36 protein-coding genes, 2 tRNA genes and 1 other RNA gene are annotated in these 48,103 nt (G+C 51.1%); 32 read left to right on the top strand and 7 right to left on the bottom strand.

Annotated features, from left to right (window positions below; genetic code table 11):
- The first annotated feature begins 211 nt into the window (after positions 1 to 211).
- Entirely contained in the window at positions 212 to 1,453 is a 1,242-nt protein-coding gene (locus ACTNDI_RS11790) for a DUF1015 domain-containing protein (protein ID WP_441101179.1), read from the top strand.
- Positions 1,454 to 1,548: 95 nt separating this feature from the next.
- On the opposite strand, the gene ACTNDI_RS11795 is transcribed toward ACTNDI_RS11790, so the two are convergent.
- On the bottom strand, positions 1,549 to 2,697 hold the full coding sequence (locus ACTNDI_RS11795) for a 1-propanol dehydrogenase PduQ (protein ID WP_441101180.1): 1,149 nt from the start codon (positions 2,695 to 2,697) through the stop codon (positions 1,549 to 1,551).
- A 417-nt stretch (positions 2,698 to 3,114) separates the two neighbouring features.
- On the opposite strand from ACTNDI_RS11795, the gene ACTNDI_RS11800 reads away from it, so the two are divergent.
- From ACTNDI_RS11800 to ACTNDI_RS11820, 5 genes are all read left to right on the top strand, one after another.
- Positions 3,115 to 5,322 (top strand): LTA synthase family protein, encoded by a 2,208-nt coding sequence (locus tag ACTNDI_RS11800; protein ID WP_441101181.1) that lies wholly within the window; start codon positions 3,115 to 3,117, stop codon positions 5,320 to 5,322.
- A gap of 114 nt (positions 5,323 to 5,436) precedes the next feature.
- Complete coding sequence (locus tag ACTNDI_RS11805) at positions 5,437 to 7,068, top strand: ABC-F family ATP-binding cassette domain-containing protein (RefSeq protein ID WP_441101182.1); 1,632 nt, start codon at positions 5,437 to 5,439, stop codon at positions 7,066 to 7,068.
- 240 nt (positions 7,069 to 7,308) lie between these two features.
- A complete protein-coding gene (locus ACTNDI_RS11810) occupies positions 7,309 to 8,256 on the top strand; it encodes a sugar phosphate nucleotidyltransferase (protein ID WP_441101183.1) in 948 nt (315 codons plus the stop codon).
- Positions 8,257 to 8,477: 221 nt separating this feature from the next.
- A complete protein-coding gene (locus tag ACTNDI_RS11815) occupies positions 8,478 to 10,748 on the top strand; it encodes a DUF2298 domain-containing protein (protein WP_441101184.1) in 2,271 nt (756 codons plus the stop codon).
- A 2-nt stretch (positions 10,749 to 10,750) separates the two neighbouring features.
- The gene (locus ACTNDI_RS11820; protein WP_441101185.1) at positions 10,751 to 12,082 is read left to right on the top strand and encodes a replication-associated recombination protein A; all 1,332 of its coding nucleotides are present in this window, start codon (positions 10,751 to 10,753) and stop codon (positions 12,080 to 12,082) included.
- 32 nt (positions 12,083 to 12,114) lie between these two features.
- Here ACTNDI_RS11820 and ACTNDI_RS11825 read toward each other — a convergent pair whose 3' ends face one another.
- Positions 12,115 to 12,630, bottom strand: coding sequence for a DUF4364 family protein (locus ACTNDI_RS11825; RefSeq protein ID WP_441101186.1), 516 nt, complete (start codon positions 12,628 to 12,630; stop codon positions 12,115 to 12,117).
- Positions 12,631 to 13,086: 456 nt separating this feature from the next.
- Between ACTNDI_RS11825 and gpmI the strand changes: the two genes are divergently transcribed.
- From gpmI to smpB, 8 genes are all read left to right on the top strand, one after another.
- Positions 13,087 to 14,634 carry a 2,3-bisphosphoglycerate-independent phosphoglycerate mutase gene (gpmI, locus tag ACTNDI_RS11830; RefSeq protein ID WP_441101187.1) on the top strand — a complete coding sequence of 516 codons (1,548 nt, stop codon included), beginning with the start codon at positions 13,087 to 13,089 and terminating at the stop codon, positions 14,632 to 14,634.
- 386 nt (positions 14,635 to 15,020) lie between these two features.
- Complete coding sequence (locus ACTNDI_RS11835) at positions 15,021 to 15,959, top strand: ABC transporter substrate-binding protein (RefSeq protein WP_441101188.1); 939 nt, start codon at positions 15,021 to 15,023, stop codon at positions 15,957 to 15,959.
- A 272-nt stretch (positions 15,960 to 16,231) separates the two neighbouring features.
- Complete coding sequence (locus ACTNDI_RS11840) at positions 16,232 to 16,951, top strand: amino acid ABC transporter permease (RefSeq protein WP_441101189.1); 720 nt, start codon at positions 16,232 to 16,234, stop codon at positions 16,949 to 16,951.
- Positions 16,938 to 17,678: an amino acid ABC transporter ATP-binding protein gene (locus ACTNDI_RS11845; RefSeq protein WP_441101190.1), complete on the top strand. Its 741-nt coding sequence runs from the start codon at positions 16,938 to 16,940 to the stop codon at positions 17,676 to 17,678. Before ACTNDI_RS11840 ends, ACTNDI_RS11845 begins: the two co-directional genes overlap by 14 nt.
- Positions 17,679 to 17,941: 263 nt before the next feature.
- Positions 17,942 to 18,382 (top strand): D-aminoacyl-tRNA deacylase, encoded by a 441-nt coding sequence (dtd, locus tag ACTNDI_RS11850; protein WP_441101191.1) that lies wholly within the window; start codon positions 17,942 to 17,944, stop codon positions 18,380 to 18,382.
- A gap of 135 nt (positions 18,383 to 18,517) precedes the next feature.
- Positions 18,518 to 18,763: a preprotein translocase subunit SecG gene (gene secG / locus ACTNDI_RS11855; RefSeq protein WP_441101192.1), complete on the top strand. Its 246-nt coding sequence runs from the start codon at positions 18,518 to 18,520 to the stop codon at positions 18,761 to 18,763.
- Between the two features lie 98 nt (positions 18,764 to 18,861).
- Positions 18,862 to 21,018: a ribonuclease R gene (gene rnr, locus ACTNDI_RS11860; protein ID WP_441101193.1), complete on the top strand. Its 2,157-nt coding sequence runs from the start codon at positions 18,862 to 18,864 to the stop codon at positions 21,016 to 21,018.
- Positions 20,981 to 21,448 carry an SsrA-binding protein SmpB gene (gene smpB / locus ACTNDI_RS11865; protein WP_441101194.1) on the top strand — a complete coding sequence of 156 codons (468 nt, stop codon included), beginning with the start codon at positions 20,981 to 20,983 and terminating at the stop codon, positions 21,446 to 21,448. Before rnr ends, smpB begins: the two co-directional genes overlap by 38 nt.
- A 47-nt stretch (positions 21,449 to 21,495) precedes the next feature.
- Here the strand turns inward: smpB and ACTNDI_RS11870 are convergent, their stop codons facing one another.
- Positions 21,496 to 22,872, bottom strand: coding sequence for an MATE family efflux transporter (locus tag ACTNDI_RS11870; RefSeq protein WP_441101195.1), 1,377 nt, complete (start codon positions 22,870 to 22,872; stop codon positions 21,496 to 21,498).
- Positions 22,873 to 23,238: 366 nt separating this feature from the next.
- Here ACTNDI_RS11870 and ssrA point away from each other — a divergent pair.
- Positions 23,239 to 23,593, top strand: a transfer-messenger RNA (tmRNA) gene (gene ssrA, locus ACTNDI_RS11875).
- Positions 23,594 to 23,948: 355 nt separating this feature from the next.
- Here the strand turns inward: ssrA and ACTNDI_RS11880 are convergent.
- Positions 23,949 to 24,284 (bottom strand): branched-chain amino acid transporter permease, encoded by a 336-nt coding sequence (locus tag ACTNDI_RS11880; protein ID WP_441101196.1) that lies wholly within the window; start codon positions 24,282 to 24,284, stop codon positions 23,949 to 23,951.
- Positions 24,277 to 25,188: an AzlC family ABC transporter permease gene (locus ACTNDI_RS11885; RefSeq protein ID WP_441101197.1), complete on the bottom strand. Its 912-nt coding sequence runs from the start codon at positions 25,186 to 25,188 to the stop codon at positions 24,277 to 24,279. Before ACTNDI_RS11885 ends, ACTNDI_RS11880 begins: the two co-directional genes overlap by 8 nt.
- A gap of 315 nt (positions 25,189 to 25,503) precedes the next feature.
- Between ACTNDI_RS11885 and ACTNDI_RS11890 the strand changes: the two genes are divergently transcribed.
- From ACTNDI_RS11890 to ACTNDI_RS11900, 3 genes are all read left to right on the top strand, one after another.
- A complete protein-coding gene (locus tag ACTNDI_RS11890; protein WP_441101212.1) occupies positions 25,504 to 26,235 on the top strand; it encodes a glycosyltransferase family 2 protein in 732 nt (243 codons plus the stop codon).
- 241 nt (positions 26,236 to 26,476) lie between these two features.
- A complete protein-coding gene (locus ACTNDI_RS11895; RefSeq protein WP_441101198.1) occupies positions 26,477 to 27,160 on the top strand; it encodes a response regulator transcription factor in 684 nt (227 codons plus the stop codon).
- Positions 27,161 to 28,621, top strand: a complete 1,461-nt coding sequence (locus ACTNDI_RS11900) for an ATP-binding protein (RefSeq protein ID WP_441101199.1) — start codon at positions 27,161 to 27,163, stop codon at positions 28,619 to 28,621.
- Between the two features lie 48 nt (positions 28,622 to 28,669).
- Here ACTNDI_RS11900 and ACTNDI_RS11905 read toward each other — a convergent pair whose 3' ends face one another.
- Positions 28,670 to 29,521, bottom strand: a complete 852-nt coding sequence (locus tag ACTNDI_RS11905; protein ID WP_441101200.1) for a biotin--[acetyl-CoA-carboxylase] ligase — start codon at positions 29,519 to 29,521, stop codon at positions 28,670 to 28,672.
- Between the two features lie 343 nt (positions 29,522 to 29,864).
- Here ACTNDI_RS11905 and ACTNDI_RS11910 point away from each other — a divergent pair, with 343 nt between their 5' ends.
- The 5 genes from ACTNDI_RS11910 (at position 29,865) to ACTNDI_RS11930 (ending at position 34,673) form a co-directional block, all read left to right on the top strand.
- Positions 29,865 to 30,386: a CarD family transcriptional regulator gene (locus ACTNDI_RS11910; RefSeq protein WP_441101201.1), complete on the top strand. Its 522-nt coding sequence runs from the start codon at positions 29,865 to 29,867 to the stop codon at positions 30,384 to 30,386.
- A 450-nt stretch (positions 30,387 to 30,836) separates the two neighbouring features.
- Entirely contained in the window at positions 30,837 to 31,232 is a 396-nt protein-coding gene (locus ACTNDI_RS11915) for a cysteine-rich small domain-containing protein (protein WP_441101202.1), read from the top strand.
- 36 nt (positions 31,233 to 31,268) lie between these two features.
- Complete coding sequence (locus tag ACTNDI_RS11920) at positions 31,269 to 33,062, top strand: fused MFS/spermidine synthase (RefSeq protein WP_441101203.1); 1,794 nt, start codon at positions 31,269 to 31,271, stop codon at positions 33,060 to 33,062.
- Between the two features lie 14 nt (positions 33,063 to 33,076).
- The gene (locus ACTNDI_RS11925; RefSeq protein ID WP_441101213.1) at positions 33,077 to 33,910 is read left to right on the top strand and encodes a Cof-type HAD-IIB family hydrolase; all 834 of its coding nucleotides are present in this window, start codon (positions 33,077 to 33,079) and stop codon (positions 33,908 to 33,910) included.
- A gap of 133 nt (positions 33,911 to 34,043) precedes the next feature.
- A complete protein-coding gene (locus tag ACTNDI_RS11930) occupies positions 34,044 to 34,673 on the top strand; it encodes a DUF2284 domain-containing protein (protein ID WP_441101204.1) in 630 nt (209 codons plus the stop codon).
- 200 nt (positions 34,674 to 34,873) lie between these two features.
- On the opposite strand, the gene ACTNDI_RS11935 is transcribed toward ACTNDI_RS11930, so the two are convergent.
- Entirely contained in the window at positions 34,874 to 36,025 is a 1,152-nt protein-coding gene (locus tag ACTNDI_RS11935) for a DUF4317 domain-containing protein (RefSeq protein ID WP_441101205.1), read from the bottom strand.
- 138 nt (positions 36,026 to 36,163) lie between these two features.
- On the opposite strand from ACTNDI_RS11935, the gene ACTNDI_RS11940 reads away from it, so the two are divergent.
- The 9 genes from ACTNDI_RS11940 to ACTNDI_RS11980 all read left to right on the top strand — a co-directional run bounded on the left by ACTNDI_RS11940 (position 36,164) and on the right by ACTNDI_RS11980 (position 47,828).
- Positions 36,164 to 36,235: transfer RNA gene (locus tag ACTNDI_RS11940), tRNA-Glu, on the top strand.
- 282 nt (positions 36,236 to 36,517) lie between these two features.
- A tRNA-Glu gene (locus ACTNDI_RS11945) sits at positions 36,518 to 36,589 on the top strand.
- A 190-nt stretch (positions 36,590 to 36,779) separates the two neighbouring features.
- Positions 36,780 to 38,015 (top strand): N-acetylglucosamine-6-phosphate deacetylase, encoded by a 1,236-nt coding sequence (gene nagA, locus ACTNDI_RS11950; protein WP_441101214.1) that lies wholly within the window; start codon positions 36,780 to 36,782, stop codon positions 38,013 to 38,015.
- A 221-nt stretch (positions 38,016 to 38,236) separates the two neighbouring features.
- Positions 38,237 to 38,908: an HAD family hydrolase gene (locus ACTNDI_RS11955; protein ID WP_441101206.1), complete on the top strand. Its 672-nt coding sequence runs from the start codon at positions 38,237 to 38,239 to the stop codon at positions 38,906 to 38,908.
- A gap of 144 nt (positions 38,909 to 39,052) precedes the next feature.
- Positions 39,053 to 40,981 carry a DNA gyrase/topoisomerase IV subunit B gene (locus ACTNDI_RS11960; protein WP_441101207.1) on the top strand — a complete coding sequence of 643 codons (1,929 nt, stop codon included), beginning with the start codon at positions 39,053 to 39,055 and terminating at the stop codon, positions 40,979 to 40,981.
- An 18-nt stretch (positions 40,982 to 40,999) separates the two neighbouring features.
- The gene (locus ACTNDI_RS11965; protein ID WP_441101208.1) at positions 41,000 to 43,237 is read left to right on the top strand and encodes a DNA gyrase/topoisomerase IV subunit A; all 2,238 of its coding nucleotides are present in this window, start codon (positions 41,000 to 41,002) and stop codon (positions 43,235 to 43,237) included.
- A gap of 293 nt (positions 43,238 to 43,530) precedes the next feature.
- Positions 43,531 to 44,067 carry a MarR family winged helix-turn-helix transcriptional regulator gene (locus tag ACTNDI_RS11970; RefSeq protein WP_441101209.1) on the top strand — a complete coding sequence of 179 codons (537 nt, stop codon included), beginning with the start codon at positions 43,531 to 43,533 and terminating at the stop codon, positions 44,065 to 44,067.
- A gap of 109 nt (positions 44,068 to 44,176) precedes the next feature.
- Positions 44,177 to 45,913: an ABC transporter ATP-binding protein gene (locus tag ACTNDI_RS11975; protein ID WP_441101210.1), complete on the top strand. Its 1,737-nt coding sequence runs from the start codon at positions 44,177 to 44,179 to the stop codon at positions 45,911 to 45,913.
- 1 nt (position 45,914) lies between these two features.
- Complete coding sequence (locus ACTNDI_RS11980) at positions 45,915 to 47,828, top strand: ABC transporter ATP-binding protein (protein ID WP_441101211.1); 1,914 nt, start codon at positions 45,915 to 45,917, stop codon at positions 47,826 to 47,828.
- The last annotated feature ends 275 nt before the right edge of the window (positions 47,829 to 48,103 follow it).

Genomic DNA, 48,103 nt, shown 5'->3' on the forward strand with positions numbered 1-48,103 from the left:
CCATCCTTATCAGCCCACTATCTGAAAGTTCGTGTAAACTATTGAACCGCCGTATACCGAACGGTACGTACGGTGGTGTGGAAGGGGAGGGTAATATCTCCCCTATCCGATCTTATGAGCGAACGTATTCAGGAAAGATATATGCTTGTGAGCGAACGTATTCATGAAATGGGAATATTTGCAGCGGGAGCTGTTTACAGGAGGAGTAAGAATGGCAGTAATCAGACCGTTCCGGGCATTGACACCGGTGAAGGAGAAGGCAGCACTTGTGGCGGCTCTGCCCTATGATGTATATAACCGGGAGGAGGCAAGAGAGGTTGTGGAGAAGAACCCGCTGTCTTTTCTCGCGATAGACCGCGCAGAGACGCAGTTCCCGGAGGAACAGGACATCTATGCGCCCTGTGTCTATGCGAAGGCATCTTCCATGCTTCGCGAGTGGCAGGAAAAAGGTATTTTTGAAGAGGACAGCAGACCCTGCTTCTATATCTGGGAGCTGATCATGAACGGAAGGAGTCAGAAGGGACTGGTCGCGTGTTCTTCGGTAGACGATTATCTGAACAATGTGATTCGAAAGCACGAGAACACCAGAAAGGACAAGGAAAAGGACCGCTTTGATCATATCGATGCGTGCAGCGCGCAGACAGGACCGATTTTTCTTGCCTACCGGTCCCATCCGGAGATCAAAAGGCTGATTGCGCAGGAGAGCATGAAGGCGCCGGTACTGGATTTCGTCGCCGAGGACGGTGTGATTCACAGGGTGTGGAGAATCGACAATGACGATCAGATCGCGGCGCTGACGAAAGCGTTTGCAGCACTTGATCACACTTATATCGCCGACGGACATCATAGAGCGGCTTCTGCTGTTTCTGTATCACTGAAGAGACGAAAGGAGCATCCGGGTTATACCGGAAGAGAGGAGTTCAATTATTTCCTTTCCGTGCTGTTCCCGGATGATGAACTTCAGATCATGGACTATAACCGGGTGCTAAAGGATTTGAACGGATATGAGCCGGATGAGATTCTGGAGAAGATGGATCAGGTTTTCCGGATCGCAGAGGCGCCGGAATCTCCGTACCGGCCTGCCAAGAAGGGTGAGATGGGTTTGTACCTGGAGGGAAAATGGTACCGCCTGCAGACACGGAAACATCTTCTGAAGACAGATCCGATCGGCTGTCTGGATGTGGAGTATCTGCAGAGGGAAGCTCTGGGACCGATCTGGAATATACAGGACCCGAGAACGGATGCGAGAATTGATTTTGTCGGAGGAATCCGGGGGCTCAGAGAGCTGGAGCGAAGATGTCATGAAGATTGTGAGGCAGCTTTTGCCCTGTATCCGACCTCAATCAGCGAGCTATTTGCTGTGGCGGACGCGGGACTTCTGATGCCGCCAAAATCCACCTGGTTCGAGCCGAAGCTCAGAAGCGGGCTGTTCATACATAAGATTGAAAAGTGATCCGGAAAAAGAAATCAAAAACTGCCGCATAATACAGACACCGGAAGAGGGCATCTGTTTTATGCGGCAGTTTCTTGCAATCAGTTGCTCATGGATTACCAGAGCTTCCGGTAGAGCTCAATGACTTCCGGTTTCAGCGGCTGTCTCGGATTGGTTTCCGTGCAGGAGTCGTTCAGGGCAGCCTCGGCCATACTGTCGAGATGTGCCTCATATTCTTCCTTTGAAATATCCAGGATCTCGGAGAGATGCTGAGGAATTCCCATGCTCTCCGACATGTATCTCATGTAATTGCACAGAGAGTGAATGGTCATGACCGGGTTGAAGCTGGAAAGACCGAGCATCGTGGCGATGTTGCAGTAACGTTCCACGACGGGATCATCAGACAGATCCCTGTTCTTTGTGAGGTTGGATACACCGGCATTGTATTCCGTGACGATCGGAAGCAGCATGGCATTGGCACGTCCGTGCGGAATATGAAAATGCGCGCCGAGCTGATGCGCCATTCCGTGGTTCAGGCCGAGAGAGGCAGAGTTAAAGGCAAGTCCCGCCAGCGTCGCGGCCGTGTGCATCTTCTCCCGGGCGTGGGTGTCATTATTGTCCGAATAGGAGCGGAAGAGGTACTGACCTACGATCTCAACGGCTTTTTCTGCAAGCGCGCCGGAAAAGTCATTGTGCTTTGTGCTGACATAGGCTTCGACCGCGTGGGTGAGCACATCCATCCCGGTGTCCGCCGTTACGGATGCGGGCACGCTCCGCACCAGAACCGCGTCGAGAATCGCCTCGTCCGGAGACATATCCTCTGAGACAAGTGGAATTTTTCTCTGATGATCCGGATCGCTGATGACGGCAAAAGAAGTTACCTCGCTTCCGGTGCCGCTCGTCGTCGGAATACAGATCAGGCGGATGTGTGTTCCGCCATTCATGCTCTCCGACATTTTGCGGATGGACTTGGAGAGGTCCATGGCTGATCCTCCGCCGACGCCCACGATCGTATCACAGCCGGATTCCAGGTAGGCTCTGACGCCGGCAACGACTTTAGAGATGGGAGGATCCGGAACGACCTCGGTAAATACTTCATATGCAATGCCGCCCTTCGACAGAGGCTTTACGATGTTGCGGATCGCGTCGCTCTTAACGATGAAGGGGTCGGTTACGATAAAGACCTTCTGACTGTCGATCTGGCTCAGGCGGTCGAGTGATTTCTCGCCAAAATAGATATCCGTGAGAATATGGAAATGTTCCATGCTGCTGTCCTTTCTTTTTCTGAACCAACATGCCCCGCAAGCGGAGCGTCACAAACGGTATAAGTCCCCGTGTCACATCGCTGGTTCACCGTTCCCATGCCGCTGACAGGTGACCTGCTTCGTTGGTCTGTCGCGGAGTTCGCCCCACCGTTTCACACAATTATGATAGCACGGAGAAATGAAATGTGCAAGCAAACCACAGGCTTACATGATAAAATCATGACTGATTTTGTTGGATTGCGAGGGAGAGGCGGAGGCTTTATGAGAAAACTGTGAATTCCGTGAATTATGGCGCCGCGGGTTTGCAAATCCATTCCAAAAAATGTAAAATATTTGGGTGTGCGGCGCAGTCTCGAAGTAGCTGTATCTGCATGTATTACACAGATATTTTTGACGGGAAAGCGGGTATTTATTCAGATGGAGATTCGATATCGGGGCCGTGAGTGGTCCGTCGGCTACAAAATATTCTGGGCGATTTACTGGATCTGCGTGTTCATTTTTCTGATGACGCAGCGCAGTGCCCTGATCGGCAGCGTAAAGATAGAGATGCGCTCCGGTGAAATCCTTTTTGCGGGATTGATCGCCGCCGTGGCGGTGTCCGCCCTGATCTGTACCTTCGTCCTGCATCCCCTGGACAGGGTGGATGAGAAAGGAAAGGAGGCAAGTCTCCAGATCTGGCCGTGGCATTTTGGAATCATGCTCGCCGTGGATGTCTGGTGCTTTTTTATCATCGAGTATATCAACAACACGGAGCTGGTCGCGATGGAATGGAAGTACAGGCTTCTGAATATCGCGGGCATCCTGATCATGAACCTGATCGCATTCTTCTGGCTGAATTCGCTCAAGCGCTCTCTGATGCTGATCCTGTCTATCTGGTCGTTTATCAGCATTGCCTTTTATTTTGTTTATCTGTTCCGGGGAGAGCCTCTGCAGCTGATCGATTTCTTCTCGCTCTCGACGGCGGCGACGGTTTCCGGATCCTATACGTATACGCTGACGAGAGGGATCGTGCTTGATCTCGTGATGTACTTCTGTGTTCTGGGACTCCTGCTTCATATGCGGAACTATGTTCTGATCCGCAGAGGGATCATCGGGAAGATTCTTATGCGCGTCGGGATCGCGGTGTTCATGTTTGGCATGTATTTTTTCTATCTGAATGTGAACTGGAACGGAGGTCTTGGAATCCTGACGGATCTGTTCGCGCCGATCAAGACCTACACCGAGTATGGAACAACCGTCGGGTTTTTCTGTGTCGCGAAATATATGAGACTTAGTCCGCCGGAGGGCTATACCGTGAGCGGAACAGAGAAGATCGCGGAGGATTTTGTAAAGACGGAGAAGAACGGCGCGGAGGAGGAAACGGCCGGGGAAAGCGATGCTTCCGGGAACAATTCGGATTCCGCGAAGAGTTCGGATTCGGGGAGCAGCGCAGATTCCGCAAAGAGCTCGGATTCGGCAAAGAGTTCGAATTCCGGGGACGGAACAGCCGCAGGGACAGAGGATGCTTCTGCGGTAAAGCCGGTGAATATCATTGCCATCATGAATGAGTCCTGGGCGGATTACAGCTATATCGGAGATCTGAAGACGAATGAGCCTGTGATGCCGTTTTATGACTCATTGAAAGAGAATACAATAAAGGGACATACGCTGGTGTGCATCACCGGTGGCGGAACGGCAAAGACGGAGTACGAATTCCTGACCGGAAATTCCGTGAAGAGATTTCCTGCCATGGTTCCGTATGTGAGCTATTTCACGCATGATCAGTACTCGATTGTCTCTACCCTGGAGGCACAGGGATATAAAACAGCGGCCATGCATCCGTACAAGGGAAGCAACTGGAATCGTGAGACCGCGTATCGTCTCCTGGGATTTGACCGTTTCTACACGCAGGATGATTTTACCGATGAGGACGATGTGGAATATGTTCACAGCCACATCAGCGATATGTCGAATTACAAGAAGATCATCCAGGTAGTCAACGAGGAAAATAAGGCGGGAAACCCGTTCTTCCTTTTTGATATCACCATGCAGAACCACGGCGGGTATACGACAGACGATGTCGATGAAACCATTACCGTTGACGGGTATGAGAATGATGTCGTGAGCCGGTTCCTCTCACTGGAAAAACTGAGCGACGACGCACTGGAGTATCTGATCGACTATTTCAAGGACTATGATGAGCCTACGCTGATTGTTATGTTTGGCGATCATTATCCGACCATGCCGGATTCGTTTACGGAGTATGTGTCCGGTGAGAATTATAACTCTCTTGATCTTGAACAGCAGGAGCACTATTATGCGACACCGTTCCTGATCTGGGCGAATTATGATATCCCGGAGGAACAGAATGTGGTGACAAGCACGAACTATCTTAGTACCCTTCTTCTGGGACAGACCGGTCTGAAGATGACAGACTACAATTATTATTTGAAAGATCTCATGACCAGAATACCGGCGCTGAATCACATGGGCTATGAGGATGCAGACGGAAACTGGCATACCTGGTCCGGCGGAAGTGAGAAGGATCTGATGGATGAGTGGCAGTACGAGTGCCTGCAGTACAATGAGCTGGCGGAGAAACGGAACCGGCTTGACTGGTTCTTTTCACTGACCAGCGATTCATAAGACAGGATAACCAGCGATTCGTAAGACAGGATTGACTTGTGAAAAAGAACGGAATACGTTATGATGTGTAGCGACTGACGCTGGGTATAACGGTCCAATAGAAAGGAATTTGATATGATAGCTGCGAACAATGTAACACTGAGAGTGGGGAAGAAGGCTCTTTTCGAAAATGTAAACATCAAGTTTACGGAAGGCAACTGTTATGGTGTGATCGGCGCGAACGGTGCCGGAAAATCGACATTTCTGAAGATTCTCTCCGGTCAGCTGGAGCCGACGAACGGGGACGTCACGATTACGCCGGGACAGAGGCTTTCTTTCCTGGAGCAGGATCACTTTAAGTATGACGATCAGCCGGTTCTCGATACGGTCATCCAGGGAAACGGAAGACTTTATGAGATCATGAAGGAGAAGGACGCGCTATACGCGAAGCCGGATTTCACGGATGAAGACGGCATCAAGGCCAGTGAGCTTGAGGCGGAGTTTGCCGAGATGAACGGATGGGACGCGGAGACAGACGCAGAGCAGCTGCTGAACGGACTCGGAATCGAGACGGATCTCCATTACGCGCAGATGGGAACGCTGGACGGCCCGCAGAAGGTAAAGGTGCTTCTGGCGCGAGCCCTTTTCGGAAACCCGGATATTCTGCTTCTTGATGAGCCGACGAACCATCTGGATCTGGACGCCATCGACTGGCTGGAGGAGTTCCTGATCAATTTCGAGAATACCGTCATCGTTGTGTCCCATGACCGGTATTTCCTGAATAAGGTCTGCACAAATATAGCGGATATCGATTACGGCAAGATTCAGCTCTATGCCGGCAACTACGATTTCTGGTTCGAGTCCAGCAATCTCCTGCTGCAGCAGAAGAAGGAAGCAAACAAGAAAAAGGAAGAGAAGATCAAGGAGCTGCAGGAATTTATTTCCCGATTTGCGGCGAATGCCTCGAAATCGAAGCAGGCGACTTCCCGTAAGAAGGCGCTGGAGAAGATTCAGCTGGACGATATCAAGCCATCCAGCCGGAAATATCCCTATATTGATTTCCGTCCGAACCGAGAGATCGGGAATGAGGTTCTTGAGGTTCACAACATCAGCAAGACCATCGACGGTGTGAAGGTACTGGACGATGTCTCGTTCACGCTCAGAAGAGAAGATAAGGTCGCTTTTGTCGGCTCCAACGAGCAGGCCGCGACGGAGCTGTTCAAGATCATTGCCGGTGAAGATGAGGCGGACGAGGGATATTATAAGTGGGGCGTAACCACGTCACAGGCATTTTTCCCGAAGGACTATACGGAGGAATTCGACTCCGATCTGACGATCGCGGAGTGGCTGACCCAGTATTCGGAGATCAAGGACGCAACCTATGTGCGGGGATTCCTCGGAAGAATGCTCTTCGCCGGAGATGACGGTGTCAAGAAGGTAAGGGTACTGTCCGGAGGCGAGAAGGTCAGATGCCTTCTGTCGAAGATGATGATTTCGGGCGCGAATGTGCTCGTTCTGGACCAGCCGACCAACCATCTGGATATGGAGTCGATTCAGGCGCTGAATAACGGTCTGATCAAGTTCCCGGGTGTGCTGCTGTTTACCTGTCACGACCATCAGTTTGTGCAGACGACGGCAAACCGCATCATGGAATTCCGGCATGACGGGACGCTGATTGATAAGGTGACAACGTATGATGAGTATCTGGCAGCGGACGCGGACGCGAGAAAGCGCTCGGTATATACGCTGACAGAGGAAGATAACTGATTCTCATGGCGTGAATTGCACAGCTCTGATTTACGCGAACAGCGAGCCGCAGCCGAATGCGAAGTATTCGTGGGCGGCGAGCGTCGCGATAGCGAGATAAAACTCGCACAGCGTGTATTATCTCGTTGACAGCTCTGACTGATAGATTTTGCAGAAAGAGTTAATGAGAAAAAGGCGCTGTAAGTTAAAAAAGATTCTTCGCAGAAGATGATAGAAGAATGATAGAAAGAGGTGGAGAAGATGGAAAATAACAACCACCCGGTCCTTGTCATAATGGCGGCCGGCATGGGCAGCCGGTACGGCGGCTTGAAGCAGATGGATCCTATGGATGAGAGGGGACATCTGATCATTGATTATTCAATTTATGATGCGGTACAGGCCGGTTTCCGGGAAATTATTTTTGTCATCAAGGAGGAAAATAAGCAGATCTTCCAGGAGAGAATCGGAGACCGGATCAGCAGCAGGGTGAAGATCAGCTATGCCTTTCAGAGACTGAACGATTTGCCGGCGGGCTATCAGGTGCCGGAGGGGCGTGTGAAACCATGGGGGACGGGACACGCCGTTCTGTCATGTTTTTTTGCGGTTCACGGATCTCCGTTCGCGGTGATCAACGCGGATGACTATTACGGGAGAGACGCGTTTCGTAAGATGTATGATTACCTGGCGCACAACGGCGATGATACGAAGTACCGCTACGCGATGGTCGGATATCAGCTGAAGAACACCGTGACAGAAAACGGATATGTCTCCCGCGGAATCTGTGAGGTGAATGACCGGGAGGAGCTCGTGGGGATTCACGAGCGCACACGAATCGAGAAGCATTCGTCGGGGATCGAATACACCGAGGATGACGGGAAGACCTGGACACCCCTTGCGGATGACACGGTGGTTTCCATGAATATGTGGGGCTTCAACTACAGCATCATGAATGAGCTCCTCGCGCGTTTCCCAGCGTTCCTTGACCGGACATTGAAGGAGAATCCGCTGAAGGGAGAGTATTTCCTTCCCTCGGTTGTCGCGGATCTTCTGGCCGAAGACAAGGCGGCGGTGAAGGTAATGACGACGCCGGACAAGTGGTACGGTGTGACCTATAAGGAGGATAAGCCGGTGGTGACCGCCGCGCTGAAGAAGATGACGGAGGATGGAATATACCCGCCGGAGCTTCTGGACGGCGGCGCGCATTGTTGAAACAGCTATCCGTTCGCGATACAATAGAACTGTCCGAAGTGCTGACGCACGTCGGGCAGCTCTTGTTTTTTTACGCGAACAGTGAGCCGCAGCCGAATGCGAAGTATTCGTGTGCGGCGAGCGTCGCGATAGCGAGATAAAACTCGCGCAGCGTGTTTTATCTCGTTTGAACAATTCCAGAGTGATCATATTCTGAAAAATATTTTCCGGAGGACCACAGATTGTTTACGAAGATGAAAAACTCGTCGATCGGCTTCTTTGCCGTCTTTTTCCTTATGCTTGCGGCGGCGGGCGCGCTTCTTGGCAGCAGCTTTTTTCCGTTTTTCAGGTGGTATCTGCTGCTTCTGATCATCGGGGCCGGATTTTTTCCGCTGACCAGAATTCTGTTCGCGGCATTTCGTGACGGTGGATGGCTGTTCTCCAGGGTGATCGGGCTCGCGGCAGGCGGATATGCGGTCTGGGTTCTCGGGCTTGCGGATATTCTCCGGTTTACCGGCCGCAGGGCGCTGGTTGTCACGCTGATCTTTATCGGCGTGTGCTGGGTACTGTTCATGCTGAAGCCTGTGAAGAAAAAGATGGACATTAATCTGATCATTGCGGAGGAGGTGCTGTTCTTCGGACTCTTCGTGTTCTGGGCTTATCTCATCGGCTTCCGGCCGCAGGCAAGCGGAACGGAGAAGTTCATGGATTACGGCTTTGTGGCCGCAATGTATCGAAGTACATCCCTCCCCGCGAAAGACATCTGGTATGGAACAGATGCCATCAACTATTATTACGGCGGGCAGTATTTCGGTGTCTATCTGGGAAAAATGTGCGGCGTCGGCGTTTCTTATGCCTACAATATTTACCGCGCGATGATTGCCGCCCTCGGATTTGCGCTTCCGTTCTCCATCGTGCGCCAGATGGTGCTTGACCGCATGGAGGATCGTCCGCATGCCGGAGCGTGGGCTGCGGCAGGAGGTCTGATCGGCGGCGCGGCGGTTTCACTTGCCGGAAACGGCCACTATGTGATATACGGAATTTTCGGGAAGCTGCTCGGACTCCCGATGCCGGATGGCAGGGATTATTACTGGTTTGCCGACTCAACGCGCTACATCGGATACAATCCGGTGAATACCGCTGACCGGACCATTCACGAGTTTCCCTCCTACTCATTCGTTCTCGGAGACGTTCACGCGCACATGTGCAACATCATTTTTGTGTTGACGGTGGTGGCGCTCCTCTATGCCTGGATCTGCATCGGACGGGAGAACTGCACCGGACGGGAGAACTGTGCCGGACGGGAGAGAAGATATCTCCCGGACGCGAGATTTCTGTCGGCAGCAGCCCTGATCGGCATGTTCCAGTGGACGAATTTCTGGGATTATGTCATATATTTTACCGTTGCCTTTTTCTGCATAATCTTCCGCGCTCTGAACAGCAGCTGCCGGAGCCGGAAGAAAAGGACTGTGTCGGCCGTGTATCACACCGCAGTGCTGGCAGTGTTATCAACGGTGACCTCGCTTCCCTTCCGTCTTCAGTTTCAGTCGCCGGTTTCCGGCGTGGCGTTCTGCCGGACCCATACGCCGCTGTATCAGCTGCTGATTCTGTGGGGATTCCCCTTTGTGGTCTTTCTTCTGCTGATTGTCACTGTAGTCGGGAATTACAGGAAAAAAATGCCGGGTGCGATCAGTGGAGGCAGGAACGGAAGAGAAGGGGCCGCGGAGGACACCGGTGAAAAAACCGGGTATTTTCGAACAACGCCGCTGCCGGATCATTTCGCGCTGATTCTCGGACTGTGTGCCTTCGGTCTTGTGCTCGTGCCGGAAATCGTGTATGTCAGGGACATCTACGAGTCCAGCGGATATCCGAGGTCCAATACGATGTTCAAGATGACCTATCAGGCGTTTATCCTCTACGGGATGATGATGGCGTATGCCGTCATCTGTTTTCTGGCTTCCAGACAGAGGCTGCGCCGGATTGCAGGAATTGCCGCGGCGGCGTTTTTCGGACTGACGCTTGGGTACTTTCCTGTATCGGTGCGTCAGTTTATGGGAAACATTTTCCGTTATAAAAATTATCAGGGCATGGATGCTACATCATTTCTGGAGAGCTCCTATCCGGCTGACGCGGGAGCAATCCGGTGGCTGAATGAGAACGTTCCGGGACAGCCGGTCGTCCTGGAAGCGGACGGAGACAGCTACAGCACCGCGTGCCGGGTATCGGCGATGACCGGACTTCCGACCGTGCTCGGCTGGTATGTCCATGAATGGCTGTGGCGGAGCGATCCGGAGGACCTGAATCAGAGGTCCGCGGATATCAAGACGATTTATACCTCAGATGACGCGGAAGAGGTCTGGAGCCTGATTGAAAAGTATGGAATCTCTTATATTTTCGTGGGAAGCGAGGAATACGCGAAGTACGGAACCGTGAATACGGAAGGCATCGCAGAGCTTGGCGAGGTCGTATACAGCAGCAATGGTACATTTATCGTGAAAACAGCTGAGGGATAAGAATGGATCTGTTCGATTACATGAAGGAAAAAAACATGGAGAAGGAAGCGCCTCTGGCATCCCGGATGAGGCCGGAACGGCTGGACGAGGTGGTGGGTCAGGAACATATCATCGGGAAGGGAAAGCTTCTCTACCGCGCCATCATGGCGGACAAGCTGAGCTCGCTGATTTTATACGGACCGCCCGGAACGGGAAAAACAACGCTTGCCCATGTCATTGCGAATACGACGAGCGCGGAGTTTGTGCAGCTGAATGCGACCGCGTCCGGGAAGAAAGATATGGAAGACGCGATACGGGCGGCACAGGATCGCCGGGGAATGTACGGCAGAAAGACGATTCTGTTCATCGATGAGATTCACCGGTTCAACAAGGGGCAGCAGGACTACCTTCTTCCGTATGTAGAGGACGGCACGGTTATTCTGATCGGCGCCACGACGGAGAATCCCTATTTTGAGGTGAATTCTGCCCTGATCTCAAGGTCCGTGGTCTTTGAGCTGAAGCCGCTGTCGACGGAGAACATCCGCGAGCTTCTGAACAGAGCGGTGACCGATCCGGTCAAAGGAATGGGCAGCTATCATGCCGTTCTGGAGCCGGACGCCTGCGAGTTCCTCGCGGACATTGCGGGCGGTGACGCCAGAGAGGCGCTGAATGCGATAGAACTGGGAATTCTGACGACTGAGCCGTCGCCGGAGGACGGGAAAATCCACATCGATCTGGAGACTGCCTCGCAGTGCATTCAGAAGAGAGTGGTTCGCTATGACAAGGCGGGAGACCAGCATTACGACACGATATCTGCCTTTATTAAAAGCATGAGGGGATCGGATCCGGACGCTGCCGTTTACTATCTGGCAAAAATGCTCTACGCGGGGGAGGATGTAAAATTCATCGCGAGAAGAATCATGATCTGCGCATCGGAGGATGTCGGAAACGCGGACCCCATGGCCATGGTAGTGGCTGCGTCTGCGGCGCAGGAGGTGGAACGTGTGGGGATGCCGGAATCCCAGCTCATCCTTGCCCAGGCAGCAATCTATGTGGCCGGAGCGCCGAAAAGCAATGCCTGCACAGAGGCGGTTTTCGAGGCGATGGAATCCGTGCGGAAGAAGCAGACGACGGTGCCCGTTCATCTGCAGGACGCACACTACAAAAGCCATGAGCAGCTCGGCCATGGCATCGGTTATAAATATGCGCACGACTATCCGAACCACTATGTAGAACAGCAATACCTGCCGGACGAGATAAAGGATGCGGTATTCTATCATCCGACCGGAAACGGTTATGAAGAGAAGATCAGAGAGTATTTTGAAAAAATCGGCCGGGAGAAAAATCTGAAGTAAACGGGGACTCCGGATTTCCCTCCATATCGGCGTCACATGAGAATCTTCATGATCGCCGCGTAGGTTTCCTGGCTCTTCTTCTTCCAGTTTTCCGAAAGCGTCCGTGCGGCCTCCTCGGTGGGAACCGTGAACTTCAGCTCGATGAGCGTCTGTTTTCCTTCCTTGACCATACAGTTCACGGTATAGTCCTGGTTGGAATTGCGGAAATAATCGGCAAGAGTCGATGATTCGTTGCGCATCTCATAGGAGTGCAGAACCAGATAATTGGCGATTTCCCGGCGAATTTCCGGCGGAATTTCATTTCTGAAGTATTCCAGCGTCTGTTTTCCCTGATCGGTCATGCGGTAATAGGTCGTGTGATTGGTGGTCTCGATTTCGAGGAGACCGGTATCAATCATTTCGGACAGGACCTCCTGAAGATGAAAATAGGAGGTATATTTGCGGCTCAGGATCAGATCGGAGATCTGGGCGTTGGTGAGCGGAAAGGTGACCTTTCCGAGCATGAACAGTATGATAAGCTTATACAGTGATGTACCGGATTCCAGCATAGGTAAAACTCCTGACTTTCTTCGGAATTAAAATTTTAAAGGCTGCAGCTTCGGGGTATAAAGGCCCGGGATTTTAAGGTCTCGGGATTTTTAAGCATTAAGCAAGAACTTTTTTGGACTCGGATGCCTCACTGATATCCGGTGGATATCATAGGAAGATGCTGCTGGACCGCTTTCCTCTCATTCCGGGATTCAGCGGGACGCTGGCATCACAGGTGTGCGCGTCTGCCGGGCCAGATGATGCGTCCGACAGGCAGAATCATGAGTCTGTCATGAAGTATAACATATTGGCTTTTGTCCGGCAAATATCTGCTTGTTTTTTTCGGACAGTATTAGTATGATAAGCATTGACGTAATGACAGACTGTTTGACGGTGAGACAGCCTGGATGGGACTGGCAGAATGAACCAGTCGGCAAAGCGCTGACAGATAGATAAGATATAAGGAGAAATGAATTATGGCAAAGAAACCTACTGTTCTGATGATCCTCGATGGCTACGGTGAGAATCCGGTTTGCGAGCACAATGCGATCTGTGAGGCGAGAACACCGGTGATGGATCAGTTAAAGAGCCAGTGCCCGTATGTTCAGGGACAAGCAAGCGGCCACTATGTAGGACTTCCGGATGGACAGATGGGAAATTCCGAGGTTGGACATATGAATATGGGCGCCGGCCGTATTGTGTATCAGGATCTGACCCGGATCACAAAGGCAATTAATGACGGCGATTTCTTCCGGAACGAGGAGCTTCTGCTTGCGATCAACAACGCAAAGAAGAACAACGGAGATCTTCATCTCTGGGGCCTTCTTTCCGATGGCGGTGTGCACAGCCATATTACACATCTGTATGCGCTCCTTGAGCTGTGCAAGAAAGAAAATTTTGACCGGGTTTATGTGCATTGTTTCCTGGACGGACGTGACACGCCGCCGACCTCGGGAATCGAATATATTCGTCAGCTCATGGACAAGATGAGAGAGATCGGAGTCGGAAGGATCGGTGTCATCTCCGGACGTTACTATGCGATGGACCGTGATACGAACTGGGATCGTGTGGAGAAGGCATATGACGCGCTGACAAAGGGAGAGGGCGTCGATGGCGGAACAGATCCGCTTCGCGCGATGCAGGCTTCCTATGACAAGGAGATCACGGATGAGTTTGTGATTCCAACGGTCATGAAGAACGAAGACGGGACTCCTGTTGCAACGGTAAAGGAAGGGGACAGTGTGATCTTCTTCAACTTCCGCCCCGACCGCGCGAGAGAGCTTACGAGAGCCTTCTGCGACCCGGATTTCAAGGGATTTGAGAGAAAGAGAATCGAGAATCTTACCTTTGTGTGCTTCAAGGATTATGATGAGACCATCCCGAACAAGTACATTGCTTTTAAGAACGAGAAACTCACAAATACGTTCGGGGAGTGGCTCGCGAAGAAGGGAATGAAGCAGGCCAGAATCGCTGAGACTGAGAAATACGCGCATGTCACCTTCTTCTTTAACGGAGGCGTTGAGGAGCCGAATGAAGGAGAGGATCGTTTCCTGATCCCTTCTCCGAAGGTAGCTACCTACGACCTTCAGCCGGAAATGAGCGCGCCGAAGGTGTGCGATAAGCTCTGTGAGGCGATCCGTTCTCAGAAGTATGATGTGATTATCATCAATTTCGCGAACCCGGATATGGTCGGCCATACCGGAGTCGAGGCTGCTGCGATCAAGGCGATCGAAGCGGTCGATGAGTGCGTCGGGAGAGCAGTAGAGGCTCTGAAGGAGGTCGACGGACAGATGTTCATCACCGCGGACCACGGAAATGCAGAGCTGATGGTGGATCCCGCTACAGGAGAGCCGTGGACTGCTCATACCACAAATCCGGTTCCGTTCCTGCTTGTGAACTGTGATCCCGCCTACACCCTCAGAGAAGGCGGAGCGCTCTGTGACATTGTTCCGACGCTGATTGAGCTGATGGGTATGGAGAAACCGGCGGAGATGACCGGGAAGTCTCTTCTTGTCAGAAAATAAGAGCCTGTAAGTGGTGCTGTATACTCCATATGGTAAACCGGGCGTCATCATAAGTATAAAGTCAGATGGAAAGACAGCGTGGTCTTTACCCCTGGAGGGGAAGGTCACGCTGTCTGTTTTGATATGCGCAATTCGTGTCCGCCGGACGGTGTGAGGTGAGTCTTGACTACAGAAACAGCAGAGGCTATAATCTTGAACGTTCAGAGCTCATCCCTGCGGTGAGATGAACAGATAACAATGCACCGCGTGAAAGTGCGGATGAAAGTGCTGTGTATAGCGCTGTTCATCGCATAGATGAAAGCACAGCATATGAAGGCACTGCAGCGGATGCTCTGTTATAAAGGAAGGAAATTAGTAGAGATTTTTAAGGAAGAGAGGAAGAAGAAATGATGAAAAAAGCAATGGCTCTTTTACTGACTGCCGGCATGACACTGTCGCTGGCAGCATGTGGTTCTGCAGCAGGCAGTTCCAGTTCCTCGGAAGCGGCATCCGCTTCCGGATCATCAGCAGAAAGTACAACGGAAGCGGCAGCATCTGTGAGCGCCTCTTCGTACGGCGACATCAAGACCGTCGCCTCCGGAGAGCTTCATATGGCGACAAATGCTGCGTTCCCGCCTTATGAGACGACGGATGATAATGGCGGCTATACCGGTATCGACGTAGATATCGCTGCAGAGATCGCAAAAGAGCTTGGCCTGAAGTTGGTTGTCGATGATATGGATTTCTCCTCTGTCATCACATCGGTTCAGTCCGGCAAGGAAGATATTGCAATGGCGGGAATCACGGTTAATGAAGAGAGAAAGAAGAACGTGGATTTCACTGACAGCTATGCGAAGGGCGTTCAGTCCATCATCGTTCCGGAGGATTCTGATATCAAATCGGTTGATGATCTTTCCAATGACAAGATGATCGGATGCCAGGAGGGAACCACCGGTTATATCTATGCTTCTGATACACCGGAAAACGGAGGCTTCGGTGAGGACCATGTCGTTGCGTATACGAACGGAGCCATGGCGATTCAGGCTCTGCTCGGTGGAAAAATCGATGCCGTGATCATCGATAATGAGCCGGCGAAGGCGTTTGTAGCGCAGAACAAGGGACTGAAGCTTCTGGATACCGACTATGTGAGCGAGGATTACGCCATCGGAGTCAGCAAGGACAATCCTGCGCTTCGTGACGCCATCAACAGCATTCTGAAGAAGCTGATCGCAGACGGAACCGTACAGTCCATTATCGACAAGTACATCAATACAGATTCCTCCTCTGAGGCGGTAAGCTCTTCCTCCGCTTCCGTGAGCACGAGCTCAGCAGCCACTGCCGGCTGATAGCGGTGATTTCGAGGCTTTCAGCCCTTCATTTGACAGGAAATGTGGAGAATGAAGAGACTGCCCTGACGGAGATAAAGAAAATGTCCGGACGGAAATGAGGGAAGCACCCGCATGGAGAAGCTGTCCGGATGGGAGGATTGACAGACGGGCTTACAGAATTGAATTATTGGCGGGATGGGCTTGCACCATCCCGTTTTTTTTAGTAATATATGAATAATTATGCATGTCTCTGTGTTGCATGATGAATTTCAAGTCGGGAGGAAAAAGCAGTGGCAGAATTTTGGGCCGGTGTGCGCGACAATTTCTATCAGAGCTTTGTGGCGGCTGACAGATGGAAACGTTATCTGGATGGATTGAGGGTTTCCATTATTGTGACGCTTGGCGCGCTGGCGATCGGTATCATACTCGGGATCCTGGTCGCGGTTGTGCGTACCATGCACGATCAGCAGAAAATCGGAAAGGTCAGCGGAGGACTGAAAGTCCTGAACATTATCTGTGAGGTATACACGACGGTGATTCGCGGAACCCCGATGATGGTTCAGCTTCTGATTATGGGATTTGTTATTTTTGCGGCGAGCCGGAACCTTGTGGGAGTTGCCATCCTTGCTCTTGGCATCAACTCGGGAGCCTATGTATCCGAGATCATCCGGAGCGGTATCATGTCCATCGATCCGGGGCAGATGGAAGCGGGACGGTCGCTTGGAATGGGCTATACCACGGTAATGAAGGACATCATTATCCCGCAGGCGGTCAAGAATATCCTCCCTGCGCTCGGCAATGAGCTGATCACACTGTTTAAGGATACATCCCTGGTAACGGTCATTGGACTTACGGATTTGACGAAGGTTGCGATGCAGATCCAGGCGAAGACCTATCAGGCCTTTATGCCCTTAATCGGAATTGCCCTCATGTACCTGGTGGTTGTCATGATTCTCACCTGGCTTCTGGGAATCCTTGAGAGGAGGATGCGTAAAAGTGACAGACGCTAAAGCACTGATCCAGGTCGAGCACCTGGTCAAAAAATTCGGTGACAATACGGTTTTAAATGATATTTCGGATCATATCTCGGAGGGCGAGAAGGTCGTGATCATCGGTCCGTCCGGATCGGGAAAATCCACTTTTCTGCGATGCCTGAATCTTCTGGAGATTCCGACGTCCGGAAAAATCATCTTTGACGGAACGGACATCACGTCGGACAAGACGGATATCAATCAGATGCGTCAGCAGATGGGAATGGTATTCCAGCATTTTAATCTCTTTCCGAACAAAACCGTCAGGAGAAACATCACCCTCGCTCCGGTGCGTACGGGACGCATGAATCAGGCCGAGGCGGATGCCGAGGCAGAGAAGCTGCTTGAACGGGTTGGGCTTCTGGATAAGGCGGATGCCTATCCTTCCAGTCTGTCAGGCGGACAGAAGCAGCGAATTGCGATTGTGCGGGCACTCGCCATGCACCCGAAGGTGATGCTTTTCGATGAGCCGACATCTGCTCTTGATCCGGAGATGGTAGGAGAGGTTCTGAATGTAATGAAGGAACTGGCTGATGACGGAATGACGATGGCAGTGGTTACGCATGAGATGGGCTTCGCCCGAGAGGTGGCGGACCGCGTCATGTTTGTGGCGGACGGCATCATCATGGAACAGGGAACCCCGGATGAGATCTTCAATCATCCGAAGGCGGGAAGGCTGCAGGATTTTCTCTCAAAGGTTCTCTGAGAAGAATTGACTGACGGTGTGCTCATGATAAGTGCCTGAGACAGAGACAGAAAATCGGACGGATGGGATTCCGGAGACAGCAGAGCGGCGGAAACGGCTTTATTTACGCGAACAGTGAGCCGCAGCCGAATGCGAAGTATTCGTGTGCGGCGAGGGCCGCGATAGCGAGATAAAACTCGCATAGCGTGTTTTATCTCGTTCATTGAATGGCGAAGACACGCGGCACAGATGCATACTGAGGCAGAGAAACAGGGAGAAGGCGCATGAAATTTGTGGTACAGAGAGTCACAGAGGCAAGGGTTCAGGTGGACGGCAGAACGACCGGTGAGATCGGGAAGGGATTTCTGGTACTGATCGGCGTCGGCGAAAGCGACACGGAGGAAATCGCCGACAAATATCTGAAGAAGCTGATCGGGCTGCGTATTTTTGAGGACAGTCAGGGCAAGACGAACCTTTCCCTTCAGGATGTCGGAGGAGAACTGCTTCTGGTATCCCAGTTCACCCTGTACGCGAACTGCAGAAAGGGAAACCGGCCGAGCTTCCTGGAAGCCGGAAATCCGGATAAGGCAAATGCGCTCTACGAGTACATCATACGGAAGGCCAGAGAACAGGTACCGGTGGTTCAGACGGGTATTTTCGGTGCGGATATGAAGGTCTCGCTGGTAAATGACGGTCCGTTTACGATCATTCTGGAGGATCTGTAGAGAAAGAAGCTGCCGAAATGCGCAGAATTCATGAATCAGGCTGCGGAATTCATGAAATTAGCGGGTTGAATTTCCTGAATAGGTATGCTAATATTATATTCGTGAGTTTTTTGGTTAGAAACAGGAGGGTTTGTTTTGGTTATTCTTCGCACTGTACTGACAGTTCTGTTTGCAATAGATTCCGTAGCGCTGATCATTGTCGTACTCATGCAGCAGGGCAAGGACAGAGGTCTTGGCGCGATCGCCGGTATGGCAACGACCTCTGATACGTACTGGAGCAAGAACAAGGGCCGTTCAAAGGAGGGCAATCTGATCCGTCTGACAAGGATCATGGCGATTGTCTTTGTCGGACTTGCGGTTGTTCTGAATATGAGCTTCTGATGAATAAGACATAGTAGGGCTGTTGCAGATCATTGCAGCAGCCTTTCTTTGTTTTTGAGACAATGAGACCAGTTGAGCTTATTTTAAAAAGGGTAATGATGAAAAAATACAGAAACATAAAAAATTCCGAGGACCGAGGAAGAGAAAAGACATACAGCCGCCGCGCGGGCAGAAGACAGGCTGCAAGAAAAAAGGAACGGAAGGTACTTGCCGATCTGATCGGATCAAAGAATTACAAGCCGATGCGCGCGAAGGATATCGCGTTTCTTCTGGACGTACCGAAGGCAAAGGTTAAGGATATGATGGAGGCGCTTGACGCTCTGGTTCTGGAGCACAAGATCCGAAAGGACAAAGAGGGCCGCTATGAAATGGTCAGGCCCGGAGATCCGGCAGAAAAAATCGGGTCCGGGGAGCCTGCTTTTCTTGCGGGCCATAGGGAGTCAGATTTCCGCCATAATGATCTTTCGGATGATGAGAGATCCGGTTTCCGCCGCGGCGATCTTACGGACGGTAAGAAATCCGGTTTCCGCCGCGATGATCTGAACGGCCATAAGCGCGTTGATGCCCGTCATGGCGACCGGGAATCCCGCGGGAGGAGCCGCAGGGGTTCTGAGGCGGGCGGAAACTCGCGCAGCGAAAGGGTTATTACCGCGGAGATCCGGAACGCTATCCGCAAGTTGGATCCGGATGATCCGGCGACAGCACTCACCGAGGTAGTGCTGGAATATGGGGTTCCCGCTGAATTTCCGCAGAAGGTTCTGGATCAGGCAGCCGGATTTCCCGCCTGCCCAGGTCCGGGGGACATCGCCGGTCGTCTCGATCTGAGGAGCCGGCAGATCATTACGATCGACGGAGATGATTCCCGGGATTTTGATGACGCGGTTTCGCTCGAGCGGGACGGATCGGGGTATATCCTTGGTGTGCATATCGCGGATGTCACAAATTATGTGGTGGCTGGCAGCGCGCTGGACAAGGAAGCGCTGAAGAGAGGAACCTCTGTCTATCTCGCGGACCGTGTGATTCCGATGCTGCCCGAAAAGCTTTCCAACGGGGTCTGCTCTCTGAACGAGGGCGAGGACAGACTTACGCTGTCCTGCATCGTGAAAATGGACAGGCAGGGAAATATCCGCGGCAGCAGGATTGTGGAAAGCGTGATCTGCAGCTCGCATCGCATGACTTATTCCGAAGTGGACCGGATCTTCACGGAGAATCCGGCCGAGCTCAGGGAAAAATACGCGGATGTGCTTCCCATGCTTTTTGACATGCGTGACCTGGCGGCAAAACTTGAGCAGCAGCGCCACGATCGCGGCATGATTGATTTCGAATTTCCGGAGACAAAAATCCGGCTGGATCGGATGGGACACCCGGTGGAGATCCGTCCGTCTTATCCGACAGCTGCGACAAAGCTGATCGAACAGTTCATGCTGACCGCGAACGAGGTGGTTGCGAAAACGTATTTTGACAAGCAGGTGCCATTTTTGTACCGGACGCACGAAAGCCCGGATGAGGATAAAATTGAGGATACGCTGAAGCTGGTGCGCTCCATGGGGATCTCTGCGGAAAAGGCGGGGCATCACATCACGCCTTCTGAAGTGCAGAAGATCATCAGCCGTGCAGAGGGGACGCCCCGGGAATCGCTTGTCAGCTCCATGCTTCTGAGATCCATGCAGCAGGCCAGATACACGCCGGAAAACGGCGGTCATTTCGGTCTTGCCTCACAGTACTACTGCCACTTCACATCACCGATCCGGCGATATCCGGACCTTCAGATCCACCGGATCATCAAGGATGATCTTCACGGGAATCTGACCGGAAGAAAACTGTCGTATTACAACCGGATCATGCAGGATGTCGCTTGGAAATCCTCCGCGCTTGAGCGGCGGTCCGTTGAGGTAGAACGGGAGACCAATAAAATCGAGATGGCCAGATACATGGGCGGACATCTCGGAGAGGTGACGGAAGCACAGGTAACCGGTGTCACCGGATGGGGAATCTACGTACAGCGTCCGGACACAATTGAGGGGCTGGTGCATGTGTCAACGTTGAAGGGCGATTACTATATCTTCGATGAGAGCGCCATGACGCTGACTGGGAAAAATAGCGGAAGGATATTTGAAATCGGACAGAAGCTCCGGGTAAAGGCGGTCAGGGCAGATGCAAGGCTCCGCCAGATAGATTTTGTCCTTGCGGAAGATGATGACGAGGGAGAGAACGGAAATGGCAAAGGAAAAGGGAACGAAGCTGATTGCGAATAACAAAAAAGCTTACCATGATTATTTCATCGATGAAAAGTATGAGTGTGGCATTGAGCTGCACGGCACAGAGGTAAAATCCTGCCGCATGGGAAAGTGCTCCATCAAGGAATCCTACGTAGGAATCAAGGACGGAGAGATTTTTATCTACGGAATGCATATCAGCCCTTATGAAAAGGGAAATATTTTCAACCGCGATCCGCTCCGCGTCAAGAAACTTCTCATGCATAAAAATGAGATTCTGAAACTTCAGCAGAAATCTGCCCAGAAGGGCTTCACGATTGTTCCGCTTCAGGTCTATTTCAGAAATTCCAGAATCAAGGTCGAGATCGGACTTGCGCGAGGCAAAAAGCTCTATGACAAGCGGGCGGATATCGCGAAGAAGGACATGCGCCGCGAGACGGAGCGCGAGTTCAAGATCCGGAATCTGTGACAGATCCGGACACATCAGAACGACCCGATTACAGGCGGGGCTGACGGTCAGGAAGATGTCTTCCGGATAATTGCGCGGAACATGAGAAGAACGTACAGACCAGCGGTAATCCATGCTGACTGATGGGTCCAGCAGATGGTTGTGAATCCAAGAACCGGGAGCGTTCCGAGTGCGAAAGCTGTGCGGGCAATCATTTCGATGACACCGGAGAAGATCGCCTTGCCGGGCTGCCCCATTCCCTGAATCGCGGGGCGGAATACATTGACAGAGGTGACCAGCCAGAACGTGAATCCAACGGTTCTCAGAAACTGCGCGGTGATATCCAGAATCCGGGAGGAATCCGGGGATTCATTTAGAAAGAGCATCGCAATGTCTCTTCCGGTTAAGGCCATGAGCGAGCCAAAGATCACGCCATACAGCAGGCCCATGAGGAAACCCTCCCGGACACCCTTCCGTATGCGGTCATATTTTCCCGCACCAAAGTTCTGCCCCACATACGTCGCGATCGAAGAGGACAGAGCGACATACGGACACATGACAAACTGCTCGATCCGGTCACCCGCCGTGTATCCGGCGACATAAAGACTGCCAAGACTGTTGTTGCAGGCCTGCATAACCATGCTTCCAATTGCTGTGATGGAAAACTGCAGTCCCATCGGAAGGCCCATGACAAGCAGGTTTCTGGCGTATCTTCCGCTCCATACCCGATCTTCCTTCTGAGGATGCAGCAATTTCATGCTGCGCGCAATGTACAGAAGACACATCAGACCACTGAGCGCCTGGCTGGTGATGGTTGCGACAGCAGCTCCGGCAACGCCCCATTTCAGAACAGCTACGCAGAACAGATCCAGAAAGATATTCAGCGATGCGGCAATGGCAAGAAACAGAAACGGCTCCCGGCTGTTCCCCACTGCACGGAGAAGCGAAGCCTGCATATTATAGAAAAACGTAAAGGGCAGGCCGAGAAAAATGATGAGCAGATACTGATCCGCGTCACGGCGGATGCCTTCCGGCGTGTGCAGGACCTGGATGATCTGCGGACATAAAATGGCCGTAGCCGTCGTCAGTACAGCGGCACAGAGAATGGTGAGGATCACGGTGTGGTAGATGTACCGGCGCATTTCCTGCATTTTGCGGGCGCCGAAACGCTGGGCAACCGGTATGGCGAACCCGTCACAGGCACCGCTGCAGAATCCGATTACCATAAACTGGACACTGGAGGAGGCGCCGACCGCCGCCAGTGCGCTCGCGCCGAGAAGTCTTCCGACGATGATAGAATCAACCATATTGTAAGTCTGCTGTACAAGCTGTCCCAGCAAGACCGGAATCATAAAACGCAGGATGAGACGGAATGGACTTCCTTCTGTCATGCGGCGGATTCCCCCGGAAATCTGTGTATTGGTATCTGACATGATTTCTGACATGATATTTTTTCCCTTCTATAGTCGCCGGCAGCTTATTATTGAAACAAATGGATCAGCCCCATGCATATGTTAAAACGCATAGATCAAGCAGTCCCATGTATATATTAAAACGCATAGATCAGCTGTGTAATATTGCGAATGAAAAGGCCTGATCGGGCGCCGTTGATGATTCTATCATGCATAGCCGTGCTGTCAAGATACCTTATACTATTTGCAATTGAGAACACGGAGAAAGGGGAAACTGTAAGAGCAACCCGTTGACATCGGCAATAAGCTGTGGTATCTTAAGGAATACTGAATCATATACCAGAGGGACGCTTTCCGTGTCGGAAGGCGGTTCCGTTATTAGCTGTATGATTATTATACGGGCTAGTACTGGTTTCGACGGGGATTTTGAAGTTCGGGAAGCCATCCGTGGAAGCCGTGACCACGTAAAAACATGACAATTAAATTTAAACGCTGATAACGATAGTTACGCGCTTGCTGCTTAACTAAAGCAGCTGTCGGGCAGGAGGGTTCCCGTGCCTTCCTGTTTCGGCATTATCCAAGACGGGGAACTGTCATGCCAAAGCTTTGAGGTATGGCGGATTTTATGAAGCTACTGAAACCGTAAGCCTGTCAGGCGGCATACGGCAGAGGGAATGTCAATAGACTGACTGTGATGGAAGAAGCCGGACAGAGAGGTTTTCGGACGCGGGTTCGATTCCCGCCTGGTCCACTTGAAAAAATCCCGGAGATCCTTTATTTACAAGGGTTTCCGGGATTTTTTGTTTTGTGTTTGTTTGCAAATTGTTAGATCATAATGGGCTTTATTCTTTCGTCTGCTCCGTACGAAAGAGCTTCGCATACTTTTTCTTCATACTCTTTCTTTAAGAAGAGCTTCGCATTTTCTATAAAGAATTTGCGGAGCTGTTTTTTTACGCGAACAGTGAGCCGCAGCCGAATGCGAAGTATTCGTGTGCGGCGAGTGTCGCGATAGCGAGATAAAACTCGCGCAGCGTGTTTTATCTCGTTTACCTGTGTTCATTTGATGACGTGCTGTCTGCGGCTCTTTTATTATGCTGTCAGAATCACTGTCAGAACACAAAATGTACCAGAAGCATGTAGCAGGCGGTTCCACCGGCCATGGGAAGAATCATCCCTTTCTTCCAGACAAAGAGCGCTATGACTACAGCGATGGATATAAGCTCCGGGAGCCCGTGGTGCGCGCCGGCAAAATTCACATTTCGCAGGCAGTAGATGACCAGAAGGCCGAAGACGGCAGGCGCCAGCACCTTGCCGAGGTAGTTGATGACCCGGGGGATTTTTTTCCCTTCCGGGAACAGGATATATGGAAGAAACCGGGTCAGGACGGTGCCGAGAACGGCAACTCCGATGGTTATGAACTGCTGGTATAGCGGCATATCAGTCATGGCGTTCCTCCTTCGTGACTGTTCCTGTCTTTGCTGTGTCTGTACTTGTGCCTGCTGTGACTGTTCCTGTCTTTGCTGTGTCTTTGCTTGTGTCTGATGCTTCTATACTTGTCTTTGCTGTGTCTGTGCCTGTGTCTGCTGTGTCTGTACGTGCCGCTGTTTTTTGCAGTTCAGCAGGAGCACCGGACGGATCCAGAAATCTGCGGAAGCTCATGAGAAGTGCCAGTATGAGTATCATGGCGGGTATGATGAAATGATCCGCGCCAAAAATGAGCAGGGCCACCACGGAGCCGAGGATGCCGATCAGCTCGGGAATATGATCCTTTATCAGGGTTTTCATACGCGTGCCGTCCTTCATCCACTGATTCATCAGAATTACAACAAACATGGCAGTCATGACAAAATCAAGGCCTTCGACATCAAAGGTAATGAGACCTCCCAGAAGGCCTCCTAGAGTCGTCCCAAGTGTCCAGTACATCTGATCCAGAAATGAAATCCAGAAATAAAAGCTGCCGCGGTCTACGCCTTCCGGAGCAGGAGTGGTATAGATGACGGAAAAGGTTTCATCACTGGTGGTGTAAATGAGATAAAACTTTTTCCAGCCGACGTTCCGGTAAGTTTTGAGAAGGGAGATTCCGTAGAACAGGTGGCGGGCACCGACCATGATTGCCGTGACAAAGACGGACAGGGGATGGAAGGCAGACAGAAGCATGGAGACCAGAAGGAACTCCATAGACCCGGTATAGACGATCAGCGCCGTCAAAGTCGGATACCACCAGGGAAAGCCAGATGTCCGCATGAGAATGCCGTAGGTGATCCCGAGAAAGATATAGCCCGCCATTACCGGTATGGTATGGGGAAAGGCGGAACGGAAAGCACTGTGAGAATTTTTGATGTCGTTCATAAGGACTGCTCCGAAAACAAGAAGAATGTAATGAATGAAGGATAAATACCGGACAAAACAAAGAACAACAGCGGTCCGGGCCACAGAATACTTAAAGCAGGTTGGTGTTGGACAGCCATGCTTTTCTCGTAATTCGCGTAATTCAGTATACAGGATTCCATAAAAAATGCAAACGATCGGATCCGTGGCAATGGGTCGGAATTCCGGCCCAGAACTCCGGCCTGTGGGGAGATTCGGGTATTGATCGAGCCGCCGGATTCCGTTAAGCTGTAATTATTGATGCAGGCCGGGAGCCTGAAGGCTGGTTTGGAACCAATGGAGAGAAAGAAGATGGATGATGTGCTTTTTATTGTTGTGCCGGCGTACAATGAGTCAGAAAACATCAGGCAGATGGTCAGAGACTGGTATCCGGTCGTAGAGAGACACAGCGCGGGACAAAAATCACGACTGGTGGTCGTAAATGATGGGAGCCGGGACGATACCTATGAGATTCTGCAGGAGCTTGCCGTGAACATGCCTCTTCTGCAGCCGCTGACGAAACCGAACGGGGGACATGGATCGGCCCTTTTATTTGCGTACAGGTACGCAGTTGATCAGAGAGCGGATTATATCTTTCAGACGGATTCGGACAGGCAGACAGATCCTGCGGAATTTGAAGCGTTCTGGGAGCAGCGGGAATCCTTCGATGCCATCTTCGGGAACCGCACGAAGCGCGGAGACGGGAAGAATCGGGCATTTGTAGAGAAGGTGCTCTGCCGGATACTGAAGTATTATTTCAGGGTGTCTGTTCCGGATTCGAACGCGCCGTTTCGTCTGATGACAAGAGCTTATCTGGAGGAGTTTCTTCCGATGATGCCGGCGAACTACAATCTTCCGAATGTCATGCTGACGACCTTTGGCGTCCGCTTTCACAAAAGGGTGAAGTTCATTCCGATTACATTCGGACCGCGTCAGGGAGGAAAGAATTCCATGAACGTAAAGAAAATTGTGAAGATCGGCTGGCAGGCGCGAAAAGACTTCAGAATGTTCCGGAAGTATACAGGCTGAAGCCAAATGATCATTTGCTCCGCGACTCATCACATTTTTTACACAATGTTTCTCTATAATTATAATTGTATGGGTTCGATGAGTATATAACAGCCGATCAGAAGCTGGTGTTTGTTTGAAAAAAGAATGACATGCATTGCAGGCGCCGGTTGTGTTACCTTTGATCATAACAGGCGAAAGGATGCGCTGCATTGCATGAGAAGGTCATCCCTGAATTGTATCAGATAAGGAGAAATGGGATATGGACAAACTAAAGGTAATGGTAGTTGATGATGAAGCGAGGATGAGAAAGCTGGTCAGAGATTTCCTTGTAAAAGATAATTTTAATGTCATTGAGGCTGCAGACGGGGAAGAGGCTCTGAGCAAATTTTATGAGGATAAGGATATTGCGCTGATCCTGCTGGATGTCATGATGCCGAAGATGGACGGCTGGCAGGTCTGCCGCGAGATCAGGAAGGAATCAAAGGTTCCGATTATCATGCTGACAGCGAGAGGCGACGAGAGAGACGAGCTTCTGGGCTTTGATCTGGGGGTTGACGAGTATATCTCCAAGCCCTTCAGCCCGAAGATTCTGGTGGCGAGGGTTGAGGCAATCCTCCGCAGGACGAATAAGATGAACCAGAACGATATTCTGGAGGCAGGCGGAATCGAGATCAACAAATCCGCTCACCAGGCGTCTGTGAACGGGCAGCCCATCGAGCTGAGTTTCAAGGAATTTGAGCTGCTCACATATTTTCTCGAGAATCAGGGAATTGCGTTGTCCCGGGAGAAGATTCTGAATAATGTGTGGAACTACGATTATTTCGGTGACGCGCGGACGATTGATACGCATGTGAAGAAGCTGAGAAGCAAGATGGGGAGCAAGGGCAACTATATCAAGACCATCTGGGGCATGGGGTACAAGTTTGAAGTGGACAATGAATAAATGAAGAAATCACTGAGAAAGAGGATCGCCCTGACTTTTATCCTGATCATGGCTATGTTCATAGCGATGATCGGTGTGTTTGAGTATTTTTTTGTTGACGGGTATTATATGCGCGTCAAGATGAATAAGCTGGTGGACAGCTACAACATGGCGAATGAGGCGGACAGCGACACCATGCCGGAATCCTTTAATAAATTCGCAAATATCAACAATCTGACGTACGGAATCACCGACGCGAATATTTCACGTGTTCTGGATACCAATTCAAGGAATTCCTCGACCATGTCGGGACGCCTTTTCGGCGTGATCATGGGGAAGGAAGAGGGGAATTACGCGAAGGTAAAGGAGACGGAGAAGTATTCGGTCATCCGGATTCAGGACCGTTTTGCCGGCATTGAGTATTTGGAGCTGTATGGAACGCTGGAAAACGGCGACTACTATCTGGTGCTGACTCCGGCGCAGAGCATTGCCGAGGCCGCGCAGATCTCTGTCCGCTATTATCTGTACCTTGGCTTCCTGGCAATTGTCATCGGCGCGATCAGCATCTGGTTTGTCACAAAGCGGATTGTAGAGCCGATCCTGGAGCTGAACAGCCTGTCCAAGCGAATGGCGGATCTTGATTTTGACGCACATTATACCAGCGGCGGAGAAGATGAGATCGGAGAGCTGGGGAAAAACTTCAACGTGATGTCGGATAAACTGGAGACGGCGGTGAGCGACCTGAAGAGCGCAAACGCCAGACTGGAGAGAGATATCGCGGAAAAAATTCAGATCGATGAGATGCGGAAGGAATTCCTGGGAAATGTGTCCCATGAACTGAAGACGCCGATCGCGCTGATTCAGGGATATGCGGAAGGACTGAAGGATAATGTCAATGACGATCCGGAGAGCCGGGATTTTTACTGCGATGTCATCATCGATGAATCCAAGAAGATGAACCATATGGTGCGCCAGCTTCTGACACTGAACCAGCTGGAGAACGGCAATGACCAGCTCAGCATGGAGCGGTTTGAGCTCGTCGAGCTGATAAACGGAGCCGTGGCGCATGAGAAGCTGATGATCGAGCAGAAGAAAGCGCGGATTATCCTGAACGCGAAGGCTCCGATTTACGTCTGGGGTGATGAGTTCAAGATCGAGGAAGTGATTACCAACTATCTGACCAATGCGCTGAATCATCTGGAGGGTGACGACAGAATAGAAATCACCTGCACCGAGAAGGACGGGATCGTTACAACCACGGTGTTCAACAGCGGGAAGCCGATACCTGAGGAGTCGCTCGACAAAATTTGGGAGAAGTTCTATAAGGTGGATAAGGCAAGAACCAGAGCCTACGGCGGCAGCGGAATAGGTCTGTCCATCGTGAAGGCGATCATGGATGCGCATCAGCAGAAATGCTGGGCCACCAACTACAAAAACGGCGTGGCCTTCTCCTTCACGCTGGAAAGCAAAGTTGAGATTTGAAGAAAAAACATCGCCGCATCGTTCTCTGGAACGGTGCGGCTTTACTTTTCATTCCGGATTGCCCTCTTCGCTCAGGTGGTATTCCTTGTATTTCTGCAGAAAACCATCCGGGTGTTCGAAATCCGTGTGCATCAGCCTTGCGGTGATGTTTGCGGCCAGCTGACTGCGCGTACAGCCGCCTCCGATCGAGGCATACTGCACCGGCGTTTTTTCCGGGAAAATCGAGGTTGTGAGGTTTAGACCGATGCCGATGCATACCTCCTGAAGTTTTCCGGATTCCAGATCGGTGCTGGTTGCTTCACAGAGGATCCCGCCTATCTTGTGAGATCCGTCATAGAGATCATTTACCTTGCGGATCTGAAGAGACCGGCCGGTCAGTTCCCTCACTGCTTCGACAGCCGCGACAGCGGCGGCACGGCTTACCAGCTGAAACTTCGTCAGAATGAGGTTCAAAGGGAGAAGAAGCGTCATGTAGAGACCGGTAGAAGCCGGAGAGTAGAAGCCGGATCCGTTGTGTCCGCGTCCCTGTGTCTGCCGTTCACCGATGATAAGGGCGGCGCTTGAAAAGCCATCTGCGATCATGCGCTGCGCCTCCAGATTCGTGGAATCGATTTCCCGGAAGAGGCAGATCCTGATACGGCAGGAACCATCCGCGAGAAACATGTCATCCGGAAGCTCGGAACGGATGCTGTCCTCGGAAACAATGTCAGAGGATTCCCTCAGATAATAGCCTCTCTTCCGGTCAGAGAGGATGGGATATCCTTCGCTTTTTAATGAATTGACGGCCTTCCAGATGGCATTTCTGGAGACACCGTACCGGTCCGCAAGATCCTGCCCGGAAACCGGATTTCCTATATTCTGCTGCAGCTCTCTCAGAATCTGTTCTTTTACTTTTACCATTGTGCACTCCTCGCCGGTTCCTATTATACCACAGTAAATGCCCGTACGATAAGTCGTGCCACATACTGTACAAGTCCCCGCGTCACTTCGCTGCTTCGCAGCTTCCGTGCCGCTAACAGGTGACCGACTTCGTCGGTCTGTCGCGGCGTTCGCCCCACCGCTTCACACTTTGTGTGAGCGGATGTGGCTCACTGCCCGCGCATATTCGTACTCCCGCAATCCCGCAGTAACTCACCATGGAAAAATTTTTGGATTTTTGCTATAATATACTCATAATTGATGACGAATGGGTGAATTTTTTTCAGCAGCTGAAGGTTAAGCACATATAGAAAAGAGGCAAAAAATGTATCAGAAAGGTGACTATGTAGTTTATGGATCAAATGGACCATGCCTCGTAATGGATGTGACTCGGCTACACATGCCGGGCTGCGACAGAAAACGTAAGTATTACGTTTTACGACCGGTTAATTCAGACAAGAGTACGATTTATTCCCCGGTAGACAATGATAAGGTGGCGATGCGTGAAATACTGGATCGTCAGTCCGCGGAGGCAATCATCGATGAAATCCCCGATATCGAATTTCTCGAGGTTGAGAGTGAAAAGTTCCGCGAAGAACAGTACAAGGATATTATCCGCAACAACAATGTCAGAGACTGTATCAGCATGATCAAGACATTGTTTGTAAAGCGGAAGAAGAGACTGGAGCAGGGCAGGAAATTCACGACGGTGGATGAGAAGTATCTCAGAGAAGCAGAAGCGATTGTTTGCAGTGAATTTTCCATTGCTCTGGGGAAGGACGCGGATGCGGTCGATCAGCTTCTCCGGAACAGATTCAAGCTCGTGAAGGAGAAGCCGAAGGCATAGGCGCGGGTCTTACATCAGAATTGGATGAGTCACGACGGTTGCTGACAGAATGAGATACGGAACAAGATATACAATGTGATAAAGAACAAGATACGGAATGAGATACCGAACAGAAGCCTGGGGACGGCCGGTTGCCGATTACCCTGCGGCTTCTTTTTTGTATCCGCTTCCAAGGCTGTGACCTGCTGCTCTGGCGTCGTTCGCGGCCGATCTGCTCCTGCGTCGTTCGCGGCCGATCTGCTCTGGCGTCGTTCGCGGCTGATCTGCTCCTGCGGCGTTTCTGGCTGATCTGCTTTACATTTTCACAGAGCTGGAATATCATGAAAAAGAACTCTGTATGCAATCTGCGGCAGGAGTATTGCTGAGAAGAATTCTGTATGCAGTTCGCGGCAGAATTGCCGCTGAGAAGAATGCTGAATATACAGAGGAAGATGAAGGAGAAAGATTTAAATGAAAAATTCCTATCGTTTTTTTGAAAATCGGGATTGCCAGTACTTTCCGTGTCATAAAGGGCTTGAGAACTTCAACTGCATGTTCTGCTACTGTCCCTTCTATCTCAGTGAGAAATGTCCGGGGAATCCTGTCTTTGTCAGCCGCGGGAACAATGAAATCATCAAGGACTGCACCGACTGCAATTTTCCTCACCGTCCGGAGAGCTACGATGTAATTATCCGGTGGATCATGCATGAGAATAAGCATCGGACTTTCAGCGAGGAGATCAGAAAAAAAGCAGTCCTTTCAAGAAAAACAGATGCATCAGCAACAGACACGTCAAGAGCGGATACATCAGGAGCGGATACATCAAGAACAGACACGTCAAGAGAAGATACAGGCGGATCCCTGTAAAATTTTCAGATGATTTAAATATGGAAAACTGACGAGATGAAAGAAAGAAAAATCCTCAAGAACAAAGCATATCTTTACCTGACAGAATTTTTCGCGGGCATGGCTGTCATGGCCGTGGAGCTTGGAGCTAGCCGTCTTCTGGCTCCTTATTTTTCGTCCTCACAGATCGTCTGGACCATCATCATTTCCACGATCATGATCGCGATGGCTCTGGGAAATATCTATGGGGGCAGAAGCGCGGACAAAAATCCGGATCCTGACAGGCTTTATCGCCGGCTGCTGATCGCCGCGGTATGGACGGCAGCCATACCGGTACTTGGCAAATACATTATTCTTCTGATCACAGGCATTCTGATCGTCACGATCAGCAGCAATCTTCTGATTGCTGCGGGCTTTCTCGCGTGTATGGTCATTTTCGTATTTCCCTGCTTTCTGCTCGGTACTGTGACGCCGTCTCTTACCAAATATGCGGTCCGAAGTCTGGATGACAGCGGAAGCACCGTGGGAAGGCTCGGCGCCGCGAATACCGTGGGCAGCATCATCGGCACCTTCACGCCGACCTTCATCACAATTCCGACGGTTGGAACGTCGGTGACATTCCTGATTTTCTCGGGTATTCTTCTGGCACTTGCCATGATCTATTTCATCAGCGCCAACACCGGAAGAATCCGTTGTCTGGTATCGGTGATCTTGTTTGTGGTGTGCAGTGTCTTCGGCCATTCCGGACATTTTGCGTTCTGGAACAATTCTCTGGCTTACGAAGGCGAATCCATCTACAACTATCTGCAGGTTCAGGAGGACAAGGATACAGTAATCCTCTCAACCAACGTCCTTTTCGGCATTCAGTCGATCAGCAGAAAGGACGGGTCGCTGACAGGAATGTATTACGATTATGCGATGGCTGCGCCTGTGATGGCAGGATTCGTGCCGGATGAAGAGGTGAGTGAGGCTTCCGATAAGGAGAGCGGGTCAGGTGACGATTCGGCAGCAGACGTGGATGCGGGAGCGCGGGCAGTATCCGATGCGGGAGCGCAGGCAGAATCGGACGCGGGAGCACAGGCAGTATCCGATGCGGGAGCTCAGGCAAAATCGGATGCGGGAGACCGGGAAGAATCGCGTGCGGGCGATGCCTGTGACATCCTGATTCTTGGAAACGGATCAGGAACGTACGCAAAGGAGTGCGCAAATTACTTCCCGGACGCGAAGATTCAGGGAGTGGAGATCGATCAGAAAATCACAGATCTTGCCGGCAGGTATTTTGACATGCCGGATTCCGTAAAGGTCGCTGCCTACGACGGGCGGGCGTATCTGGAGGCGGACCGGCACACCTATGATGTAATCATGGTGGACGCCTACCAGGATATTTCGGTGCCTTTTCAGATGTCCTCCGTGGAATTTTTCAACATGGTAAAGGAACATCTGAAACCGAACGGAGTCATGGTAGTGAACATGAATATGCGCGCATCGGGCGAAAAATCCATCAACAGCTATCTCTCTGACACAATCTCCGCTGTATTTCCTTCTGTGTATACGGTCGATGTGAAGGGATACACAAACCGCGAGCTTTTTGCACTCAATGAGGATCTGGATATGGATACCCTCAATGATCGTCTGGACAGGATTGGAGATCCGGATCTAAAGGCGCTGCTGAAAAAGGTTTGCGGAAATCTCAGACAATACCGGAGGGGAGACCTTCTGCTCACCGACGATAAGGCACCGGTGGAGCTCCTGAGCATGCGCGCAATCGATCAGATTATCAATGATGAGCTTGCGTACTATAAAAAACTCTTCAGAGAAAAGGGTATTCAGGGGGTACTGAATGAGCTCTGAGAATATAAGGATTGGTGAAAAAGTTGAACAAGAAAACGGTGTTTCTGGACATTGACGGAACGCTTACAAATTTTCGGGGAGAGCTTCCGGAATCGGCGGAATATGCCCTCCGGGAAGCGGCAAAACGTGGACATGATATGGTGATCTGCTCGGGAAGGACATACGCGCAGATTTACGCGTGGATCCGGGAGAGCGATTTGTTTCAGGGGATCGTCAGCGGTGCGGGAACCATGGTGCGCAGTCGGGGAGAGATTGTTTTTCGCAGATATGTGGAACATGAGAAAACAAGCATGCTTCTGGACTATCTGGATGAGATCGGAAGTCTTTATTTTCTCCAGGGAGATTCCGGAATTTATTGCCCGCGGGACAGAAGGGAAGAGGTCCTGCAGCTGTTCGGCGGAACGGAGGAGACCCTGGAAGAAAAATCAAAGCTGCTTGGCAGAATTACTTTTACCGATGCGCCGAAGGATAGCCCCGAGGTGAATAAATTTGTTTTCTACGGTGCGGGCCGGTCAATCCGGCAGATGCAGGAGGACCTCAGCAAATATTTCACTGTTGTGGAGACGAGCTTCAAGCTCGGAGATACGGTGGACGGCGAAATCACGATGAACGGATATGACAAGGCCTTCGGCATGCAGCGGTATCTTGACGCGAACGGGGGCCGGAGAGAAGATACCATCGCCTTTGGTGACGGACCGAACGATTTTGAGATGCTGGATTATGCGCAGGTGGGAGTGGCGATGGGAAACGCTCTGCCTGCGCTCAAAAAGACGGCGGATCTCGTCACAGATCCGGTAGATGAAGACGGACTGATGCATGTCTTTCAGAAACTGGGGCTGATCTTATGATGAAAGCGTAAAGGGCACCGGGACGGGTTATATGATGGAAATGTAAAAGGCACTGGGATTGATTGTATAAGAAGTTGAGAGCATCGGGTGGATCTGGTGATGCCTGTTATATGATTGATGCGAGGAGGTAATTATGATGGAGAGCAGCGGACAGGAAAAAAGAGAATTTGTTCAGGAAAACAGCAAAGCGGATAGTATAAGAGATACTCTTCAGAAGGAAGTGCTGAAGATGGCAGAGGATGCCGGATTTTCGCACATGGCGCTGGCGGACAGAGCAACCTGGCATACCATGAAGGAAGTGCGTGACATGTGCGCGGCGGATAAATGCAATGCATATGGACATAGCTGGACCTGCCCGCCTGCCTGCGGGACGATTGAAGAGTGTCAGGCAAGGATGATGGAGTATGATTGGGGCGTTCTGGTTCAGACAACACAGATGCTGGAAGATTCCATGGATTATGAGGGTATGATGGAGGGAGAGAAGACCCAGAAGGAACATTTCTCGGATTTTCTTCAGAGGCTGAGAGAGAAGCATATTGACGTGCTGGCGCTGTCAAGCGGCGGATGCAGAATCTGCCGCAAATGTTCGTATCCGGATTCTCCGTGCCGCTTCCCGGAGAAGGCGCATTCATCCATGGAGGCCTATGGCCTTCTGGTGAGCCAGGTCTGCAAGGACAACAACCTTGGGTATTACTATGGGAAGGATACGGTAACATACACGGGGCTGATGCTGGTGAAGGAGCATTCGGGTTCTGCGAAGTAACCGGGCTCTCCCGGGCAAACAGTACGGCAGCAAGGTGGCTAATCCCATAATCCCGTGCAGAGGCGGTGTCTTTACGACGAAGAATATTTACGAGTAAGCCGTCAAAGAGGACTTTCTGTAAACGATCTCCGGCAAAGGATGCTCATCATGCCCGCAGCGGCACATGTCCGGGGATTGCCGGAATCCCCGGGCATGCAGGATCAGGAATTGCTTTGGGAGTCGGAGATGTGTCCGGAATTGATCCGTATACCATTGACTTCAACGTTGTCGGTAACCGGAATCAGAATATATTCGATGCCGTCGATCATCCGGGTCTCGATCAAATCTGCCCTGGAGGAATCAATGGAGATCTTCACATCATCGGATTTCACCTCGAACTTGCCGGGAGTGGCGATGTTGGAGGCGAGGATGTGCTTATCCCCGGACGGATCGTCATTGTAGGTTTCTTCGAAATGTTCGATCTGCTCCTGCTCGGCTCCGCAGCTTTCAAGGAAGTGACGAATTTCGTTCTTGTCGAGAGGCGTCGGCTCCGGATCGTCTTTTTTCCCCTCCAGAAGCGCATTTAGATTCCGGTGCACTGTCTTCGCCACCTCAAAATCACAGTGATCACTGAAGGTGTCCTCAATGATCTGATCAAAGGTTTCTTTCTGGTCACCGGCCGTCATCGGAAGGCTGCAGCCGAGGATATCGTCCGGAATCTCAGGATGGAGAAGCTCTGCGTTTTTGGAATAGTAGAGGATGGAGTGAATGTCAGTATTCCGGTCATTAAAGGCGGGGAAGAGGAAGCCTGTCTCGGGCATCTGCACCATCCAGTCCTGCGTCTTGTCGATGAAGGAATTCGTGGGAGCATCGAACACCAGGCCGGGCTTTGACAGAGACACCGGGCAGATGCTGCACATGATAAAGGAATATACGTAGTCCGAGGCATCGAACATCTCTTCGTGATCTGTTCCGTGACCGGGAACATCGTAATTTCCGTGGATCAGAAGGATGAGATAGTTCTCTGCGTAGAGATAGGAGCTGATGATCTTGTCGTAAAAGGCGGAGATCAGCTCGTCGTCCTCCAGCCGGCTGTCTCTTAGAGCCATCAGGTCCTTCTGATGTCCGCCCTCCGCCTCTTCGTTGAGCGGAAACTCGAGGTTCAGTAGATTTTTTCCGACCTGTCCGGAGAGCGTCTTCTTGAAGATATCTGTATATTTGTGGATCTCTTCCTCGGGAAGAGAGAGAAACGCCTCCTTCATCTCCGAGATCTTATTCTTGTGACCGTCCACATAGCAGCCGCAGATCCGGTCAACCCGGCAGTCGTCGGGCTTAAATAGTTTCCTGATTTCAAGTACTTCTTTTTTATTCATATAAAACCTCCTGTTAACTGTAACAAGTATAACTGATTCGATTTGCGAAAAAAAGTCGAAAAATGAGTCGAAAAAAGTCTTTCTTCAATTTGAAAAAAGTGCTTGCTTTTTCTCACGGTCTCTGCTATCATAGTCCTCGGTCGATTGGTCAAGCGGCTAAGACGTCGCCCTCTCACGGCGAAAACAAGGGTTCGATTCCCTTATCGACTGCTGGCAGAACATCTCGGTGTTCTGCTTTTTTGCGTATTGGGGAACTGCAGCATTGGGAAGTTGTATTCGAACAGAAAGTTTCGCACGCGCGGAAGGAGAGGAACACTTTTTTCAGCCGGGCGGAAGAAGAGGCGGGCCGTTTGTCCGGATGGAGAAGGAAATAATCCGGAGAAACTCTTTTGTGTTCGTAAAAATTAAAGTGAACTTCTCTGTTACTAATAAAGATTTTCGAAATGGAAAAATAACTTGCATTTAACAGTTGTGTCTGGTATTATAATAAACGGTCGATTGGTCAAGCGGTTAAGACGTCGCCCTCTCACGGCGAAAACAAGGGTTCGATTCCCTTATCGACTGCGGCAGAACACTTCGGTGTTCTGCTTTTTCTTTATACAAATATTGAAACATCGGGTCGCATGTTTGTAAATCAGTTGACTGCAGATGTTCAGATAGCTGAATAGGTATTTCTGGATCATGCTGGCTCCTGCTCACCGAGAATCTAACGTATTCTGAGCAGGAGCTGTTTTTGCTGGAGATAAACGAGATCATGATTATCACGAACATACAGGTATTCCTTCCGGACAAGAGCTTCCATAAAGGATGCATCGTCACGAAGGATGATAAAATAGAGCGGATATATACACAGAAAGAAGAGGAAGGATCATGGGAAATGGATGATCCGAACCTCATGGAAGATGCGTTCTCCATTTGGAGGGGAAAGCCGGGCTTCCGGGACAGACAGGATATTATTGACGGCCGGGGAGCTTATGCGATCCCCGGCCTGATTGATCTTCATTTTCATGGATGCAGAGGAGATGATTTCTGTGACGGTTCGATGGAAGCGATCAAAAGAATTGCGGAATATGAGTCGTCTGTCGGTGTGACGGCCATTGCTCCGGCTACGATGACACTTCCGGTTTCGAAGCTCGTCAGCATCCTGCGCACCTCCGCAGAATATCGAAGAGAAGTCTGTGACGAGGGCATAGCAAGACTTGTGGGCATAAATATGGAAGGACCTTTTATCAGCTCTGCAAAACGGGGTGCGCAGGACGCGAAATATATCATTCCATGTGACGCATCTGTCTGCGATCGATTTCTGGAGGCTTCCGGGGGACTGGTGAAATTTATCGGGATAGCGCCGGAAGCGTCAGAAGATGCCATTTCTTTCATCCGCCGGGTGAAGGACCGGGTTCATGTGGCGCTGGCGCATACAGACGCGGATTACGAGACAGCACTTGCGGCGTTCCGGGCGGGAGCGGATCATCTGGTGCATATGTATAATGCGATGCCGCCGTTCGGACACCGCGCTCCCGGCGTGATCGGGGCGGCCCTTGACAGCCCGAAGGTGATGTGTGAAATCATCTGTGACGGCATCCACGTCCATCCGTCCGCGATCCGGGCGGCCTTTCGGATGATGGGTGAGGAACGGATGGTTTTAATCAGCGACAGCATGAGAGGAACCGGCATGCCGGACGGGAGGTATACGCTTGGCGGGCAGGAGGTTGATGTCAGAGGAAGAAGAGCAACGCTTGTAAGGGACGGATCCCTGGCAGGTTCTGTGACAAATCTTATGAATTGCCTGCGTACGGCCGTGCGGGAAGCAGGAATACCGCTGGAAACGGCGGTTACCTGCGCGACGAGAAATCCGGCAGAGGCTCTTGGAATTCTTGATCATTACGGTACTCTCGAGGAGGGAAAAATGGCGGATGTGGTTCTCCTGGACAGAAATCTGGGGCTGCAGGGAGTCATTGTGCGCGGAAGGATGCGTGTCGGTGAAAAATGAAGGCGGCATTTATCCGGTGGGAAGACGGTTTATAGCCGGTGGACAATGAAGGCGGCTGATAACCGGTGGAAGATGAGCCGGTGGAAGATGAAAGCGGCTTTGAGCCAGTAGAAGTTAAGAGAGGCCGGGTTGACAAAAATCCGGTTCCATGGCAAATTGTAAAGCGTTAGTGTTCAGAATTGGACATATGCGAATGGCAGAGGTGGTATGAGGAAGACGGCATGAGAATACAGGATTTTGAAGGCGCGATTTTTGATCTGGACGGTACTCTGCTGGATTCGATGGGCGTGTGGCATCAGATTGATGTTGATTTTCTGGCGAAGAGGGGTATCGAGGTACCCGATGATTATCAGAAGGCTATCACGCCTCTCGGTGCCCTTGAAGCAGCGAGGTACACAATACGGAGATTCCATCTGGAGAATGACACACCTGAGGGGCTTGTCCGCGAATGGCTGGATATGGCGCAGGAGGCGTACAGCAGCCATCTTCCCCTGAAGCCTTACGCGTTAAACTTCGTGAAATATCTGAAAGAATCCGGATTGCATATCGCTGTGGCTACTTCTTCGGATGATGCGCTGGTCCGGCCATGCCTGGAGAGAACCGGACTGATGAGGCTCCTCGATGATTATTGTACGGGCAACGATGTAAAAAGAGGCAAGGGATTTCCGGATATATATCTGAAAGCAGCGGCCGCGATTGGAACCGATCCCGGGAAGACCATGGTATTTGAGGATATTGCGGAAGGCCTTAAGGGTGCGAATGCCGGCGGTTTCTACACGGTCGGCGTATACGAGAAGGCGAATTACCGGATGCACCCGGAGATGATGGAGATCGCGGACGAGTTTATTTTCTCGTTCCGTGAACTGCTGCCGGATGACCGGATGGCAGACTGATTTCCGCAAAGCGCGCGGATGTATTTTGAAGATGGTCGGGTGGCGGACTGATTTCCGCAAAGCGCGCGGATATATTTTGAAGACGGTCGGATGGCGGACTGATTTCCGCAAAGCAAACGGATTTATTTTGAAATGGAGTATGACATGGCAAAAAAAGACAGTTACAATGCATCGAGTATTCATGTTCTCGAAGGACTGGATGCGGTCCGCATGCGTCCCGGAATGTATATCGGAAGTACGGGGCGTAAGGGCCTGAATCATCTGATCTATGAGATCGTGGATAACTCCGTGGATGAGCATCTGGCAGGCTTCTGCTCGAAAATCAGTGTGGTGCTTGAAGCGGACGGTTCGTGCACCGTAACTGATAACGGGCGCGGAATTCCGGTCGGGATGCATGAAAAAGGAATGCCGGCGGAACGGCTGGTGCTTACCACTCTGCATGCCGGCGGAAAGTTTGACAACGAGGTGTACAAGACCTCCGGCGGACTTCACGGCGTTGGCTCCTCTGTTGTAAACGCGCTTTCCGTATATATGGATGTGCAGATCAGCAGAGACGGCTATATCTGGCACGACCGGTTCGAAAAGGGAAAGCCCGTGCTGGAGCTGGACAGCAGCGGCCTATTGCCTAAGCTTGGAAAAACGAAAGAGACGGGGACACGGATTAATTTTCTTCCGGACGGCGAGATTTTTGAGAAAACCAGATTTTCGGCGGAGGATTTGAAGAGCCGGCTGCATGAGACAACCTATCTGAACCCGGCTCTTGTCATCGAATTTGAAGATAAGAGGGATGGGAAGGATGAGAAGATCACCTTCTCCGAGCCGGAGGGAATCGTCGGATTCGTAAAGGAAATGAATAAGAACGAGGAGACGCTTCACGACCCGGTGTATTTCAAGGGAGAGGCGGACGGAATCCAGGTGGAGGTTGCTTTTCAGTACATCCGTGCCTTTCAGGAGAATGTTCTCGGATTCTGCAACAACATCTTCAACTCCGAGGGCGGTACTCATATCACGGGATTCAAGACGCAGTTCACGCTGACGATGAACAGCTATGCGAGAGAGCTGGGTGTTCTGAAGGACAAGGACGCAAACTTCACCGGAGCAGACATCCGCAACGGGATGACTGCTGTGGTTTCTATCAAGCATCCGGATCCGAGGTTCGAGGGACAGACAAAGACGAAGCTCGATAATCCGGATGCCGCGAAGGCGGTCAGTAAGGTTACCGGCGATGAGGTGGTGCGATATTTTGACCGCAATCTGCCGGTCCTGAAGACTATTCTGGAGTGCGCCGAGCGTTCGGCAAAGATCCGGCGTACCGAGGAAAAGGCCAAGACCAATATGCTGACGAAGCAGAAGTATTCCTTCGATGCCAACGGGAAGCTGGCGAACTGCGAGAGCAGGGATGCATCAAAGTGTGAGATTTTTATCGTCGAGGGAGATTCGGCCGGAGGGTCCGCGAAGATGGCCAGAAACCGGAATTTTCAGGCAATTTTCCCGATCCGCGGAAAGATCCTGAATGTGGAAAAAGCAACCATGGACAAGGTTCTGGCAAATGCGGAGATCAAGGGAATGATCAATGCCTTCGGGTGTGGATTTTCCGAAGGGTACGGCAACGACTTCGACATTACAAAGCTCCGTTACGACAAAATTATCATTATGGCCGATGCGGATGTTGACGGAGCTCATATATCGACATTGCTGCTCACGCTGTTCTACCGTTTTATGCCGGAGCTGATCTATCAGGGACATGTCTATATCGCCATGCCGCCGCTTTACAAGACCATTCCCTCGAAGGGTGAGGGGGAGTACCTGTACGATGACAAGGCGCTGGAAAAATACAGGAAAAATCATGCGGGAGAGAAGTTCACGCTGCAGCGGTACAAGGGTCTCGGAGAGATGGATCCCCAGCAGCTTTGGGATACCACACTGAATCCGGAAACAAGACGGATGCGGCGGGTGGAGATCGAGGACGCGCGCATGGCTTCTGAGACAACGGAGATACTTATGGGCACAAATGTTCAGCCGAGAAAGAAGTTCATCTATGATCATGCGACGGACGCAGAGCTGGATGTCTAAGAGGGAGAGAAGCATTAAATGGAAGAAATTATCAGAACCGAATATTCGGAGTTGATGCAGAAATCCTACATCGACTACGCGATGAGCGTCATCATCGCCAGAGCCTTGCCTGATGTCCGCGACGGCCTGAAGCCGGTGCAGAGGCGGGTGCTGTACGACATGATGGAGCTCGGGACCTACTATGACAGGGCTTACCGGAAATCCGCACGTATTGTCGGCGATACCATGGGTAAGTATCATCCGCACGGCGACAGTTCCATCTATGATGCACTCGTCGTGATGGCACAGGATTTCAAAAAGGGGCAGGTGCTGGTGGACGGCCACGGAAACTTCGGCTCCATTGAGGGAGACGGAGCAGCTGCCATGCGTTACACGGAGGCGCGTCTTGCGAAGATTGCGCAGGAGGTCTATCTGAAGGATCTCGACAAGGATGTGGTAAGCTTTGTTCCGAACTTCGATGAGACCGAAAAAGAGCCGGAGGTGCTCCCGGTCCGCATTCCGAACATTCTGGTCAACGGCTCTGACGGAATTGCCGTCGGCATGGCGACCAGCATACCTCCACATAATCTGGGAGAAGTGATCGATGCGGCCCGTGCCTATATCCGGAACAATAAGCTCACGAGCACACAGCTGATGAAATACATCAAGGGACCGGATTTTCCGACCGGCGGAATTGTCGTGAACCAGAAGGATCTGGCGTCCATATATGAGACGGGGTCCGGCAAGATCAGAATTCGCGGGAAGGTCGAGGTGGAGAAGGGCAAGAACGGGAAACAGCTCCTCGTCATCACGGAAATTCCCTACACCATGATCGGAGCGAACATCGGGAAATTCCTGATGGATGTGGCGGATCTGGTAGAGAGCCGGCAGGCACCGGAAATTACCGACATTTCAAATCAGTCCTCCAAGGACGGCATCCGGATCGTACTGGAACTTAGAAAAGGCGCGGACGTAGAACGGCTCAAGAACCTTCTCTACAAGAAAACCAGGCTGGAGGATACGTTCGGCGTCAATATGCTCGCAGTCGCAGGCGGGAAGCCGGAGACGCTGGGATTGAAGCAGATCCTCGATCACTTCGTGGATTTCCAGTTTGATCTGTCGACTCGGAAGTACCGGAAGCTCCTGGCGAAGGAGATGGAGAAGAAGGAGATCCAGGAGGGACTGATCAAGGCGGTTGACGTCATCGATCTGATCATTGAGATCCTGCGCGGCAGTAAAAACCAGAAGATGGCGAAGGATTGTCTGACCATGGGTGTGACGGAAGGGATTACCTTCCGTCATAAGAACAGTGAGAAGCAGGCCAGTCAGCTCTGCTTCACCCAGCGGCAGGCGCAGGCTATTCTCGATATGCGCCTGGCAAAGCTGATCGGTCTGGAGCTTGAGGCATTGTATAAGGAAAATGAGGAGACACTGGAGAAAATCGCCCGTTATGACAAGATCCTGAACGATTACGATACGATGGCGGAGGTGATCCTCGATGATCTGGCCGCAATCAAAAAGGAATATGGCCGTCCGAGAAGAACCTTCATCACGAATGCGGAGACGGTGGTCGCGGAGGAACCGGAAGAGGAGGAGACCGAGCTGGTGTTCCTTATGGACCGTTTCGGCTACGCAAGGACGATTGACGTGTCAGTCTACGAGCGGAACAAGGAGTCGGCGGACGCGGAGAGCCGGTATCTGTTTCACTGCATGAATACGGATAAGATCTGCATCTTCACCGACCTGGGTGTGATGCACACGATAAAGGTGAAGGATCTTCCTTTTACGAAATTCCGCGACAAGGGAACGCCCATCGATAATCTCTGCAACTATTCGACGGAAAACGAGCAGGTTATTTTCGCGGCACCCATGACTGAGGTCATCGGCAGGAAGCTGATTTTCGTGACTGCCGGAGGCATGGCGAAGGTGACCGACGGAAATGAATTCAACGTCACCAGGCGTTCAATCGCCGCGACAAAGCTGGCGGACGACAAGGACCGGGCGGCGTTTGTCGCCTATGCGGATGCCGGGGACTATCTCGTCCTGCAGAGCAGGGACGGCTATTTCCTCAGGATTTCCATGGCAGAGATTCCGGAGAAGAAAAAGGGAGCGCTCGGGGTGCGCGCCATGAAGCTTACGGCAGGAGACGAGGTGGAGGAAGGCTATCTCGTGACCGGACATAAAGAGCTGGATATCGAATACCGGGGAAAGAAAATCTCTCTGAATAAAATCCGTCTGATGAAGCGGGACAGCAGGGGAACCAGAGTCAAGGTGTAAAAACGGAATAATCCGCAGAGGATACGTTTTGCAGGATTTCGCCAGACGGGATGGGTGCTGTTATCTGTCTGTGCCTGACCCGGTAAGGAGGAAGTTCTCTCAGACTCACATGGGACTGCAAAATTTAGCGAATGAAATGCAAAATGTGTCTTTACAATCGATTCCTTAATCACTAAAATGTAGCGTGCTACACAATAAATGTAGCACGCTACATTTGTGCGCAGATATGCTGGCCTATCAATCATAGGATGGAAAGCATAACAAATATAAATCAGAAATTACGGTATACAAAGATGGAAAAAAGAGAAGCAACAGTAACGGAAGAGAGACTGCCGAAAAGGAGAAGGGAGGAAGCTTGTGATTCAGGACGTCCGGCGGGTGAGGAGGAGCGGCAGGAATCTGTGATACCGCTTCTGTTAATGAAAATCAACCAGCAGCTGAGAGCAAGCGCGGATCGAAATCTTGAGGAATGGGGTCTGACGCTTTCGCAGGCGCGTGTTCTCCATGTGATTGGCGAACATGGGGGCAGCGTCGCGCAAAGAGAACTGGAGCGGATCCTTGAGGTTTCCCATCCTACAGTGGTGGGATTGGTCTCGAGAATGCAGAAGAATGGATTTGTGAATATATCGATTGATACAAAGGACCATAGGAATAAAATCGTATCTTTTGCAGAAAAAGCATACAGGCATAAGGTAAGTCTGCGATGGCAGCATCTGGATGTGGATGATCATTTGCTTCGGGGTATGACGGAGGAAGAAATTCGGCAGGCCGAAATACTGCTTCGAAGGATGTACCGCAATGTCCAGGACTGGGAAGAGGGCCGTGCATAAGAGAAGGTACAGCAATAAGTAAAAATTACAGAGATCTCATTATCTGTATAAAGAGGGAAGGGAATCTCTGTTCGCAATAGATATTCATACAGAAAGAGAGGATTTACAGGTGCTAAAAACATTAATGAAAAGTCTGAGAGAGTATAAGACTCCCTCCCTGCTTTCACCGCTGTTTGTTACCTTCGAGGTTATTCTGGAATGTATCATCCCGCTGGTGATGGCTTCTTTGATTGACCACATGAAGGGCGCTTCCCTGACGCCTGTGTTTCAGGACGGTATTGTCCTGATTATTCTGGCAATGGCTTCCCTGTACTGCGGACGCAGAGCAGCCATCGAGGCGGCAAAAGGATCTGCCGGTTTTGCGAAAAATCTTCGGCAGGACATCTATTTTAACATTCAGTCGTTTTCCTTTGCGGATGTAGACAGGTTTTCCACAGCTTCGCTTGTAACCCGTATGACGACAGATGTTACAAACGTGCAGACGGCCTTTCAGATGGTAATTCGCGGCGCGGTGCGGACGCCTCTGATGATCATCTTTTCGATTGTGATGTCTCTTACGATCAATGTCCGGATGGCCCTGATTTTTATAGCGGTCATACCTTTCCTCGCTTTAGTTCTGTTTGGCATTGTTTTGTATATTCATCCGGTTTTTGTAAGAATCTTCAAGAAATATGATGCCATGAACAATTCCGTGCAGGAAAATGTGGGCGGAATCCGAGTGGTAAAATCGTTTGTCCGGGAGGATTACGAAAAAGAGAAGTTCCATAAGAGATCCGAGGATGTCTGCAGGGATTTCACTTTCGCTGAAAAGGTTCTTGCGTGGAACAATCCGACGATGGTCTTCAGCATCAGTCTCACAATGGTGCTGGTCAGCTTTATCGGAGCCCGGATAATCATTACCACAAAGGGATCGTCCCTGAGTACGGGCCAGTTATCTTCGCTGATCACATATGGAATCCAGATCCTGATTTCCATGATGATGCTTTCCATGGTTTTTGTCCTGATTATTATCTCGCAGGAGTCTGCCAACCGAATCGTTGAGGTCCTGAAATACCAGAGCACCTTGACCTCACCGGAGAACGGAAAGACTGAAATTGCGGACGGATCGGTTGTGTTTGAAAATGTATCCTTCAAATATTCCGAGAGGAGCAAGAGATTTGCGCTGTCTGACGTAAATCTGCAGATCCCCTCTGGTTCCTCTCTGGGAATCATCGGAGGCACGGGTTCTTCAAAGACCACATTAATTCAGCTGATTTCCAGACTGTATGATGTGACAGAAGGAGCGGTGAAGGTCGGCGGAACGGATGTGCGTCAGTACGATCTGGACGCGCTGCGCAATCAGGTAGCGGTTGTGCTTCAGAAGAATGTCCTCTTCTCAGGTACCATCAAGGACAATATGCGCTGGGGCGATAAAAACGCGACGGATGAGGAAATTGTCCATGCCTGCAGGCTTGCGCAGGCCGATGAGTTTATTCAGCAGTTCCCGCAGAAGTATGATACCTATATTGAACAGGGCGGTACAAATGTATCGGGCGGACAGAAGCAGAGACTCTGCATTGCGCGGGCGCTTCTGAAGAAACCGAAGATTCTGATTCTGGATGATTCCACATCCGCGGTAGATACAAAGACCGATGCACTGATCCGGAAGGCTTTCCGGGAGGAAATCCCGGATACGACAAGAATCATCATCGCGCAGCGTATTTCTTCCGTTCAGGATTGTGACAACATTATTGTGCTGGACGGCGGAAGGATCGTGGAGCAGGGCAGTCACGATCAGCTGATCGCAGCCAATGGAATATATAAAGAAATTTTTGATTCGCAGACCATGAGAAAGGAGGAAAACTGATATGCCGAGAGGAAAAGCAAAGATTACACCGGTCAAAAAGGGAACAGCCGGACGTCTGTTTCGATATATTTTTTCCCATTACAAGGCCAGAATGATTCTGGTTATAATCTGTATCGTGATCGCGGGCGTTTCTTCTACCGGAGCTACGTTCTTTCTGCAGCGACTGATTGATGATGTCATCACCCCGGGCATGAAGACCGGACTTACTGCGGTATGGCCAAAGCTTGTCCGTACGGTTATAGGGATGGCGGTCATCTACGGTGCCGGAGTTGTCGCATCCTTTCTCTATACGAGAAGCATGGCAACAGTGACGCAGGGAACGCTTATGAACTTCCGGAATGATATGTTTGATAAGATGCAGTCTCTGCCAATCAAATATTTTGACACGCATGCGCATGGAGATATCATGAGTACCTACACGAATGATACCGATGCCATCCGCCAGCTGATCGGACAGAGCCTTCCGATGGTTACACAATCGGTTCTTACCATTATTGCGATTGCCTTTATGATGCTGTACTATAGCTTCTGGCTGTCGCTTCTGGTAGCTCTTTCCATTGTTCTGATGCTTCGAGTGGCCCGGAAATATGCCGCCGCTTCTTCGAAATACATGATGCGGCAGCAGATTTCACTTGCAAAGGAAGAGGGATTTGTTGAGGAAATGATGGAAGGAACCAAGGTAATTAAGGTCTTCTGTCATGAAGGGGAGAGCAAAAAGGATTTCCTGAAAATTAACGAGCAGCTCTTTGAGGACAGCAATGAGGCAAATAAGGCGGGAAACGTGCTGATGCCGATTTTGTCCAATATGGGCAACCTTATGTATGTGCTGATCGCCTTTGTCGGCGCGATCATGGTATTTGAGGGAGCCACAAACGTCGGATTTTCCGGTTTTGGACTGATGACGGCAGGTATCATCATTTCCTATCTCGGCATGGCCCGTCAGCTGTCACAGACAATCGGTCAGATTTCCATGCAGGTGCCGATGATCGCCATGGGTATCGCCGGCGCCGGCCGTGTGTTTGAACTGATTGATCAGGAACCCGAAAAGGATGACGGATATGTGACGCTTGTCAGATGCAAAAAAGGAGAGGACGGCTCCCTTGTTGAGACAAAGGAGAAGACCGATCTCTGGGCCTGGAAGCATTTCCACAAGGCGGATGGTACGACGACCTATACCATGCTGAAGGGTGATATTGAGTTGGAGCATGTGGATTTTGGATATACGCCGGAGAAGCAGGTGCTGTATGATGTATCGCTCTATGCGAAGCCGGGACAGAAAATTGCGTTTGTAGGAGCAACCGGTGCCGGTAAGACAACCATTACGAACCTGATCAACCGTTTCTATGATATTCCGGATGGCAAGATCCGGTATGACGGCATCAACATCAACAAAATCCGTAAACCGGATCTCCGACACTCTCTCGGAATCGTCCTGCAGGACGTAAATTTGTTCACCGGCACGGTTATGGAAAATATTCGATACGGAAGGCTGGACGCCACGGATGAAGAATGCATCGCGGCGGCAAAGCTGGCGAACGCGGATGATTTCATCACAAGACTTCCGGATGGATATGATACAATGCTCACTGCAAACGGGGCGCAGCTTTCACAGGGACAGAGACAGCTGATTTCTATTGCGAGAGCCGCCGTAGCCGACCCGCCGGCCATGATTCTGGACGAGGCGACCTCCTCCATTGATACCAGAACAGAAGCGCTTGTTCAGAAGGGAATGGATAATCTGATGAAGGGCAGGACGGTGTTTGTCATTGCACACAGACTTTCCACCGTACGGAACAGTGACGCGATTATGGTTCTGGATCACGGCCACATCATCGAGCGCGGAACGCACGAGCAGCTGCTCGAGCAGAGGGGAACGTACTACCAGCTCTATACCGGAGCGTTTGAACTGGAATAAGAGAGAATATACCGGTTGTCGTCGCTAATGTTCTTGCCCACTAGTGAGCAAGCTCCCTGTGGGCCAAGAACATTGCGACTGGACTTATACAACAAACGCCTATACGATACAACTGTATAAGCTACGGATTGCTCCGTGCTTCGCACTCTCGCAATCCTACAGGCATTCGCACTTCCGTGCCGCTTGCGCGTCACTTCGTGCTCATACCTGTTGCCTTCGAAATCGCATACAGTCTCTTACACACGCTTCGCGCGTGACGATCCTGTCTGCGTTTT

Source organism: Bilifractor sp. HCP3S3_D3, assembly GCF_052063915.1.
Lineage (GTDB): Bacteria > Bacillota > Clostridia > Lachnospirales > Lachnospiraceae > Bilifractor.

Excerpts from the sequence above, each read along its gene's own strand:
- ACTNDI_RS11800 (WP_441101181.1), top strand. The coding sequence starts at position 3,115 with ATGGAGATTCGATATCGGGGCCGTGAGTGGTCCGTCGGCTACAAAATA.
- ACTNDI_RS11930 (WP_441101204.1), top strand. The coding sequence starts at position 34,044 with ATGATGGAGAGCAGCGGACAGGAAAAAAGAGAATTTGTTCAGGAAAAC.
- ACTNDI_RS11955 (WP_441101206.1), top strand. The coding sequence starts at position 38,237 with ATGAGAATACAGGATTTTGAAGGCGCGATTTTTGATCTGGACGGTACT.
- ACTNDI_RS11885 (WP_441101197.1), bottom strand. The coding sequence starts at position 25,188 with ATGAACGACATCAAAAATTCTCACAGTGCTTTCCGTTCCGCCTTTCCC.
- ACTNDI_RS11835 (WP_441101188.1), top strand. The coding sequence starts at position 15,021 with ATGATGAAAAAAGCAATGGCTCTTTTACTGACTGCCGGCATGACACTG.
- ACTNDI_RS11980 (WP_441101211.1), top strand. The coding sequence starts at position 45,915 with ATGCCGAGAGGAAAAGCAAAGATTACACCGGTCAAAAAGGGAACAGCC.
- dtd (WP_441101191.1), top strand. The coding sequence starts at position 17,942 with ATGAAATTTGTGGTACAGAGAGTCACAGAGGCAAGGGTTCAGGTGGAC.
- ACTNDI_RS11970 (WP_441101209.1), top strand. The coding sequence starts at position 43,531 with ATGGAAAAAAGAGAAGCAACAGTAACGGAAGAGAGACTGCCGAAAAGG.
- ACTNDI_RS11900 (WP_441101199.1), top strand. The coding sequence starts at position 27,161 with ATGAAGAAATCACTGAGAAAGAGGATCGCCCTGACTTTTATCCTGATC.
- ACTNDI_RS11935 (WP_441101205.1), bottom strand. The coding sequence starts at position 36,025 with ATGAATAAAAAAGAAGTACTTGAAATCAGGAAACTATTTAAGCCCGAC.
- ACTNDI_RS11895 (WP_441101198.1), top strand. The coding sequence starts at position 26,477 with ATGGACAAACTAAAGGTAATGGTAGTTGATGATGAAGCGAGGATGAGA.
- rnr (WP_441101193.1), top strand. The coding sequence starts at position 18,862 with ATGAAAAAATACAGAAACATAAAAAATTCCGAGGACCGAGGAAGAGAA.
- ACTNDI_RS11915 (WP_441101202.1), top strand. The coding sequence starts at position 30,837 with ATGAAAAATTCCTATCGTTTTTTTGAAAATCGGGATTGCCAGTACTTT.
- ACTNDI_RS11960 (WP_441101207.1), top strand. The coding sequence starts at position 39,053 with ATGGCAAAAAAAGACAGTTACAATGCATCGAGTATTCATGTTCTCGAA.
- ACTNDI_RS11820 (WP_441101185.1), top strand. The coding sequence starts at position 10,751 with ATGGATCTGTTCGATTACATGAAGGAAAAAAACATGGAGAAGGAAGCG.
- ACTNDI_RS11825 (WP_441101186.1), bottom strand. The coding sequence starts at position 12,630 with ATGCTGGAATCCGGTACATCACTGTATAAGCTTATCATACTGTTCATG.
- ACTNDI_RS11790 (WP_441101179.1), top strand. The coding sequence starts at position 212 with ATGGCAGTAATCAGACCGTTCCGGGCATTGACACCGGTGAAGGAGAAG.
- ACTNDI_RS11805 (WP_441101182.1), top strand. The coding sequence starts at position 5,437 with ATGATAGCTGCGAACAATGTAACACTGAGAGTGGGGAAGAAGGCTCTT.
- ACTNDI_RS11905 (WP_441101200.1), bottom strand. The coding sequence starts at position 29,521 with ATGGTAAAAGTAAAAGAACAGATTCTGAGAGAGCTGCAGCAGAATATA.
- ACTNDI_RS11965 (WP_441101208.1), top strand. The coding sequence starts at position 41,000 with ATGGAAGAAATTATCAGAACCGAATATTCGGAGTTGATGCAGAAATCC.
- ACTNDI_RS11870 (WP_441101195.1), bottom strand. The coding sequence starts at position 22,872 with ATGTCAGAAATCATGTCAGATACCAATACACAGATTTCCGGGGGAATC.
- ACTNDI_RS11920 (WP_441101203.1), top strand. The coding sequence starts at position 31,269 with ATGAAAGAAAGAAAAATCCTCAAGAACAAAGCATATCTTTACCTGACA.
- ACTNDI_RS11810 (WP_441101183.1), top strand. The coding sequence starts at position 7,309 with ATGGAAAATAACAACCACCCGGTCCTTGTCATAATGGCGGCCGGCATG.
- ACTNDI_RS11880 (WP_441101196.1), bottom strand. The coding sequence starts at position 24,284 with ATGACTGATATGCCGCTATACCAGCAGTTCATAACCATCGGAGTTGCC.
- nagA (WP_441101214.1), top strand. The coding sequence starts at position 36,780 with ATGATTATCACGAACATACAGGTATTCCTTCCGGACAAGAGCTTCCAT.
- smpB (WP_441101194.1), top strand. The coding sequence starts at position 20,981 with ATGGCAAAGGAAAAGGGAACGAAGCTGATTGCGAATAACAAAAAAGCT.
- ACTNDI_RS11795 (WP_441101180.1), bottom strand. The coding sequence starts at position 2,697 with ATGGAACATTTCCATATTCTCACGGATATCTATTTTGGCGAGAAATCA.
- gpmI (WP_441101187.1), top strand. The coding sequence starts at position 13,087 with ATGGCAAAGAAACCTACTGTTCTGATGATCCTCGATGGCTACGGTGAG.
- ACTNDI_RS11910 (WP_441101201.1), top strand. The coding sequence starts at position 29,865 with ATGTATCAGAAAGGTGACTATGTAGTTTATGGATCAAATGGACCATGC.
- ACTNDI_RS11890 (WP_441101212.1), top strand. The coding sequence starts at position 25,504 with ATGGAGAGAAAGAAGATGGATGATGTGCTTTTTATTGTTGTGCCGGCG.